54 protein-coding genes and 2 pseudogenes are annotated in these 55044 nt (G+C 71.3%); 21 read left to right on the top strand and 35 right to left on the bottom strand.

Annotated features, from left to right (window positions below):
- Positions 1 to 33: 33 nt before the first annotated feature.
- The 8 genes from AB0M39_RS06920 to AB0M39_RS06885 form a co-directional block, all read right to left on the bottom strand.
- Positions 34 to 1347, bottom strand: a complete 1314-nt coding sequence (locus AB0M39_RS06920; protein ID WP_365360971.1) for a zinc ribbon domain-containing protein — start codon at positions 1345 to 1347, stop codon at positions 34 to 36.
- Positions 1344 to 1901, bottom strand: a complete 558-nt coding sequence (locus AB0M39_RS06915; RefSeq protein WP_365360969.1) for a phage tail protein — start codon at positions 1899 to 1901, stop codon at positions 1344 to 1346. Before AB0M39_RS06915 ends, AB0M39_RS06920 begins: the two co-directional genes overlap by 4 nt.
- Positions 1898 to 3856: a putative baseplate assembly protein gene (locus tag AB0M39_RS06910; protein WP_365360967.1), complete on the bottom strand. Its 1959-nt coding sequence runs from the start codon at positions 3854 to 3856 to the stop codon at positions 1898 to 1900. The genes AB0M39_RS06915 and AB0M39_RS06910 overlap by 4 nt, the downstream gene beginning before the upstream one ends.
- Complete coding sequence (locus tag AB0M39_RS06905; protein ID WP_365360965.1) at positions 3856 to 4296, bottom strand: GPW/gp25 family protein; 441 nt, start codon at positions 4294 to 4296, stop codon at positions 3856 to 3858. Before AB0M39_RS06905 ends, AB0M39_RS06910 begins: the two co-directional genes overlap by 1 nt.
- A complete protein-coding gene (locus AB0M39_RS06900) occupies positions 4296 to 6191 on the bottom strand; it encodes a VgrG-related protein (protein ID WP_365360963.1) in 1896 nt (631 codons plus the stop codon). The genes AB0M39_RS06905 and AB0M39_RS06900 overlap by 1 nt, the downstream gene beginning before the upstream one ends.
- On the bottom strand, positions 6191 to 6922 hold the full coding sequence (locus tag AB0M39_RS06895; RefSeq protein ID WP_365360961.1) for a LysM peptidoglycan-binding domain-containing protein: 732 nt from the start codon (positions 6920 to 6922) through the stop codon (positions 6191 to 6193). The genes AB0M39_RS06900 and AB0M39_RS06895 overlap by 1 nt, the downstream gene beginning before the upstream one ends.
- Positions 6923 to 6935: 13 nt before the next feature.
- The gene (locus AB0M39_RS06890; protein WP_365360959.1) at positions 6936 to 7361 is read right to left on the bottom strand and encodes a phage tail protein; all 426 of its coding nucleotides are present in this window, start codon (positions 7359 to 7361) and stop codon (positions 6936 to 6938) included.
- 114 nt (positions 7362 to 7475) lie between these two features.
- Positions 7476 to 7985, bottom strand: coding sequence for an extensin (locus AB0M39_RS06885; protein WP_365360957.1), 510 nt, complete (start codon positions 7983 to 7985; stop codon positions 7476 to 7478).
- Between the two features lie 2560 nt (positions 7986 to 10545).
- Between AB0M39_RS06885 and AB0M39_RS06880 the strand changes: the two genes are divergently transcribed.
- Positions 10546 to 11067, top strand: coding sequence for a hypothetical protein (locus tag AB0M39_RS06880; RefSeq protein ID WP_365360955.1), 522 nt, complete (start codon positions 10546 to 10548; stop codon positions 11065 to 11067).
- A 48-nt stretch (positions 11068 to 11115) separates the two neighbouring features.
- On the opposite strand, the gene AB0M39_RS06875 is transcribed toward AB0M39_RS06880, so the two are convergent.
- The 5 genes from AB0M39_RS06875 to AB0M39_RS06855 form a co-directional block, all read right to left on the bottom strand.
- Positions 11116 to 11274 (bottom strand): DUF6760 family protein, encoded by a 159-nt coding sequence (locus AB0M39_RS06875; RefSeq protein ID WP_365360953.1) that lies wholly within the window; start codon positions 11272 to 11274, stop codon positions 11116 to 11118.
- Complete coding sequence (locus AB0M39_RS06870) at positions 11271 to 11762, bottom strand: hypothetical protein (protein WP_365360951.1); 492 nt, start codon at positions 11760 to 11762, stop codon at positions 11271 to 11273. Before AB0M39_RS06870 ends, AB0M39_RS06875 begins: the two co-directional genes overlap by 4 nt.
- Positions 11762 to 12205 carry a phage tail protein gene (locus AB0M39_RS06865; protein ID WP_365360949.1) on the bottom strand — a complete coding sequence of 148 codons (444 nt, stop codon included), beginning with the start codon at positions 12203 to 12205 and terminating at the stop codon, positions 11762 to 11764. The genes AB0M39_RS06870 and AB0M39_RS06865 overlap by 1 nt, the downstream gene beginning before the upstream one ends.
- A gap of 65 nt (positions 12206 to 12270) precedes the next feature.
- On the bottom strand, positions 12271 to 13854 hold the full coding sequence (locus tag AB0M39_RS06860; RefSeq protein WP_365360947.1) for a phage tail sheath subtilisin-like domain-containing protein: 1584 nt from the start codon (positions 13852 to 13854) through the stop codon (positions 12271 to 12273).
- A 168-nt stretch (positions 13855 to 14022) separates the two neighbouring features.
- Positions 14023 to 15078, bottom strand: a complete 1056-nt coding sequence (locus AB0M39_RS06855; protein WP_365361188.1) for a DUF4157 domain-containing protein — start codon at positions 15076 to 15078, stop codon at positions 14023 to 14025.
- Positions 15079 to 15496: 418 nt separating this feature from the next.
- On the opposite strand from AB0M39_RS06855, the gene AB0M39_RS06850 reads away from it, so the two are divergent.
- Complete coding sequence (locus tag AB0M39_RS06850) at positions 15497 to 16819, top strand: ricin-type beta-trefoil lectin domain protein (protein ID WP_365360945.1); 1323 nt, start codon at positions 15497 to 15499, stop codon at positions 16817 to 16819.
- 34 nt (positions 16820 to 16853) lie between these two features.
- Here the strand turns inward: AB0M39_RS06850 and AB0M39_RS06845 are convergent, their stop codons facing one another.
- From AB0M39_RS06845 to AB0M39_RS06825, 5 genes are all read right to left on the bottom strand, one after another.
- Complete coding sequence (locus AB0M39_RS06845; protein ID WP_365360943.1) at positions 16854 to 18950, bottom strand: ATP-binding protein; 2097 nt, start codon at positions 18948 to 18950, stop codon at positions 16854 to 16856.
- Positions 18947 to 19690 carry a DUF4255 domain-containing protein gene (locus AB0M39_RS06840; protein ID WP_365360941.1) on the bottom strand — a complete coding sequence of 248 codons (744 nt, stop codon included), beginning with the start codon at positions 19688 to 19690 and terminating at the stop codon, positions 18947 to 18949. Before AB0M39_RS06840 ends, AB0M39_RS06845 begins: the two co-directional genes overlap by 4 nt.
- 220 nt (positions 19691 to 19910) lie before the next feature.
- Entirely contained in the window at positions 19911 to 20543 is a 633-nt protein-coding gene (locus AB0M39_RS06835) for a LuxR C-terminal-related transcriptional regulator (RefSeq protein ID WP_365361186.1), read from the bottom strand.
- Between the two features lie 395 nt (positions 20544 to 20938).
- A complete protein-coding gene (locus AB0M39_RS06830) occupies positions 20939 to 21124 on the bottom strand; it encodes a hypothetical protein (RefSeq protein ID WP_365360939.1) in 186 nt (61 codons plus the stop codon).
- A 598-nt stretch (positions 21125 to 21722) separates the two neighbouring features.
- Positions 21723 to 22319, bottom strand: a complete 597-nt coding sequence (locus AB0M39_RS06825; protein ID WP_365360937.1) for a TetR/AcrR family transcriptional regulator — start codon at positions 22317 to 22319, stop codon at positions 21723 to 21725.
- Positions 22320 to 22416: 97 nt separating this feature from the next.
- On the opposite strand from AB0M39_RS06825, the gene AB0M39_RS06820 reads away from it, so the two are divergent.
- The gene (locus AB0M39_RS06820; protein ID WP_365360935.1) at positions 22417 to 23310 is read left to right on the top strand and encodes an NAD(P)-binding domain-containing protein; all 894 of its coding nucleotides are present in this window, start codon (positions 22417 to 22419) and stop codon (positions 23308 to 23310) included.
- Between the two features lie 99 nt (positions 23311 to 23409).
- On the opposite strand, the gene AB0M39_RS06815 is transcribed toward AB0M39_RS06820, so the two are convergent.
- The 4 genes from AB0M39_RS06815 to AB0M39_RS06800 form a co-directional block, all read right to left on the bottom strand.
- A complete protein-coding gene (locus AB0M39_RS06815; protein ID WP_365360933.1) occupies positions 23410 to 23838 on the bottom strand; it encodes a nuclear transport factor 2 family protein in 429 nt (142 codons plus the stop codon).
- Positions 23839 to 24070: 232 nt separating this feature from the next.
- Positions 24071 to 24487: a RidA family protein gene (locus AB0M39_RS06810; protein ID WP_365360931.1), complete on the bottom strand. Its 417-nt coding sequence runs from the start codon at positions 24485 to 24487 to the stop codon at positions 24071 to 24073.
- A 665-nt stretch (positions 24488 to 25152) separates the two neighbouring features.
- Positions 25153 to 26040: an RNA polymerase sigma factor SigF gene (locus AB0M39_RS06805; RefSeq protein ID WP_365360929.1), complete on the bottom strand. Its 888-nt coding sequence runs from the start codon at positions 26038 to 26040 to the stop codon at positions 25153 to 25155.
- Positions 26041 to 26189: 149 nt separating this feature from the next.
- Positions 26190 to 26432 carry a DUF6411 family protein gene (locus AB0M39_RS06800; protein WP_365360927.1) on the bottom strand — a complete coding sequence of 81 codons (243 nt, stop codon included), beginning with the start codon at positions 26430 to 26432 and terminating at the stop codon, positions 26190 to 26192.
- Positions 26433 to 26603: 171 nt separating this feature from the next.
- Here AB0M39_RS06800 and AB0M39_RS06795 point away from each other — a divergent pair, with 171 nt between their 5' ends.
- Both AB0M39_RS06795 and AB0M39_RS06790 read left to right on the top strand, forming a co-directional pair.
- A complete protein-coding gene (locus AB0M39_RS06795; RefSeq protein WP_365360925.1) occupies positions 26604 to 27827 on the top strand; it encodes a phospholipase D-like domain-containing protein in 1224 nt (407 codons plus the stop codon).
- Positions 27828 to 27971: 144 nt separating this feature from the next.
- Positions 27972 to 28142, top strand: a complete 171-nt coding sequence (locus AB0M39_RS06790; RefSeq protein ID WP_365360923.1) for a hydrophobic protein — start codon at positions 27972 to 27974, stop codon at positions 28140 to 28142.
- Between the two features lie 227 nt (positions 28143 to 28369).
- On the opposite strand, the gene AB0M39_RS06785 is transcribed toward AB0M39_RS06790, so the two are convergent.
- The 5 genes from AB0M39_RS06785 to AB0M39_RS06765 all read right to left on the bottom strand — a co-directional run bounded on the left by AB0M39_RS06785 (position 28370) and on the right by AB0M39_RS06765 (position 33583).
- Complete coding sequence (locus AB0M39_RS06785) at positions 28370 to 28729, bottom strand: STAS domain-containing protein (protein ID WP_365360921.1); 360 nt, start codon at positions 28727 to 28729, stop codon at positions 28370 to 28372.
- Positions 28726 to 29997: a SpoIIE family protein phosphatase gene (locus AB0M39_RS06780; RefSeq protein WP_365360919.1), complete on the bottom strand. Its 1272-nt coding sequence runs from the start codon at positions 29995 to 29997 to the stop codon at positions 28726 to 28728. The genes AB0M39_RS06785 and AB0M39_RS06780 overlap by 4 nt, the downstream gene beginning before the upstream one ends.
- Entirely contained in the window at positions 29998 to 30807 is an 810-nt protein-coding gene (locus AB0M39_RS06775) for an alpha/beta hydrolase (protein WP_365360917.1), read from the bottom strand.
- Positions 30808 to 30930: 123 nt separating this feature from the next.
- A complete protein-coding gene (locus tag AB0M39_RS06770) occupies positions 30931 to 31506 on the bottom strand; it encodes a dienelactone hydrolase family protein (protein ID WP_365360915.1) in 576 nt (191 codons plus the stop codon).
- Positions 31507 to 31762: 256 nt separating this feature from the next.
- Entirely contained in the window at positions 31763 to 33583 is a 1821-nt protein-coding gene (locus AB0M39_RS06765) for a glycoside hydrolase family 15 protein (protein ID WP_365360913.1), read from the bottom strand.
- A 441-nt stretch (positions 33584 to 34024) separates the two neighbouring features.
- Here AB0M39_RS06765 and AB0M39_RS06760 point away from each other — a divergent pair, with 441 nt between their 5' ends.
- Positions 34025 to 34876 (top strand): universal stress protein, encoded by an 852-nt coding sequence (locus AB0M39_RS06760; RefSeq protein ID WP_365360911.1) that lies wholly within the window; start codon positions 34025 to 34027, stop codon positions 34874 to 34876.
- A gap of 74 nt (positions 34877 to 34950) precedes the next feature.
- Here AB0M39_RS06760 and AB0M39_RS06755 read toward each other — a convergent pair whose 3' ends face one another.
- On the bottom strand, positions 34951 to 36243 hold the full coding sequence (locus tag AB0M39_RS06755; RefSeq protein WP_365360909.1) for an ion channel protein: 1293 nt from the start codon (positions 36241 to 36243) through the stop codon (positions 34951 to 34953).
- 332 nt (positions 36244 to 36575) lie between these two features.
- Here AB0M39_RS06755 and AB0M39_RS06750 point away from each other — a divergent pair.
- A pseudogene (locus AB0M39_RS06750) lies at positions 36576 to 37124 on the top strand (HTH domain-containing protein); the annotation flags it as partial.
- A 100-nt stretch (positions 37125 to 37224) separates the two neighbouring features.
- On the opposite strand, the gene AB0M39_RS06745 reads toward AB0M39_RS06750, so the two are convergent.
- Together AB0M39_RS06745 and AB0M39_RS06740 are read right to left on the bottom strand one after the other, a co-directional pair.
- Complete coding sequence (locus AB0M39_RS06745) at positions 37225 to 38625, bottom strand: MFS transporter (protein ID WP_365360907.1); 1401 nt, start codon at positions 38623 to 38625, stop codon at positions 37225 to 37227.
- A 355-nt stretch (positions 38626 to 38980) separates the two neighbouring features.
- Positions 38981 to 40099 (bottom strand): NAD(P)/FAD-dependent oxidoreductase, encoded by a 1119-nt coding sequence (locus AB0M39_RS06740; RefSeq protein WP_365360905.1) that lies wholly within the window; start codon positions 40097 to 40099, stop codon positions 38981 to 38983.
- 53 nt (positions 40100 to 40152) lie between these two features.
- Between AB0M39_RS06740 and AB0M39_RS06735 the strand changes: the two genes are divergently transcribed.
- Together AB0M39_RS06735 and AB0M39_RS06730 are read left to right on the top strand one after the other, a co-directional pair.
- Positions 40153 to 40845 (top strand): TetR/AcrR family transcriptional regulator C-terminal domain-containing protein, encoded by a 693-nt coding sequence (locus AB0M39_RS06735; protein WP_365360903.1) that lies wholly within the window; start codon positions 40153 to 40155, stop codon positions 40843 to 40845.
- A 51-nt stretch (positions 40846 to 40896) separates the two neighbouring features.
- Entirely contained in the window at positions 40897 to 41343 is a 447-nt protein-coding gene (locus AB0M39_RS06730) for a hypothetical protein (protein WP_365360901.1), read from the top strand.
- Here the strand turns inward: AB0M39_RS06730 and AB0M39_RS06725 are convergent.
- A complete protein-coding gene (locus AB0M39_RS06725) occupies positions 41313 to 42311 on the bottom strand; it encodes a WYL domain-containing protein (protein ID WP_365360899.1) in 999 nt (332 codons plus the stop codon). The two genes, AB0M39_RS06730 and AB0M39_RS06725, sit on opposite strands and share 31 nt — an antisense overlap.
- 94 nt (positions 42312 to 42405) lie before the next feature.
- On the opposite strand from AB0M39_RS06725, the gene AB0M39_RS06720 reads away from it, so the two are divergent.
- The 4 genes from AB0M39_RS06720 to AB0M39_RS06705 all read left to right on the top strand — a co-directional run bounded on the left by AB0M39_RS06720 (position 42406) and on the right by AB0M39_RS06705 (position 45398).
- Positions 42406 to 42981, top strand: coding sequence for a DinB family protein (locus AB0M39_RS06720; RefSeq protein WP_365360897.1), 576 nt, complete (start codon positions 42406 to 42408; stop codon positions 42979 to 42981).
- A gap of 286 nt (positions 42982 to 43267) precedes the next feature.
- Positions 43268 to 43693, top strand: a complete 426-nt coding sequence (locus AB0M39_RS06715; protein WP_365360895.1) for a nuclear transport factor 2 family protein — start codon at positions 43268 to 43270, stop codon at positions 43691 to 43693.
- Positions 43690 to 44538 (top strand): NAD(P)H-binding protein, encoded by an 849-nt coding sequence (locus AB0M39_RS06710; RefSeq protein WP_365360893.1) that lies wholly within the window; start codon positions 43690 to 43692, stop codon positions 44536 to 44538. The genes AB0M39_RS06715 and AB0M39_RS06710 overlap by 4 nt, the downstream gene beginning before the upstream one ends.
- A gap of 254 nt (positions 44539 to 44792) precedes the next feature.
- The gene (locus AB0M39_RS06705; RefSeq protein WP_365360891.1) at positions 44793 to 45398 is read left to right on the top strand and encodes a TetR/AcrR family transcriptional regulator; all 606 of its coding nucleotides are present in this window, start codon (positions 44793 to 44795) and stop codon (positions 45396 to 45398) included.
- Positions 45399 to 45562: 164 nt separating this feature from the next.
- Here the strand turns inward: AB0M39_RS06705 and AB0M39_RS06700 are convergent, their stop codons facing one another.
- Entirely contained in the window at positions 45563 to 45970 is a 408-nt protein-coding gene (locus tag AB0M39_RS06700) for a RidA family protein (RefSeq protein WP_365360889.1), read from the bottom strand.
- Between the two features lie 109 nt (positions 45971 to 46079).
- On the opposite strand from AB0M39_RS06700, the gene AB0M39_RS06695 reads away from it, so the two are divergent.
- Complete coding sequence (locus AB0M39_RS06695; RefSeq protein WP_365360887.1) at positions 46080 to 46460, top strand: helix-turn-helix domain-containing protein; 381 nt, start codon at positions 46080 to 46082, stop codon at positions 46458 to 46460.
- Positions 46461 to 46567: 107 nt separating this feature from the next.
- On the opposite strand, the gene AB0M39_RS06690 is transcribed toward AB0M39_RS06695, so the two are convergent.
- Complete coding sequence (locus AB0M39_RS06690) at positions 46568 to 46774, bottom strand: YozE family protein (protein ID WP_365360885.1); 207 nt, start codon at positions 46772 to 46774, stop codon at positions 46568 to 46570.
- Positions 46775 to 47057: 283 nt separating this feature from the next.
- On the opposite strand from AB0M39_RS06690, the gene AB0M39_RS06685 reads away from it, so the two are divergent.
- Complete coding sequence (locus AB0M39_RS06685) at positions 47058 to 47276, top strand: three-helix bundle dimerization domain-containing protein (RefSeq protein ID WP_365360883.1); 219 nt, start codon at positions 47058 to 47060, stop codon at positions 47274 to 47276.
- Between the two features lie 329 nt (positions 47277 to 47605).
- On the opposite strand, the gene AB0M39_RS06680 is transcribed toward AB0M39_RS06685, so the two are convergent.
- Both AB0M39_RS06680 and AB0M39_RS06675 read right to left on the bottom strand, forming a co-directional pair.
- Complete coding sequence (locus AB0M39_RS06680; protein WP_365360881.1) at positions 47606 to 48058, bottom strand: hypothetical protein; 453 nt, start codon at positions 48056 to 48058, stop codon at positions 47606 to 47608.
- Positions 48059 to 48108: 50 nt separating this feature from the next.
- A complete protein-coding gene (locus tag AB0M39_RS06675; RefSeq protein ID WP_365360879.1) occupies positions 48109 to 49056 on the bottom strand; it encodes a helix-turn-helix domain-containing protein in 948 nt (315 codons plus the stop codon).
- A gap of 474 nt (positions 49057 to 49530) precedes the next feature.
- Here AB0M39_RS06675 and AB0M39_RS06670 point away from each other — a divergent pair, with 474 nt between their 5' ends.
- The 6 genes and pseudogenes from AB0M39_RS06670 (at position 49531) to AB0M39_RS06645 (ending at position 54818) form a co-directional block, all read left to right on the top strand.
- On the top strand, positions 49531 to 49779 hold the full coding sequence (locus tag AB0M39_RS06670) for a hypothetical protein (RefSeq protein ID WP_365360877.1): 249 nt from the start codon (positions 49531 to 49533) through the stop codon (positions 49777 to 49779).
- Between the two features lie 32 nt (positions 49780 to 49811).
- Positions 49812 to 50819, top strand: a complete 1008-nt coding sequence (locus AB0M39_RS06665; protein WP_365360875.1) for a GNAT family N-acetyltransferase — start codon at positions 49812 to 49814, stop codon at positions 50817 to 50819.
- 255 nt (positions 50820 to 51074) lie between these two features.
- On the top strand, positions 51075 to 51857 hold the full coding sequence (locus AB0M39_RS06660; RefSeq protein ID WP_365360873.1) for a VOC family protein: 783 nt from the start codon (positions 51075 to 51077) through the stop codon (positions 51855 to 51857).
- Positions 51858 to 51966: 109 nt separating this feature from the next.
- Positions 51967 to 53178: pseudogene (locus AB0M39_RS06655) on the top strand (glycosyltransferase); the annotation flags it as partial.
- A 12-nt stretch (positions 53179 to 53190) separates the two neighbouring features.
- Positions 53191 to 53940: a class I SAM-dependent methyltransferase gene (locus AB0M39_RS06650; RefSeq protein WP_365361184.1), complete on the top strand. Its 750-nt coding sequence runs from the start codon at positions 53191 to 53193 to the stop codon at positions 53938 to 53940.
- An 8-nt stretch (positions 53941 to 53948) separates the two neighbouring features.
- Entirely contained in the window at positions 53949 to 54818 is an 870-nt protein-coding gene (locus AB0M39_RS06645) for an alpha/beta fold hydrolase (RefSeq protein ID WP_365360871.1), read from the top strand.
- Positions 54819 to 55044: the final 226 nt, after the last annotated feature.

The raw sequence follows: 55044 nt of genomic DNA, 5'->3' as shown, positions 1-55044 counted from the left end.
CCAACCTCCGCGACCCATCGCCCCCTTGATCCGTCAATCGTTCCTGCCGCTGTTCGACGGGCCGAAGAACTCGATCTCGGCGACGGCGACTTGCTTGTCCTCGGCTGCGCCGTAGGCCGAGCGCAGGACGAACCGGACCGCCGTGACCTCGCCGACCCGGAAGGCGTGGCGCTGCCCTCCGGCGCCCTGGTCGAGGGTGAGCGAGCGCGTGAAGGTCTTGCCGTCGGCCTTGGTGATCACCGCGTCGAGGCGGTGGGGAAGAGCCGACTCGGAGAGCTGGTCCGGGCGGGCGGAGACGCCGGGGGTGACGACCAGGTCCAGGAGTCGGGTGGGCCGGTCGAAGCGGGCCTCGATCCACTGGCCCGCGCCGGACTGGGGCACCCCCGGGCCCCACCACGTGTTGTTCAGCTTGTCGAAGGCGAGCTTCGGCTCGTGATCGGGGTACGACTGCGAGGCCTTGACGGTGTCCGGCGCGATCGGGGCCCGCTTGGCGAAGTGGTCGCGGACCGCGTCGTAGGCCACTCCCGTGTGGAGCCCGGCCGTGATCAGCGCGGCCAGCACCAGCACGCCGACGACCACGTTCATGACCCGTCCGAAGCCCCTGCGCACGCGAGGCCGGTCGCCGGCCCACGGGGTCGGCCGGTTGCGGAAGTCCAGCAGTCGGCGCCACCAGGGCCGGCGCCGAGGGTCGGCCGATCCGGGGGCCGCCGACATCGGCATGGCGCACCGGCCGCAGAAGTGCCGGTCGGGCCGGTTGGACGTGGAGCACCAGGTGCAGGGCACGCCGCCGTCCCCGCCGGTCTCCTGGCCCGGAGCGCGGACCTGTGGGCGGTCCGCGTCCGGGCGGCCTGGGAGGACGGGCGCCACGGACGGGCGTGCCGCCGGCCGGGGTTCGGGGTCCCCGACGGGCACCAGCAGGGACCTGGCCCGGGCGGCGGTGTCGTCGGGGGCCGCGGACGGCTCGGGCCGGGCGGGAAGCGTGTCCTCCGCGGAAGCGTCGGGCGCCTGGGCGGCGCCACCGGCGCTCCCCGGGCCGTCGCCCGCCGCGGTAGGCCCGCTGGTCTCGGGGGCGGCTCCTGCCTGCTCGTCGCCGCCCGTGCGCCCCTCCCCCGGCGAGGCGACGCGTCCAGAGCCTCCCGCCCCAGGCTCGGCGGCGGCGTCCGCCGCCTCCCGGGTCGCCGGCGCGGCCGCTGCCGCCTCGGTCCGCTCCGGTCCTTCGGACGTCCAGCCCAGCACTGCGCCGCACGAGTCGCAGAAGGACTGGCTCGGCTCCGCCCGGGTTCCGCACTCGGCGCAGTTCGTGGCCCCTTCCCTCCCGGAGACGGTGCGGGGGGTCTGACGGGTCATCGCTGGGGAGTCCTCTCGGAAGCGGTCACCTGGACCGTGTAGGGCATATGGGCGGGGCGGGCGGCCGCCACGAGGGTGTCCAGCCGGTGCACGTCTGCCGGGGTCGGGTCGGCGAGCCGCAGCAGGACGTGGAGGCGGGGGCGGCGTTCGCCGGGGACCGGGCCCAGCGGCCGGGCGTTCCAGTCGGCGGCGCCGCTCTCGCTGATCTCCGGTTCGACGCCGAAGGCCAGCAGGACCGCCTCGGCCAGGCCTCGCCGGGTGCCTCGTACGCGGTGCAGGCGCGCGGCCGCTGCGACGGCGGCGCGCAGCCGCTCCTCCGGCTCGGCGCCGTCGGTCTCCGCGCCGACCCAGCCGCCGAGCCAGTGGGTGAAGTCGGCCGGGGCCAGCGCCGGGGTGAAGTAGGCGTCCAGGCAGTCCAGGACGCCCAGGATCGGCGCGAGGACCTCGTCGAGGCCGGCGACGAATCGCTGCGCCAGGTCGTCGTCGGCGAAGACGGCCGGCAGCATCGCGCCGATCGGCGCGGAGGACCCCAGTCCGTCGACGGATCCCCTCATGAGGCGTCGCCGATCACACGGACCCGGTGGTCGAAGGAGAACACCAGCGACGGGGCGTCGAGGTCGATGCGGTCCGTCGCCTCGCCGCGCTTCCCGGTCAGCGGGTCGGCCGGGTGGAGCCGTACCTCGTCGACGAGTTCGACGCCGGGTACGCGCTGGAGCACGGCGAAGACCTCGCCGGACTGGACCGGGCGTCCGAACGCCCAGCCCTTGCCGTCGGCGCCGCCGGTGAGGGGGTCGAGGTGCTGGTAGAGCGCGTCGTGGGCCCGCCGGCGTACGCGGTCGGTGTCGACGCCGCGGAAGGCGTGCACGGTGGCGACGACGGTGACGCCCTGGTAGAAGGGCGGTCCGACCGCCAGTCGGGTCCCGATGAGCCTTCGCTCGTCGAGGTGCCGGGTGATGCGGTCCAGCAGGGCGTCGCCGGGGACGAGTTGCTCGAAGCGCAGCCGCCCGCGGGGGTCGGGGACCGCCTGGGGGACGACCAGCACCCTGACGGCGTACGCCCCGTGCTCGCCCTCGTCGCCCTCCAGGCAGGTGATGCGGGCCGTCTCGGGGGCGGCTCGGCGGGCGAGCTCCTCGTAGTCGCGCAGGGTGACGGCGCGTTCCTGGGCGCGCAGGGTGATGGGCGCGCGGGTCTTGGCCTCCTCGACGCTCTCGCCGTCGACTCCGCCGCGGGCGGCCTCCCGGTTGACGACCTCGCCCACGTACGGGATGGAGCTGCGCAGCACCCGGACGGCGCCGCGGGCGACGTTCCCGGCGCGGCCGCCGCCGGTGCGGTAGCGGCGCGCCCGGATGACCGCGCCCTTGGGCGGGGTCGCTCCGTAGGGGCGCAGGGCGCCGTCGGGCTCCCGTACGGCGGGGCCGAAGGCGATCTCGCCGGTGGCGGCGTCCAGGGTGACGTGCCGGTCGTGCGGTCCGGAGGCGGCGAAGTGCGGGACGACCTTCCAGTCGGTCCAGCCGTCGTGGTCGGCGGTCTGCAGATGCAGCGGCTCCTCGTCGCCGACCACGGGCGCGTTGGCCAGCCGCAGCCGCTGGCCCGGCAGGCCGGTGGACTCGCCGAGGGCTTCGTCGTGGACCGTCTCGGCGTGTACGGCGGCGGTCGTGCCGCCGATGGTGAACGCCGCCGCGGACCGGACGGTCGGCGAGGTGCTGTAGAAGGGCTGGCCGGGCAGCGGCTCGGTGACCCGGCAGCGCAGCCAGCCCGCCTGCCGGCCTCCGGTGCGGGAGAGGGCGTGGCCGCCGGGGACGTGCAGCACGAGCTCGCCCGGCCGGTTCAGGCCGCCGGTGCCGTCCCGGTCGACCTCGCACAGGGCCCAGCCGTCCTCGGTCCACGCCTCCCAGACCAGGGGCGGCTGCCGCGGGTCGACGCCCACGCCGTCGACCCGGCTGTCGAGCTCCAGCGCCACCGCGCAGTGCGGCACGGCGGCGCTCAGGCCCAGGAGCATGCAGTCGCCGGACCGCGGGGCGTCGGCGAAGCACGACACGTCCTTGCCCTCGTCGAGGTCGTTGGTGCGGTCGGCGACGGCGGCGCCGCTGTTCTGCACGACGACATGCGCCAATTCGCATGAGGGCACGACGAGTTCGCGCTCGGTCGCGAAGACGACGGCGTCCTCGCTCTCGGTGCGCGGCGTGGCGACCTCGGTGCCGGCCGGCAGGACCACGGGCTCCTCCTGCGGGGCGGAGAGCCAGAAGGTGATGTCGCTGCGGGCGGCCATGGGCGGGAAGAGGGTGATCCCGACGAGGTCCAGGAAGGCCAGGTGGTTCTTCTCGGGAACGCGGTTGAGCCGGTAGACGATGTGGTCGGCCATGTGCGCGACCGCTTCCACGAGGGTGACGCCGGGGTCGGACACGTTGTGGTCGGTCCACTCGGGGGCGCGCTGCTGGATGTAGCGCTTGGCGTCGTCGACGAACTGCTGGAAGCGGCGGTCGTCGAGGTTCGGGGAGGGCAGGGCCATCAGCGGTCGCTTTCCGGGAGTCCGCCCGAGTCGCCCTGGCCGGGCTCGTCGTGTGCGGGAATGACGTAGAACGGGAAGACGAGGCTGCGCGGATTGTTGGTGCCGCGGATCGAGTAGCGCACGTCGATGTAGAGCACGCCCTGCTCGGCGCCGGCGGTCACCTCGACGTCGTTCACCTCGATACGGGGCTCCCAGCGGTCGAGGCTGGCGTACACCTCGTGCTGGATACGGCCCGCGGTGGCCTCGTTGACCGGCGCGAACACCAAGTCGTGGATGGCGCAGCCGTATTCGGGACGCATGGGCCGCTCCCCCGGCGCGGTGGCGAGCACGAGCCGGATCGCCTCCTCGATCTCCCGCTCCCCGCTGACCAGGGCGATGGCGCCGGTGGGGCCGATCCTCATCGGGAAGGCCCAGCCGGAGCCGACGAACTGCTCGGACATCAGATCACCGGCTTTCCGTTGGCGGTCACGATGCCCTGGAGCGGGATGCTGAGGGCTCGTATGCCGGCGTTGGCGATGGCGTTGACCTGGACGGTCGCGGCGCCGATCGTCGCGCTGCCGGTGGCCTTGAGGTCGAGGGCGCCCAGCGCGTTCACTCTGACCGCGCCGGTCAGGGACTTGACGTTGACGATGCCGCGGCCCTCCAGGGTGAGGAGCCCGCCGCTCTTGATGGTCAGGGACCGGCGCGCGCTCAAGGTGAGGTCCGTGCCGGCCTCCACCGACACCTGTCCGCCGCCCTTGATGGTGACGGACCCCTTGCTGTCCACGGTGATCTCGGTCTTGGTGCGGTCGAGGTCGATGGTGAGCCGGTCGTTGCCGGTGGCGATCCGGACGCCCTGCTTGCGGGCACCGGTCTGCTGGCTCAGCAGGTCCACCCTGTTGCCCTGCCGGTCGGACAGGGTGTGCCGGATCGCCTGCTTGCGCAGCCCGTCGTGCAGCGGCACGTCCTTGACGACGGTCGGCTTGTCCCGGCCGTTGTAGAGGCCCCCGATGACGAACGGGTGGTCCAGGGCCCCGCGGTCGAAGCCCACCAGCACCTCGTCGCCGACGTCCAGCGGGAAGACGCCCCCGCCGCCCTTGCCGCCCAGCTGGACCGTGCGCGTCCAGTCGCTCACGTACACGTCGTCGAGCCACGGGAACTGCAGCTTCACCCTGCCCTGCCCCAGGGGGTCCTGTACGTCGGTGACGAGCGCGTTGGCCACGCTCGGCAGCCGCGGCGCGGTCGATCCGCCCCCGCCGGAGGCGAGGCCGAACAGCGAGCGCCACTGCCGGCCGCTGACCGTCACCCAGGTCGTGTACTCGCCGCCGCTGGCGAAGACGTGCCGTACGGAGGTGGCGGTGTACTTGCCCTCGAACGGGGCGCCCACGTCCCTGAGCGTGACCGGCGACCCGGGGCGCAGCCGCGGATTGCCGCGGACGGTGACCTCCAGTTCCGCGAAGGAGGAGGTGATGTCGTCGGCGAGGGCGCGGGCCGCGAAGCCGACCTCGGACTGGCGGTCGTAGGGGGTGTCGGTCTCGACCAGCTTGGCGGTCCCGAAGCGGGCCCCCGCCTTCTTGGGCGTGGCGCCGATGGCGATGGCGGGGTTGGTCGCGGCGGGCGCGGTGGCCGTGAGCTTCTTCTTCGTCGTGACGTCCCAGCCGCGGGACTCGACCGTGCCGACCTGGTCGGCGGAGGTGACCGCGGCACGGCAGCGCAGCACGTCCTGCCCCGCGTGCAGCACGAACGGGCTCTTCTCGCCGTCCGTGCTCGTCGGGGGCGCCCCGGAGGCGGGGTCCGGCGCGGCGAACTGGAACCTGCCCTTTCCGTCCAGCGACATCACCATCTCGTTCTCGTCGGCGAGGCGGGACAGGAAGTCCCAGTCCGTCACGTTGGCCTGGCTGACGAACTCGTAGACCGTCTTGGTGCTCTGCACCCTGCCGACCGGGATGCCGCTCGAACTCGCCAGCTTGCGGGCGATGTCGGAGGCGGTCTGGTTGCGGTACGCGGCGACCCTGCGCTGCCGCATCAGACGGTGCCCCTGGTCGTAGCCGCGTACGACGGTGAACGTGCCGGTGCCGTCGTAGTCGGTCTCCATACCGGTGACCTCGCCCGTGAGCAGGGGCGTCCCCGCGCCCTGGCCGGACGACACGGGCGCCAGGACCACCTTGGCGCCGAAGTCGACGCCCAGCTTGCCGAGCAGCAGTCCGTGCGGATCGCGGAAGGTGAGCCGGAACTCCCCGGGCACGCCCGCCCCGAGGTCGACCCACGCGCCGATGAGGGCGTTCGCGTACTCGTCCGGGATCTTGGCGCCGCCGAGAGTGACGTGGACGACGTTGGAGAAGGAAGCCTGCACCATCAGGAAGCACCCATTTCTTCCGCCGCGGGGAGCACCAGCTCCACACCGGACCGCAGCCGTGTCGGGTCGTCGATGCCGTTGGCCTCGGCGATCGCCCGCCAGGCCGCCGCGTCGCCGTACTCCCGCCAGGCCAGCGACTCCAGCGAGTCCCCGGCCACGACCCGGTGCACGCGCCGCGCGGTGAGCGCGCCCGAGGTGGGGTTCTGCCCCTTGGTCTTGCTGGGGATCTCGTGCAGATGCACCTGGCAGGTGGCCCGGATCGGCACGCCGGTCGTCCCGAACAACGTGTAGGAGGCGTCCACCGAGGAGACGTACGCCGTGAAGCGGGCGGTGGAGAACGCCCCCCACTGGAAGACGACCCACGGTGTGGACGGCTGCTTGGCCGCGATGCTCTTCGAGGTCACCTCGCAGCAGGAGAAGAGCGCCTCGACCTTCTTCAGCACCGAGTTGCCGCTCGGGTCGTCGGAGGAGTCGAGGAAGACCTCCACCGTCATCTCCCGGGGCTCGGGCCCCATGAACTCGGGCAGCGCGCCGTCGCGCACCGCCGCCGTGGGGGTGGTCTTCCACCGTGCGCGACGGCTCAGCGCGAGCTGCGAGGGGTTGAAGTCGAAGGCGAAGTTCTTGATCAACCCGCCGGGTGTCGTGCTGTGACCGATCGGCGGCTCGTGGATGGCGAGCGTGGCCCGCACCAGACTCCTGCCCGCTCCGCCCTTGGCGCCCTTGCCTGCCATGTGTCGCTCCCCCTCAGCCCGTGAACCCGTGGTGCGTGATCTCCAGTACCTCGGTGGCCACTTGAGGGCTCGCCGGATCCAGGGACGGCCCCTGCCAGCTGACCGGCAGCACGTCGATGAGTCCCCAGCGGGCCACCTCGGAGCCGTCGGCGCGCAGGGCGGCGATCTGGGCGGTGGGCCGGGTGACGCCCGTGGTCACGGAGGAGATCCACGCCGCGACCTTGGCGGTGTCAGCGGTGAGCGGCCGGGTCAGCCGGATGGTGGAGAAGGTCACCCGGGACGGGAGCTGCCAGACGAACCCGTTGTTGCCGCCCTCCTGGTGCTGCTCGATCTCCACCGTCGAGGAGAGTCCCTCGCACCCGTTGAAGCGGCCGAGGCTCGCGCCGTCGATGGTCAGGGTGAAGAAGATGGTGGAGCCCGGGTCGCGTTCGCTGGGCATCGGGTGGGCCTTTCTGGGGTGGCGCTGAATCGGTCGGTGTACGGGGTCGGTCGGTGTACGGGGTCGGTCGGTGGGCGGGGTCGGTTGGTGTACGTCGGTGGGCGCCGGTACAGGTCAACGGCGCGGGTCGCGGAGCTTGCCGATGCGCTCGCGGTCGAGCCGGAGCTCGGTCCGCAGCAGCCGGGTCAACGGTCCGATGAGCCGGTGGGTCAGCTCGTCGATCTGGGCGCCGCTGAGAGCACGGGCGTCGAACTCGGCGGAGGTGTGCGGCGATGGGGCGCCGTCGTCCGCGTCCTTGGGCGTCGGGGTCGTGGGCGGAGGGCTCGGTGTGTGCGAGGTCGGCGGGTGGCTGGGGGCTGTGCGACGGCGCGCAGCGGGGAGTGGCGGCGGAGGGAGGGCGACCGGGACGGCGGGCTGGGGAGGCACGGACGGCGTCGCCGGTCTGCGCTGGACGGGCAGGGCGACGGCCGGAGTACGGGGAACGGGCGTGAGCTGTACGGGGTGGCTGGAGGGGGCTGCGGCGCGGGCGGTCGGAGGCTGGCTTGGGCTCGGTCCCATGCCTCCGGGAACGTCGTGGGCGGCGGCGGTCGGGCGGTGCACGGGCGCCGCCTCGGGGCTGTGCACGGGTCCAGTTGTCGTGGCGCGCTGCACAGCAGGCGGGGTGATCGGCAGCGGAGCCGGACTCGTGGCGGTCGGCGTCGACGCAGTCGCGGGCTGCCGCTGGCTATTCGGCTGCGGGACAGCCGGAGAGTCGGTCGGCTCTGGCAGCGGGAGGCGCTGGACTGCGGGGGCCGCCTCGGCGGCAGGCTGAGGCGTCGGCTGCTGCACTTCTGGGGCCTGGCCGGCCATCGCCCCTGGCGTTGCTGTTGGCACTGGCGCGGGCGGTGGCTTTGGCGTCGTGGAGGCTCTTTGGGTGGGGCCCGGCGCCCCGAGCGCGTGTCGCCCTCGGTCGTCGGAACGCTGGACCGGCCGCACGGCGGCAGGCGGTGTCGGGACCTCGACGCCGGGCCGCCGCACCACGGGAGCGCCGAGACCAGGACGGGGTGCGGGGGTTGCGCCGGGCCTCGGTGAGGCGGAGTCAGGACCGGCCGCCGGTCGACGGCGCGACACGGGCGGCACGGCTGCGCTCTGCCGCGCCGCCGCGACAGGTCCGCCGCCGCCAGGTGACGGGGGGACCGAGGCGGAGAGACGCCGCTGCACAGGAGCAACCGCCGCGCCGGGACGGCTGATCGCCGCCTGACCAGGGTTCACCACGGCGCCGTCGGTCGGCATGACGCCGCCGTACGACTCCATGCCGCTGGGTGATACGAACTCGCCGGGTGATACGGCCTTGCCGCGCGGCGGCGTTGCGGCCAAGGGGGTGGGCTGGACTCCCTGCGTCAGGTGACCGGGCCGCCCCTCCGTCGCCCGTGCGGACCCGCTGTCTGCCGAGCGCTGCACTGCGGGCAGCCCCACAACTGGGGAAGGACCGCTGGCTGACCCGGACTTGGACGTGGATGCGGATGTGGGCATGGCTGCCGACGTAGGCGTGGAAACGGACGTGGACGTGGGCGTGGCTTCCGCTGCCGGGGCCTGACGCGTTTCCTGCGTTGCGAGTCGCCGCGCGACCGGCGTCGAGCCGCCACCTGAGGGGCCGCTGTTCAAGACCGTCGCCCCGGCGGTCCTCGGGCTCGCGCTCGCGCTCGCCGCCGGAGGCGCGACACCGCCGCCCGGCAGGACGGCCGCGCCACCGCGTACAGGCGCCTGGGCCGTACCCCGCGGTTGCACCACAGGCACGGCGCCGCCCCGACGCAGCCCGGACGGAGCCCCCGGGTTCGGCGCAGGGCGCGTGATCCCGGGTGCCGGAGCTGCGGGGGCTGCCGGGGCCACCACCTGCTGTGCTGGCGCGGGCGTCGCGCCGCCCCGTACCGCCGGCTGCCCTGTCGAGCGCTCCGGCGGCACGGCACGCTGCGCCGCCACCGCCCGCCCGCCACGGGCGTGCACGGGCTGTTCGGAAGGCAGCCGGCGCAGTTGTACGGCTGTCGGAGGCGCCTCTGGGCGGCGCGCCGCTGTAGGCGATGCCACGGCCGCCGGAGAGAGGGTGAGCGCGCGAGCGGGGGCGAGCGCCCGGCTGGGACGAGGCGCGGGCCGCGGCGTCTCGGCGGGCTGCTTCCGCGTGGTCGGGGCGGCGGAAGCGGAGGTGTCCACGGCATGGCGCTGCACGTTCGCCGGGCCGGTGCCGGCGCCCTCACCCGCCCCGCCTGTGTCGCCCACGGGGGCGGTACCACCGGTACGTGCGCCCGCTCCCCCGGCGGACGCCGAGCCCGTGGGCGACACAGGCGGCGGGGTGGACGCGCTGGGAGCCGTGTCCGTCGCCCGGGCTGTGGGACGTGCGACGGGACGCCGGTCCGCCTGATCAGCGGGGGTCCGACGTACGGGCGGAAGTACGGGCGCGGAAGCCGGTGTTACGGAAGCCGGTGTTCCGGAAGTGTCGCCGCTGGGTGCGATCGGACCCGGCGACGCAGCTCCCCGGTCAGGGGCATGTGCCGCCCGTTGCACAGGCTGGCGTCCGCCGTCGGGCACGGCACGCCCCATGAGGGGCGTCGCGTCCGCAGGCGCCGCGGACATGGGCGCTCCCAGCGTCGGCCTGCGCTGAATCGACCTTCCCGGCGAGGCGTCGGGTGAGGGGACAGCCGGCCCCGCGTCCGAAGTCGACCGCTCCGCAAGCCCGTTCGCCCGGGTGGCCACAGCGTGAGTCTCGACGCCGGACGTCGATGAGTCCGGCTCCGTACGCCCTGTCCCACCGCTGGCGGCCCTCTGCAGAACCGGCGGCGTCACACTGTCCGACGCGCCCACCTGGCAGGTCGGCCCACCACCGGACCGCCCCACAGCCGCAGCCCCAGCCGCGTCCGAGGCCGACCCCAGACCAGAACTCGACCCCAGACCCGAGCCCGCCCCGAGACCAGAACTCAACCCCGACCCCGGACCGGCACTCGAAACCGACCGCGAGCCCAATCCCGAACTCGAGACCGCACCCGAGCCCGAGCCCGAGCCCGAGCCCGAGCCCGACGCCGCACCCCCGTCCCGCTCTCCAGAAGTCGACGCCCTCCCCGTCCGCTCCGAGCCGACAGCACCCGCAGTCCCCGATCGGCCAGCCGCCGTCCGGACAGCCGGAAGCTCCCTCCGCTGCACCGCCCGCGCCCGGGTGAGCGCCGTCGGCCGAGGGGCTGGGGCCGTCACGGGAGTCACGGCGACGCCCAGCGGCCGTACCGGCGGGATCGTCGGCAGGGCCGAGCGGTGCACCGTCGTCGCCGCGCCCCCGCTGCCCGCGGACTCGGCGGGGGCGACCGGCAGCGATAGCGTCGGCAGCTCCAGTCCGGAAGCCGGCGGCGCCGACGAGGTCAGCACTCCGTGGACCAGTCCTCCCGGCGCCTCGTCGAGGACGGCGTGGGACAGCGGCCCGGCGAAGGCAGGGCTCTGCCAGGTGGTCAGCCGACTGCCGAAACCGCCGTCGGAGACCGGCGCCGTGGTACCGGCGGTCACGCGCTGGATCGGCGGCAGCGCGGACCAGCCGGCCGGCCGGACCCCGCCGGGCTCGGCGGCGCCCAACGCCGAGCCCGCCGCGGTCCCCGTGCTCGGCGTGCCGTCGTCGGAGCGGCCCGCTGCCGACACGGACGCGTCCGCGGTCGCCACGACGGAGGATGTGCCGCCCGTCTCTCGCCCGTGAGCGCGCCGACCTCGGCCCCCTCGGAGCCAGCTGAGGAATGCCATGTCCTCACCCCTGCGCCGACGCACGCGTGACGAGTCCCGCGATCTGCTCGGTGTAGCGGCGGCGGTCGTGGTGCTCGAGGTCCAGGATCTCCTCCAGGTTCCAGTGGAAGTGGTAGGCGACGTACGCGATCTCCTCGTGCAGGCGGTCGGTCGCGTACGTCACGATTCCCCCAGGCGGCTCGCGCCGAGCTCGACCTCGAACGGCTGCTCGCAGTGCGGGCAGGTGACGCCTGCCCGGGTGTGCCCCTCGGCGTTGACCTGCCGGTAGAAGTCCTGGAGGAACGCCAGGTCGGAGGCGAACATGTTCTCCACCACTCCGTCGTGCACCAGCGGCAGCGTGCCGAGCCGGGTGATCACCCGGCCGAGCAGCACCACCGACAGATAGGCCGGGTTCTCCTGAACCCGCATGTCCCGCAGCGGCACCAGTTCGTCCCGCGCGGTCGCGAGCCGCATGACCCCGTCGCGGTGGAGGGCGCCGGACTCGTCGACGTATCCGCGCGGGAGCTCGAACGCGAACTCCGTACGCAGCCGTTGGGCGGTCGCGGCGGGGGCGGGAGCCGCGCTCGTGCTCTGCTGCTCCGGCGCCGCCGCGGCCTCCGGCGGGGAGTCCGCGGTCGCGCCCGTGCCCGCCCCGGGAGCCATGCGCCGCATTACTCGATGACCAGTTCTTCGAACGTGATGGTCACGGTCTCGGTGAGCGCGGCCGCCTCGCCGGCCTTCACGGAACTGGTGTCGATCTTGCTGCACCAGGCGTTGCGCATGTTGTACCGCTTGACCGGGTTGTTCTGATAGTCCATCACCATGATGGTGGCGTTCTTGCGCGCCGTGGACATCGAGCCGTTCACCGACTCGTTGATCCACTGGTTGAAGGCCGCGGACTGCGTCATACCGCGGACGACGGTGCAGGTGCCGGCCTTCTTCACACCGGGCAGCTTCTTCGTCACGGGCTTGCCCTGCGCGGAGACCTGCTGGTACTCGATGACGTCCTGCTCGAGGCTGAGGCCGCTGACCTCCGCGAGGTACTCGACCATCACGCCGTCGATCTGCAGGCCGAAATTATGCGAGGTGAGGGCGTCACCCGGCTGGAGACTCATCTGTGTTCTCTGTCCTTCTCACGGTTGCTGTCTGGGTACGCGGGAGCGGGGCGGCGAGGTCGGGACTACTCCTCGAGCTCCCCGCCCCCGCTGGAGAACTGGGCGAGGCGGAAGACCACGAACTCGGCGGGCTTGACCGGTGCGATGCCGATCTCGCAGATGACCCGGCCGAGGTCGACGGACTCCTGCGGGTTGGTCTCCTCGTCGCACTTGACGTAGTACGCCTCTTCCGGCCGGGCGCCGAAGAGGGCGCCGCTGCGCCACTCGTTGACCAGGAACGCCGAGATATTGCGGCGGATCCGCGCCCACAGGGCGTGGTCGTTCGGCTCGAACACCACCCACTGGGTGCCGATCAGGATCGACTCCTCCAGGTAGTTGAAGTACCGGCGCACGTTCAGGTAGCGCCAGGCCGGGTCGGAGGAGAGGGTGCGTGCGCCCCAGACGCGGATGCCGCGGCCCGGGAAGGCGCGGATGCAGTTGACGCCCACGGGGTTGAGGAGGTCCTGCTCGCCGCGGGTGATCTGGATCTCCAGGTCCACGGCGCCGCGTACGACCTCGTTGGCGGGCGCCTTGTGCACACCGCGCTCGGCGTCGTTGCGGGCCCAGATCCCGGCGATGTGACCGCTCGGCGGAATGATCCGGGACTGGCCGGTGGCCGGGTCGAAGGCCTTGATCCAGGGGTAGTAGAGGGCGGCGTACTTGGAGTCGTAGCCGGCGGTCTCCTGGCGCCAGACGCGGATCTGGCGGGCGTTCAGGCCGGGCGGCGGGTCGATGACGGCGACGCGGTCGCCCATCAGCTCGCAGTGCGCGATCAGGCCCAGCTGAACGGCCTTGACGGCCTCCAGGTCGATCGCCCCGCGCTGGTAGGCGGCCATCAGGTCGGGCACCGCGACCATCGAGACCTCGTCGACCGCCTCCAGGCCGCCGAAGCCGGTGCGGTCGGCGGAGTCGCCGAGGTACTCGGCGGGGCCGGGGTGGGAGGAGGGGGCCGAGGGCGCGTCGGCCGCCGGCGCGGGGGCCGACGCCGGCAGCGCCACGGTCTGGTTCTCGGGCCGGGCGAGCTGCGCGGCGGGCGCCGCCTCCTGCACGGCGATGAGCTTGGAGCGCTCCTTGACCTGCGTGACGACGTAGTTCCGGCCGCCCTTCTTGGCGGTCACGTCGAACGTCTCGGCGACCTCGCCGCCGTCCTTGACGATCAGCTTGAACCGCTCCGCCGGGCCGTCCCCCTCGGGGTCGGCGACCTCGACGCTCAGCGAGCCCGCGGCGACGGCGGTCACCGTGAACGCGCCGAGCCGCTGCGGCTCGGCGGACGGCAGCGCGGCCGGAGCGGCGTTCGCGGCGGATCCCCTCACCGCGGGCGCGCCGCCCTCGGACGCACCGACGGGCGCCCCGCCGACGCGTACGACATAGGCGGCCGTGCCGCCGTTGTTGAAGAAGCCGTAGACGCTGTGCGCGAGGTAGTACCCGTCGGTGAAGTCACCGAAGGCCGCGACGTACTGGGTCCAGTTGGTCACCAGGGTCGGCTCGTTCAACGGACCGGAGGGGGCCAGCCCCACGAAGGCTGCCACCGAGCTCCCCACCCCCTCGATGGGGCGCGAGCCGCTGGCCACCTCCTCGACGTATACGCCAGGCGACAGGTACGACGGCATGCTCTGATCTCCTCGGGTACGAGACGGGACAGCCTCCACCCTCACCCGAGAGCACGCCGGTCACCACGGCCTCCCGTACCTGCTCGGGGGCACCGCCGTTGCCCCCAGGGGCAGTTCGCACCGCCCTGAGCCCTGGCGGCGCCGCGCCGGCTTTCCGATCGGCTCCCCTCAGCCCTGGTGCCCCTGGAACAGGTCCTGCGGGAGGAACCCGGTGCCGACGACCTGCTCCGGCTGCCCGGCCTGCGCCGCGTCGGGCTTGTAGTGACCGCTGTCGTTCGACCACTTCAGCAACTCGCCGTCCCTGAAGGTGGCGGTGCCGGCGTAGTACACGTACCGCGCTTTGGACAGCGCCGAATGCCCTTCCTGGTTGTCGCCTTCCTGGGACGCGATCACCTTGGTCGGCTTGTGGGCGGGGATGACGAAGTTGTAGGTGCCGTTCGCGAGGGCCGGCGGTCCGTATTCCTTCTTCCCCAGGTTCTGCGCCGCGTAGTAGCGGTTCGACTCCGTCGCCAGAGTGAGCCTGTGGCGCTGCCCGTGCCTGCTCTGTTCAATCATCTCGTTCTTGAATACGACGGTTTCGGGAATGATCTCGGGAATTTTCTTGCTGAGCTGCCGTTCCAGTTTGGCGGCCTTCTCCTCCTCGCCCCGGCTGCGCAGCAGAGCGATCGTCCTGGTGAACGGCGACTTCGCTCGGTCGGAGTCCAGATCGTCCTTGGTCAACTTGGTCGTGCGCTGCACGGCGGACGGGTGCGCACGAGCGGCGTCGGACTTCGCGGTCGCCTCCCGGGTGCTGCCTGCTGGCACATCGCCGGCCAACACCCGGTGCGCGTTGGCCTCTGCCTCGCGTTCGAATCGGTCCGAGGGGTCGCTCACGCGTAGACCGGCGCCGTTGTCGGTCCCCGCCACGGGTCCCTGCCGCTGCTGGACGACATGCGTCAGCTCATGCGCGAGGGTGTGCTTGTCCGCTCCGCCCTGCCCGATGACCACATGGTCGCCGGATGTGTAGGCGCGCGCCCCGATCTCGGCCGCCGAGCGCTGGGCCGCCGCGTCGGTGTGCAGACGGACACTCCCGAAGTCCGCGCCGAACCGTGCCTCCATCTCGGTGAGCGTCTCGCCGTCCAGCGGGCGTCCCGCGGAACGGATCACGTCGTGCACGGCCGACCGCTGCACCGGCTGCGCGTGAGCGCAGCCGGGGCCGTGGCGGTGCCGCCCCTCCTCCAGCATGCGGGCCACCGCCGCGTTCCCCGCGCTGCGTTGCAGGGCCAGCACGGCAGCGGGCGACACGGCCCCGGCTGCCGCGGGCGACTCCTCCCGTGCGGCCGTCCGTGTCACGGGCCGCACCGCCGGCTGCGGCGTACGGCCCGACTGCCGGGCGTTCTTCGACTCTTCCTGTGCGCGCATGACTCTCTCTCGGCTAGGCGACGTTCTTCGCCCCAGGGGTAGACGCCCCGAACGCGGCGGGGAAGGACCGCGGGGGCAGCCGTGCGGGCAGGGATCCGTGCGGGCGCGTACCGCGACGCGTCGACCAGCTGGGCACGCGGCTTTCGCGGGGTGCCCGCGGGCCCCGAACACCGCCCGTTCGGGCAACGACTCTGCCCCGCCGCCTCCCGACACCGCGCCGAGTTCTCGTTAGCGTCCGAACGTGAGCCTTTGGACATCTCTAGAACCAGCGTCGGCCACCGTGGATCCCGGCGGCACGACGACCGTACGGCTGCGGGTGCGCAACACCGGCGACGTCGTCGACGAGTATCGCTTCGAGCCCGTCGGCGACGTCTCCCCATGGACGACGGTGGAGCCGCAGACCCTGCGCCTCTACCCGGGCACGACGGGCGCGGTGGAGCTGACCATCGCCCCGCCGCGCACCCCCGACGCCACCGCGGGCCCCAATCCGTACGCCGTGCGCATCACCCCTACCGAGCATCCCGAGGCCACCACCGTCCCCGAAGGCGTCCTGACGATCACGCCGTTCACGGAGGTACGGGCCGAACTCGTGCCGCCCACCGTGAAGGGCCGCTTCCGGGGGCGGCCGAAGCTGGCGATCGACAACGTCGGCAATGCGAAGCTGACCTGCTCGGTCAGCGGAAGCGACAACGGCGACGACCTCTCGTACGAGATCCACCCGTCCAACGTCCAGATCGAGCCGGGCCGCGCCGCCTTCGTGAACGCGACGCTCAAGCCCCGGGAGATCATCTGGTTCGGCTCGAAGGAGCGGCGGCCGTACACCCTGGCCGTGCAGCGCTCCGGGACGGCGCCGCTGGACGTCGACGGCACCTATGTGCAGCGCGGCTTCCTCCCCCGCTGGCTCGCGACGTTCCTCGGCGTCTTCCTGGCGCTCGCCATCACCTTCGTGATGCTGTGGATCGGGTACAAGCCCCAAGTCCGCAGTGCCGCCTCGGAGAAGCCCGCGGAAGCCGGCGCCTCGGCGCTCCCCGCCCCCAGCGAGTCGCCCGAACAGGCCCCGCCTCCGGAGCCCGAGGAGAAACCCGAGGAGCCCACGCAGGAGCCCGAGGCCGAGCCTGACACGGGCGGGGAGCCGGACGTCGAGCCCCCGCCCGAGGAGCCGGTCGCCGCCGCGGGCAACTCGATCATCGGCGAGGGCTCGAACCGCTGCGTCGACGTCACCGACGCGCAGAACGGCGAGGCCCTGGACGGCACCCAGCTCCAGATCTGGGACTGCGCCGGAGCCGACCACCAGAAGTGGGAGCTCAAGGAGGACGGCACGGTGCGCTCGTTCGGCTACTGCATGGACGTCGCGTCCGGCTCCACGGACGACGGCGCCCCCATCCAGGTGGCCCGGTGCAGCGGCAACGCGGCCCAGCAGTTCGTGCTCAGCCAGGCCGGCGACCTGGTGAACCCGCAGGCGGACAAGTGCGTGGACGCCTACGACCGTGGCACGGTCAACGGCACGAAGCTCGTGCTGTGGACGTGCAACGGACAGTCGAACCAGAAGTGGCGCGTCGAATAGCGGGCACGAGATGCCGGGCGAGCGTCGCTACCAGCTACCAGCTGCCCTCGCCCGGCACCAGCCGGCCGGCCTTGCGGTACTCGCGGCGGGCGCCCTCCAGCAGGTCGGCCGTGGTGACCAGCTCGCCTCGGCCGGCGGCCGCATAGGCGGCGGTGACGACGGCACTGCGGATCGACCCCCCGGCGAGCTCGAAGTCACGGGCGCACGGCCCCGGATCGGCGCCCTCGGCGCAGGGCACGCGGGAGAGGCTGTGCCGCCATAGGGCGAGCCGCTGCTCCACGTCCGGGAACGGGAAGTCGACCACCAGGTCCAGTCGCCGGGTGAACGCCTCGTCGATGTTGGCCCGCAGATTGGTGGTGAGCAGGGCGATGCCGTCGAAGGACTCGAGGCGCTGGAGGAGGTACGCGCTCTCCATGTTGGCGTAGCGGTCGTGCGAGTTCTTCACCTCGGAGCGCTTGCCGAAGACGGAGTCGGCCTCGTCGAAGAGCAGCACCGCGTCGGTGCGGTCCGCCTCGCTGAAGATCCGCTCCAGGTTCTTCTCGGTCTCGCCGACGTACTTGTCGACGATGGACGACAGCTGTACGACGTACAGGTCCAGGCCCAGTTCGGCGGCGACCACCTCGGCCGACAGCGTCTTGCCCGTGCCGGACTCTCCGGCGAACAGGCCCAGCACTCCGCGCCCCCGGCCGCCTCCGGCGCTGAGCCGCCACTCTCCGAGGACCCGGTCGCGGTGGCGGGCCCGCAGGGCGAGTTCGCGCAGCTGCCCGAGGGCGGCGTCCGGAAGGACGAGGTCCTCCCAGCCGACGTCGGGCCGGATCCGCCGGGCGTGCCGCTCGAGGCCGGACGCGGACTGCAGCCGGGCGGCCAGCCGCAGATGGGCGGCGGTCAGCTCGGTCTGGTCGAACTCGGCGAGCTCCCGGGCGGCGCGCCCGGCCCGGGCGATGCGCTCGCCGCCCAGCCGGTACGGCGCGACGGCCGTCGCCAGGTCGAAGCGGGGGCCGGTCGCCGTGCCGAGTGCGGCGGCCCAGGCGCCGGCGGCGTCGGCGCGCAGCCTCGGCACGTCGAGGACCAGCGGGTCCTTCTCGCACCACTGGGGGTCGTACGGGCGGGTCCCGGCGAACAGCACGGTGACGTCGCTCGCGGTCAGCGTCCGGATCAGCGGACCTGGATCGTCCGGCACCGGTGACACGACGATCGCGCAGCCCTTCAGGCGGGCCTCGCGCAGGAGTTCTGCGAGCGGCTCCTGCCCGGCGGCGCCCGGGGTGAAGTGCACGGCGTCGAGACCGGCCGCGTCCAGGGCCGCCCCGGCGCAGACGAGTCCGTCGCCCTCCCGGCGCTCTCGCAGGTAGGCGGTGAGCGGGGCGGCGGCGAGCCGGCCGGAGAGCCTGCGGGTGAACTCCTCGTCGTACGGACCGCAGGGCGCGGTGAGCGGGCGCAGACGCCCGGCGAGTACGGCGTCCGGGGTGTCGTCGCCGAGGAGATGGGCGATCAGCCGGTCGGGGACGCGCAGCGAGCGGCTGAGGAAGGGGCGCTCAAGCTCGTCGACCTCGACCAGGCCGAGCGCGGCCAGCGGCGCCGCGGGGTGGAGCCTGGCCCGCGCCGCGGGATCGTGCAGGCCAAGCCCGCAGAGGTCCAGGGCGAGCCCGATGGAGGCGCGGCGGCGGCTGACGTCGTCGTTGAGGTAGGCGTAGAGCGGCTCGAAGCCTCGGTCGAGATCGGGTGCGAGGGCGACGAGGAGCAGGCCGGCGTCCAGCTCGCCGAGCCCGAGCCGGGCCGCGAGGCGCGCCAGCCGGTCGGCGTCCGCTGCCCCGGCCGGGGCGGGCGCGTCGCCCGAGTGGACGGCGCCGGGCAAGGCCGCCGTCGTCAGGGCGGCGGCGCCGAGCAGATGCCGCACCGCGTCCTCGGAGATGTACAGGCCCCGCAACGGGTCCTCTGCGGTGGGGTCGTTCGCACTGCGGAGTTCGACCAGCAGGGCGACCCGCTCGCGCAGCCGGGCCAGTCGGGTCAGGAGCACGTCGGCCGGGACGGGGGGACGGTCGGCGTCCTCGGGCGGGAGCCCGGCGTGGGTCGACGGCGGGCCGTCGTGGTGCGACCGGGGGCCGTCGTGGTGCGCGGAGGCGTACGTGGTCATCGAGGCCGTGGCTCCCCGGTCGTGCGGCGGGAGGCGGTTGCGCCGGGTTTCGCGCGGCCGGTCCGCTCTGCGTCGGCGGCGATACCGGCGCCCGCCTCGTCGGCTGCCGCGCCCGCCGGGGAGGCGGGGCGCCGGCGCCGCCGCTCCGGCGAGCCCTCCAATGTGCCGTCGATGCCGCGCACGCGGACCCCCGCCCCCTCGGTGACCGGCGGCCCGGCGTCGTACTCGGGGGCCGTCGGGAACGGCGCGGTCACCACGACGTCCAGGGAGGGCTTGAGCTCCCCGCCGAGGGCGGACCAGATCTCGGCCAGCGACCGGGACTCGGTCTGGGTCCCGGCGACCGTGAGCGGCATCGACAGGCCCAACGCGCCCAGCGAGCCGGGCAGTTGCTCGGCCGGGAGGATCTCGCGGGTGATCAGCGAGCCCAGTACGGCCGACAGCAGGCGGTGCTCGTCCTGGGGCTGCTTGGTCCAGGCGGTGACGAGGTAGGACAGCCGGAACCAGCGTGGCGGCTGGCGACGCCTCAGCACTATTCCGTTGTCGTCGGTGACCGGGGTCGTGCCCCGCTGGCGACGGCTCACGTCCTCACGGATGTCGTACAGGTAGGCGTTGATGGCAGGGGCGTTGCGGCGGGCCGCCCAGTCGCGGGTGGGCGCCTCGAAGGCGACGTCGATGCCGGAGCCGGCCAGTGCGCCGCCGCCCAGGATCCTCTTGAGGACATCGTCCACCTCGTGGATCACCGTCGCGCTCCCGCCTTGCTGTGAGGTGTCGTGCCGCCGCCGGCTGCGAACTTCCGCTGTACCGCCGGTCCTTGGCGCATCCGCACGCCGTATATGCGCCGCGCGCTGTCGATTCTCTCCCTGCCCGCTCCCGCTTCGGCAGGCACGCAGGGGACGGCGAAGGGGCGGACCGGGGTGTCCGGACGGCCGCTCGCGGCTGCCCCCGCGGGCGCCCTCACGGTCAGATGTAGCCTTCGCGCAGCGCGTACGCCACGGCATGCGCCCGGTTGCGCAGGTGCAGGCGGGTGGTCAGCCCGTGCATGACGTTCTTGACCGTGCGCTCCGAGTAGGAGAGCTTGCCCGCGATCTCGCTGGTGTCCAGCCCGTCGGCGACGAGCCGCAGGACGTCCAGCTCGCGTGCCGCCAGCCCCGGCACGGGGGCGCCGGCCTGGCCCGCGACGGAGCGCTGAAGGGTGCCCACCTGGCTCATGAGCCGGCCGAGCAGGTCGGCCGGAAGGTCGCCGTCGCCGCGGGACGCCGCGAGCACGGCCTGCAACAGCCGGTGCTCGGTGGCTTCGTGGCGCCAGACGACGGCCCCGACACCGCACTCGATGACGTCGAGGAGTTCGGCCTCCCGCACCGCGCCCACGACCAGGACGGCGCGCGCGCCTTCGCTGCGGACCAGCCTGCGCAGCCGGGTGAGCATGGTCTCGTCCGGCGTCTCCCCGATCAGCACGGCCACGGTCCCGGGTCTGGCGTCTGCGTCGTCGCGCAGGTCGATCACCGGGTGGTGCCGCAGCTGGCTGAGCGCGCCCGCGCGGGAGATCGGATCCGGCGCGTGGACGACGACGGGAATCCGGCGCCCGGGATCCATCCTGCCGATGTCCGCCGCGGCCGGGGCGGGGCTCAGGGTGTCCGATGAGCCGGTTCGTACGGTGCGTATGGAACTGCGCAACCGTTTCACTCCCTATGTCAGTGTGCCGCCGTCGTGAGGCGTGTGGCCTCTGGCCTGTGGCGTGAGGCCTATGGCCTGTGGCCTGTGGCCGACGGGCGACAGCGGATCCGTCGAAAGCGCTGGGGCCGATGCCGGCCCCGGGCACTGGGCGGCGCGCGGCCGCGGTGGTCATGGGCGGCGGCTGGCTTGGGGGGAAAGCCTGCCGCCGCCCTCATCGGCATCCGGCGCGTCCAGCGCTTTGGGGGCGGACGCTCCCGGAGCCGGGTCAGAAGGCGAGCGCGCCCTGCGGGTCGCTCTGCCAGAAAGGGACGCTGCTACCGCTCGGCGACGGCGGCCGAGGCAGCCGCTCTTGAGCCCGCCGCGGTGGACGCGTCGCCACTCGCCGGGCCGGCCGCGGGGGCGGCTCCGCTGGGTCTGGGTTCGTGCTGACAGGCGGTCAGGGCCAGTTCTGCAACGAGCGCGACGGCGGCGACGGCGGTGCGGGTACGGATGGTGTTCATGGTGGTTCGACTTTCCCCGTGGTGTCGGTGGGCTCAGCGACGTTTGGCCAGTCCGATGACGACTGCGACGCAGCAGATCCGGACGAAGGCGGTGAAGACATCGCTGACGCCTACTCGGGTTCGCATAGGTGCTCCCGGTGGTGCGAGTGGTACTGCCCCAACCTTTCGGGACAGACGCCCCGTGAGGCAACGAAACGAGGACAATGAGGGAAGCTGGAATGACCGAAAGGGCATTGACCAGGCGAAACACCGAGGCCCTGGAATGCGTTCCCGGGACGCGGACCGCCCGGATCGCCGCTGCTCATCGCCGGGACGATGCCCGACGGGCCGTTGACACGTCCGCCGCACCCGCGGCCGGACCGGTCCGGGCCCTGCTCTCCGACCCCCCGATCCGGCGCCCAGGACAGGTTGCCGTCGCGCCCTACGACGAGGGCGAGGGCGGGCAGCAGCGCTGGACCACCGGGGCGCCCTGTCTGCCCTCCCAGCCGCCACTGTCACGAGCCGTCAGCCGTGGGGCAGCACGACTGACCTCATCGCCTATGAGCGAGTCGGCGCGTCCGTACGGGAGCCTTCTCCCTCGGAGCCGTCACCCCTGGAGTCATCTGTACGAGGCGACGAGACGCGCCAGATGCCGCCCCGCGACCTCCAGCGGCGCCGCGCTGCGGGCGACCTGGGCCGCCAGTTCGGCGCCCTCCAGCGTGGCGATCACCGTGTGCGCCAGCTCCTCGGCGTCCGTCTCGGCGAACCCCGTGTCGCGCAGCTTCTGAGCGACCACCGCCCGCCACCGCGCGAACGCCTCGGCCGCCGCCTGCTGGATGCCGGGGGCGCTGGCCGCCGTTCCCACGACGGTGGACGTGACCGGGCAGCCGTCGAGCCAGTCCGACTCGCGCAGGCCTTCGGCGAGGGACACGGTGAGCTTGACGAGGGCCTTCTCCGGCTCCGGCGCCGCGTCGAGGGCCTCGCGCAGGAACTCCGTGAACTCCTCGTCGCCCAGCCGCACCGCGGCCGTGCCGAGCTCCTGCTTGCCGCCGGGGAAGAAGTGGTACACCGAGCCGAGCGTCGCCCCTGCCTCGCGGGAGATCTGCTTGATGCCGGTGCCTTCGTAGCCCTGGCGCTGCATCAGGCGTGAGGTCGTCCGGATGATCCGCTCACGGGTTCCGGCGGTCTCGGGATCGTGCGGGGCCTTGGTCTTCACACCGCCACTTTACCCAACTAGAGCGTTCGTTCTAGCCGTTGTGCTAGCTTCCACACTGGATAGAGCGTTCGTTCTAGCGATTTTCGGGGAGATCTCTGTGAGCACGTCTGTTGTGAACACCTCGTCCGTGACGGTCATCGGTCTCGGCCCCATGGGCCAGGCCATGGCCGGCGCCTACCTGGACGCCGGCTACCGGGTCACCGTCTGGAACCGCACCGCGAGCCGCGCCGACGACCTGGTCGCCAGAGGCGCGGTGCGCGCCGCCACCGTCGAGGAGGCGCTGACGGCCAACAGGACGGTGGTGCTGAGCCTCACCGACTACGCCGCGATGTACGCCATCCTGGAGCCCGCCGTCTCGGCGCTTCAGGGCCGCGTCCTGGTCAACCTCAGCTCGGACACCCCGCAGAAGGCCCGCGAGGGGGCCGCCTGGGCGGCGAAGCACGGAGCGCGCCACCTCACCGGCGGAGTGCTGACACCGCCGTCCGGCATCGGATCGGCGGAGTCCGACACCTACTACAGCGGCCCCCGGGATCTCTTCGACGAGTACGAGGACGTCCTGAAGGTGATCACGGGGACGGACTACCGCGGCGAGGACCCGGGGCTGGCCGCGCTCTACTACCAGCTCCAGATGGACCTGTTCTGGACCGCCCTGACCGCCTGGCTGCACACGCTGGCGGTGGCGAACGCGAACGGCATCAGCGCCTCGGAGATCAAGCCGTACGCCGCCGAGACGCTGGGCGGGATGAGCCAGTTCCTCGACTTCTACACACCGCGGATCGAGGCGGGGCAGCACTCCGGCGACGTCGAGCGGATCTCGATGGCCGTGGCGAGCCTGGACCATGTCGTGCATACGACGCGGGACTCGGGCGTGGACCCGGCACTGCCCGCCGCGGTGCTGGAGACGTTCCGGCGGGGGGCGGCCGAGGGCTACGCGGAGGACAGCCTGACGCGACTGATCGAGATGCTCCAGCAGGGACCGGCGTCGAAGTAGCCACTCCCCTAAGGGACTTGCCCAGTCAGCCGACGGGCTGAGGCGGCCGGATTCGCACGTCCAATGACGCACCTGCGATGCCCATCCCGGCCCGTGCCGTCACGGGGTGCAGGCCTCGGCGATCGACAGGCTGTTCTCGTAGAGGTGGTGACGGGTGATCCGGCCGTCCTCGACGGTGAGGTGCAGCGCGAACGGGCCCTCGAAGGACTTGCCCGTCGCCCGTACGGTCCCCGACACACGGCCCATCAGTACGGCACTGGCGCCGTCGACGAGGAAGGCGTCGAGCGAGGCGCTCGCGTCCTCGGGCACGGTGTGCTCCATCAACTCCGTGAACTGGGCCGCACATTCGGCGGCCGTGGACCGGGGGCGGATCCACGGGACCACGGGGTTCTCGGCGAGCAGCCAGTCGACCTCGTCGGCGAACAGCTCTTCGAGCCGACCTGTGTCCCCGGCCAGGCGGGCGTTGATGAACTCCTGCACGACGGCCCGGGTGGCCTCGGCGACGGAACCTGCGGTGGTGGCGGACATGGTGTTCCCCTCGCGACTGCGGCCGGATCGGATCCGACGGGGGTTCCCGTCGATGTGCTCAATCCTGCCGGGAGCGGCGAGAGTGGTCGATTACGCCCGAGGTAATGAGCAGGGGCGCCTGCTCCGACCACCAGGACCTGAGCCGTAGGCCGCGCGTACACCCTTCCTGAGCACCGGGCCCGGCTGGGCCCACCGCCCGTGCCCGTGCGGCACAGGCGGCAGGCCCACAGGTTCAGCCTTGCCGAACGAGCCCGATCGCCTCGATCTCGATCATCCACTCGGGGTCGGCGAGCGAGGAGACCTCCACGAACGACTCGGCAAGATGCGGCTTGTTCGGGAAGTGTTCTGCGCGGAGCTTGGCGAAGACGTCCTGCCGCGCGATGTCGGTGACGAACACGGTCGCCTTGACCACCTCGTCGAGGCTGGAGCCCGCGTTCGTCAACACCGTCGACAGGTTCGCGAGCGCCTGACGGGCCTGCGCCTCGAAGTCCCCAGCGCCGACCGTGGCCCCCTGGGCGTCGATCGGGGCCTGGCCCGAGGTGAAGACCAGGTTCCCGACCCGGACGCCGAGCGATATGCCGGCCGACTCGTACCAGTCGGGCTCCGCGGAGACGCGTACACGTTCGACGGCGGGCTGTGTAGCGGACATGCTGCTGACACTCCTTCAAAAGGCCATAGGGGGAGGCCGGGTGGCCGCGATCGCCATCCCGACTGTGATCCACTCAAGACAGCCACGGAGCATCGAGATCCATTCCCGAGGCCCGGCGGGCTTACGGGGATCTCGGCGAGGCCGTCGTTATGGGGAAGTGCTCTTCCGTCGCCGCGCGGCCTGACGATGATGGTCTCCTGGCAGACAGGAGCAGGGGGAACGCATGGACGCATCGGAACTCGCGGCCGCGGCAGTCGGCAGCATCGTGACGGCGGCCGCCGCAGGAGCGGCGGGTGCCGTCGGCGAGAGCGGTGGTACCGCCCTCGCCGGGCTCTTACGCACCCGCCTCAGCTCCACCTCGCGCGGAGCGGCGGCCCTGCATGCTCTCGACGCCGACCCTGAGGACACTGCGGCCCAGACCGCGGCCCGCGACGCCCTGACAGCGGAGATCACCGCCGGCCCGGAGCTGCGGCGACAGCTTTCCTTACACCTGGACGCATCGACCACGTACAACCGCAACGCGGTGATCGTCACAGGGAGCCGTGTCTCCCGCAGTCACATCTCATTGGGCCCGCTGGCGGAGCGAAGTGGTCGTCGCCCCGCACGTGCAGGGCGACGACCACGTACGGACGTGCCGGCAGGCGGCAGAGGCGCTGCCAGCGGTCTCAGGCGAACATGCCGGTGCGGAGCTGAGTGAGCGCGCGGGACAGGAGCCGGGAGACGTGCATCTGTGAGATGCCGAGTTCCGCGCCGATCTGCGACTGGGTCATCTCCTGCCCGAAGCGCATCTCGATGATGCGGCGGTCCCGGTCGTCGAGCTGATGGAGGAGCGGGGCCAGCGTGCGCAGGTCCTCCATCAGCTCCATGGCGGGATCTGCGGCTCCGAGCACGTCGGCGTAGGAGCGCGCGGGGCCGGTCGTCGTGTCGCTGTCGCTGGGCATGTCCAGCGGGCCGGCGGTGTAGCCGTTGGAGGCGACGATGCCTTCGATGACCTCGTCCTCGCTGAGATCCAGATGCCCGGCGAGTTCCTTGACAGTCGGTTCGCGGTCCAGGCGGGCGGCGAGATGCTCCTTGGCCTGGGCGATGTCGACGCGCAGTTCCTGAAGGCGGCGGGGCACATGGACGGCCCACGTGGTGTCGCGGAAGAAGCGCTTGATCTCACCGACGATGTAGGGAACGGCGAAGGTGGCGAACTCGACTTCGCGCGAGAGGTCGAACCGGTCGATCGCCTTGATCAGGCCGATCGTGCCGACCTGGACGATGTCCTCCATGTCGCCGGTGCCGGAGTTGCGGAACCGGCGGGCCGCGAAGCGGACCAGGGAGAGATTCATCTCGATGAGGGTGTTTCGCGCGTACTGGTACGCGTGCGTGCCCTCCTCCAAGACCTCGAGCTGGTCGAAGAACAGCTTGGACAGAGCTCGGGCGTCCTTGGGCGCCACCTTGCCCGCGTCCTCGATCCAGGGCAGCTCGCCGGAGGCGGCAGCAACCCCTGCCGGCAGGGCTACTCCCTCGGTCCGCACAGTGTCGGTGTTCGGCGCCGAAGTCGCTGCCATGTTCCGTTCCTTCCCTGGTGGTGCAGTCGTCTCGGACCGGCTCCTTCCCCGATATGGCGTGCGCATGCCTGCTACCTGCGAGGAAACGAAAACGGTGGCCGAGGCCCGGTGACCGGTTCGCTTGTCAGGTCCTGCTTCAGCGCCTGGCCTCAGAAGGGCATACGGCCTCGCGCACGGCGGCCGGCGGAGCCGCTGCGGCCCACGGCCTTGGAGCTGCTGCGGAAGGGCTTGCTGAAGATCCGGCCCAGGATGCCGGGGGCCTTGCCTCCGGCGCGTGATCCGACTCCCAGGGTGCGCTGGGTGCCGCGTTCGGGGTGTCGGGAGAGGCGGGGCACGAAGAAGGCGAGTACTGCCAGGACGATACATATGGCGACAATGCCGACAACCATCATGAAGGGCTCCTTGGGTCGGTGTGTGTCTGGCGTCTGCCCCGCCCGTGCAGGCGCATGCGCCGTGGCCGCTACCGGCCGGGCCCGGGGGTACAGTCGGCTCGCTGCTCAGCCTGCGCCGGACCGGGTGCCGCGGCCTGACGATTCCTCGTTCTGTTCCGGCCAGGTGAGGCCATGACCAGTACGCAAGAACCGCACGAGTCGACCCCTCAGGTCGCCGAAGCGCCAGGCACACCGTCCATCGAGGACCGTGTAGCGCGGATACGGCGGCGTCTGGAGCGGCTGATAGGGATCGCGGCGACCGAGGGGAACGCGGTCGTCCCCTTGCGGAACGGGGACGAGATCTTCGCCGCGATGCTGTCCGGCATCCGCCGTGCCGAGCACACGGTGGACATGATGACGTTCGTGTACTGGAAAGGCGACATCGCCCGCGAGTTCGCCCAGGCGCTCGCGGAGCGGGCCCGCGCCGGGGTACGGGTGCGGCTGCTGCTGGACGGGTTCGGCAGCCGGCTGATCGAAACCGAGCTGCTTGACGCGATGGAGCGGGCGGGGGTGCAGGTGGCGTGGTTCCGCAAGCCGCTGTATCTCTCACCGCTCAAGCAGAACCACCGCTGCCACCGCAAGGTCCTCGTCGTCGACGAGGAGACCGCGTTCACGGGCGGGGTGGGCATCGCCGAGGAGTGGTGCGGCGATGCGCGCAACGAGAACGAGTGGCGCGACACGCACGTCGAGGTCCGCGGGCCCGCGGTGGACGGCATCGCCGCCGCGTTCGCCCAGAACTGGGCCGAGTGCCACGACGAGCTCTTCGACGACCGCGACCGGTTCATCGAGCAACGCCCGCAGGGCAACGCCCTCGTGCAGGTGGTGCGCGGCTCGGCCAGCTATGGCTGGCAGGACATGCAGACCCTGATCCGCGTGATGCTGGAATCCGCCGAGGAGCGCTTCCGCCTGGCCACCGCCTACTTCTCACCGGACGCGTACTTCGTCGAACTGCTCTGCGCCACCGCCCGGCGCGGGGTCGAGGTGGAGATCCTGCTGCCCGGCCCGCACACCGACAAGCGGGTCTGCCAGCTCGCCGGCCAGCACTTCTACGAAGACCTCACCGCGTGCGGGGTGAAGATCTACCAGTACCAGCCGACGATGATGCACGCCAAGGTCATCACCGTCGACCACGTCGCCGCTCTCGTCGGCTCGACGAACTTCAACCGCCGCTCCCTCGACCACGACGAAGAAGTCATGCTCGCCGTCCTGGACCAGGAGTTCACCGCAACGCTGGACGAGCACTTCGAGGCGGATGTGGCCGCCAGTGAACTGATCCGGGCGGGCCGCTGGAAGAGACGGTCTGCCGTCCAGCGGGTTAGGGAAGTCGCCGTCCGGCCGATCCGCCGCTTCCTGTGACCGACGACCGACGACCGACGACCGACAATCGCAGCACGCCGTGGCCGGCAAAGCGAATTCCCACGTAAACCCCGTATAAACGCACAGGATTTCGAGCATGAGAGGAATCCGGCAGGGCACACGACTGCTCGGAGGTTGATAACTATGGTTCCCCTGCTCCTCATTCTGCTTCTCGCGCTGGTTCTTTTCGGCGCCGGCTTCGCCCTCAAGGCCCTGTGGTGGATTGCCGTCATCGTGCTGGTGGTCTGGCTGCTCGGCTTCGTGGTCCGCCCGGCAGGCCATGGCGGCCGCAAGGGCCGCTGGTACCGCTGGTAGAACAGCTCAGCATGCGTGTGGGGCGCACCGGAGATCTCTCCGGTGCGCCCCACAGGCATATTCAGTCTCCGCCCACTGGACGAAAAAACAGGGAAACACGGGGACACGCAAAAGCGGATCTTAGGGCCGGGTTTCCAGGGCAGACGTATCAGTGCGGCCGGGGTGGGCGGCGTCTACGCAGGGAACATTGCGCCTCCAGCGCCATCCGCCCCGGCCGCTTTCCTTGTTCAGCAGGCCGGAGGCGTCCAGGCGGCCTCGGCTGCCTGCGCGGTGGGATAGGCGGGGAAGACGTGCTCCAGACCGACGACGCGGAAGACTCGGCTGACGCGGTCGGGTACTGCCGCCAGGACGACGGCCGCGTCGGCTGTCAGGGCGCGGTTGCGGGCTGCGATCAGGACGGTGATACCGCTGGAGTCGCAGAAGGCGAGCTGGGCGAGGTCGATGACGAGCTGCTGACCCTCGGTGAGAGCGAGGTCGGACAGAAGGGCGCGTACGTCCGTCGCGGTGTGATGGTCCAGGTCCCCCGCCAGTTCGATGACCGGGCCGGCGGGGGTGGTGCGGGTGTGGACGGTCAGTGCGTGGGTCACGTGTGCTCTTCACTGGTGGATCGGGGCACGTTGAGGGCCAGGACGGCGGTGTCGTCGTCCACGCCGGTGCCGAGGGTGTCGAGCAGGTCCCGGATCGCGGCCACCGCATCGACCGCGGTGGTGGGAGCGAGCCTCTGGGCGAACTCCAGAAGGGCTTCGTCGCCGTAGCGGTCGCCGTCGGAGTTGTGGGCTTCGGTGAGGCCGTCGGTGTGCAGAAGCAGGGTGTCGCCCGGGTCGAGGCGGACGCTGGTGGTGGCGATGTGGGCGTCGGGCAGAGCGCCGATGAGCTGGCCGCCGGGGGTGGGCAGGTAGTCGGCGTGGCCGTCGGCGCGCATCAGCAGGGCCGAGGGGTGGCCACCGCTGGCCAGGGCGACGCGGAAGCCGCCTTCGTCGCCGTCCGGGGTGAGCACGCCGAAGACGACGGTGCAGAACCGCGGGTCATGCCCGTTGAACTCGTGGTTCAACACCGTGTTGAGGTTGGCGAGGACGGCGGCCGGGTCCGGGTCGTAGACGGCGGCGGCGCGCAGCGTGTAGCGGGCCAGGGAGGTGACGGCCGCGGCGGCCGCGCCTTTGCCGCACACGTCGCCCAGGAAGAAACCCCAGGTGCCGGCGGCAAGGGGGAACAGGTCGTAGAAGTCGCCGCCGACCTCGTCGGCAGAGGCGACGTGGTAGTGGGCGGCGACGTCCAGGCCGGGCACGTTCGCCAGCGCGGGTGGCAGCAGCGTCTTCTGGAGCGTGGCGTTCAGGCGCTGGAGGCGTTCGCGCTCTCGGTCTGACTCCTGGCGGGCGCGCAATAGCTCGGTCTCGTAGGCGCGGCGGTCGCGGGCGTCGAAGACGGTGGTGCGGATCAGCAGCGGCTGCCCGTCGCTGCCCGACTTGACGGTGGAGGTCACCAGGACCGGCAGCCGGCTGCCGTCGGCGGCCTTGAGCTCCAGGGCGATGCCGCTGATCTCGCCCTGCATGCGCAGCAGAGGCGCGAAGTGGGTCTCGTGGTAGAGGCGGCCGCCGACAGTGAGGAGGTCGGAGAACATCCTGCGGCCCACCAGGTCGCCGCGGTCGTAGCCGAGCCAGTCCAGCAGCGTGGTGTTGATCTTCGCGATCTTGCCGTCCAGCAGGGTGGAGAGGTAGCCGCACGGCGCATGCTGGTACAGGTCTTCCGCGCTGTCCTCCAGCAGTGCCGAGAACATCGCCTGCTCGTCACGGGGCTGTCCTTGCGGCAGGGGACTGCCGCTGTTCTCGCCGGCCTCGCTGTCGCCCGTCTTGCACATCTATCGGCTCGCTCCGGCGAAGGCGGCGATCGCGGCAGCGGTCTCCTCCGGGGCGGCGAGCTGCGGGCAGTGGCCGGTCGCGTTCAGCGTGACCAGTCGGCTGCCGGGTATCTGCGCCTGCACGAAGTCGCCCACCTCGGGCGGTGCGATCGCGTCGCTGGAACACTGCGCGACCAGGGCGGGAACCGTCACCTTCGCGAGATCCTGGCGGTTGTCGGAGAGGAACGTCACCCGGGCGAAGACCCGGGCGATGTCCGGATCGGTGCGGCAGAAGCTGTTGGTCAGCTCCTCGCCCAGTTCGGGACGCTCCGGATTGCCCATGATGACCGGGGCCATGGCGCCCGACCAGCCCAGGTAGTTCGCTTCCAGGGACTCCAGCAGCTCGTCGATGTCCTCGGCGCTGAACCCGCCCCGGTAGCCGGAGGCCGGGTCGTCGATGAAACACGGCGAGGGGGCGAGCAGGACCAGGCCGGCGAACGCCTCCGGCTCTTGTGCCGAGGCGAGCACGCCCATCATCGCGCTCACCGAGTGCCCGACGAACGTCACCGGGCCGAGCGCCAGCTCACGGCAGATCTGCACCACGTCATCGGCATAGCCGCCCAGCGTGGAGTAGCGCTCCCTGCTCCACGACGACAGATCGGAACGCCCCGCTCCCACGTGGTCGAAGAGCACCACGGTGAAGTCCCGCTCCAGAATCGGCGCCACCAGGCGCCACATGTTCTGGTCGCACCCGAAGCCGTGCGCCAGCATCACCACGGGCCCGCCGGGCCTGCCGGTCACCGTCACATGGTTCCTGCTCCGCACATCCATGCGGCACATCCTCGCAGACAGATCGGACCCCCGTCCGGGTCCCCCTCAGCCATACGCACCGGTGGCAGATCCCCGTTCCCGCCTGTCAGGGACGCGCCGACTTCAAGCGGTCCGCCGAGGAACTCAGACGCGGCCGAGGAAGCCGAGCACCCGATGGCTGACCTGCTGTGCGGCCTGTTCGTCGTAGGACGGGAGGCTGCTGTCGGTGAACAGGTGCCTGTCGCCGGGGTAGAGGAACAGCTCGGCATCCGTCGCCGTCTCGACGAGCGCGCGGGCGGCGTCCACATCGCCCTCGCCGGCGAAGAACGGATCCGCGTCCATGCCGTGGATCTGAACCGGGACGCCCTTGGGCCAGGCGCCGCCGAACTCCGAGATCGGGACGCATGCCTCGAGAAACAGCGCGCCCTGTGCGCCGGGGCGGGTCTGGGCCAGCTTCTGTGCCGGCAGGACGCCGAGCGAGAAGCCGACATAGACGAGCTCCGCGGGCAGTCCCTCGGCGGCGGCGGCTCCGCGCGCGATGATCGTGTCGAAACCGACGCTCTCGGCGTAGCCGGCGCCCTCCTCGAGGGTGTCGAATACGTGCCCCTCGTACAGGTCTGGGGCGTGGACGGTGTGTCCGGCCCGTCGCAACCGCTCGGCGAACTCGCGAACGCCGGCGGTCAGCCCGTGCCCGTGGTGGAAGACCAGCACCTCAGCCATGTCGCTCTCCTCGTGCCGCGGCGCCCGGGTGGCGCCGCGGCACGAGTATGGCCCGCGGCACTGACATCCGCGGGCCTCGGCCGGACAGGATCAGGTCGGTGGTCCCGGGTCGGCGAGACGGACTTCGAGGGCGGTGGTCCCGGTTCGGTGAGGCCGACTTCGAGGTCGGTGGTCCCGGTTGGGCGAGGCCGACTTCGAGGTCGGCGAGCCCTCCCGCCCGACGGGCATGCCTGAGGCATGCCTGACCGTGGATGCATCACCTGCCGTTCTCGGCGTCGATCACCTCGTCGAGCGTGATGGCGGCCATGATCAGAGACAAGTGCGTGAACGCCTGCGGGAAGTTGCCCAGCTGCTCCCCGCTGGGACCGACCTCCTCGGCGAACAGCCCCACGTGGTTGGCGTAGGTCTGCATCTTCTCGAAGGTGTAGCGGGCCTGGGAGACCTGCCCCGCCCTGGCCAGAGCATCGACGTAGAGGAAGGTGCACAGGCTGAAGGTGCCCTCCGACCCGCGCAGCCCGTCCGGCGACGCCGCCGGGTCGTAGCGGTAGACGAGGCTGTCGGAGACGAGCTTGCGGTCCATCGCCTCGAGCGTGGAGAGCCAGGCCCTGTCACGGGGAGCGATGAACCCCACTCTGGGCATGAGCAGCAGCGAGGCGTCCAGGACATCGCCGTCGTAGTGCTGGACGAAGGCGCGCTCCTTGTCGCTCCAGCCGCGTTCCATGATCTGCTCGAACACGGCGTCCCGTGCATTTCGCCATCGTTCCAGGTCGGCGGGCCTGCGGAAGTGATCGGCCAGCTGCAGCCCGTGGTCGAAGGCGACCCACGACATCACCCGGCTGTACGTGAAGTCCTGACGGCCGCCCCTGGTCTCCCAGATGCCTTCGTCCGGCCGGTCCCAGGCATCTGCGAGCCAGTCCAGGGTCCGGGCAAGCGTCCGCCATCCCTCGAAGCTGGCCTGCTGCGCGAGCTCGCGCCCCTGGGACACCGCGTAGACGGCCTCGCCGTAGATGTCCAGCTGGAGTTGGTCAGCGGCGCCGTTCCCGATGCGGACGGGGGCGGAGCCGCGATATCCCTCGAAGTGGTCGAGTGTCTCTTCCGGCAGGTCGGGATCCCCATCGATCCGGTACATCGTCTGGAGCGGCTCCCCCTCTTTGCCTTCCCGCTCACGGAGCCTGTCCACCAGCCAGTGGACGAACGCGGTGGCCTCCTCGACGAAGCCGAGGTCCAGCATGGCCCGTACCGACAGCGCCCCGTCCCGTACCCAGGTGAACCGGTAGTCCCAGTTGCGCTCGCCTCCGACCTGTTCGGGCAAGCCCATGGTGGCTGCCGCGACCAGTCCGCCAGTGGGGGCGTAGGTGAGGAGTTTGAGGGTGATGGCCGAGCGGTGCACCAGTTCGGGCCAGCGGCCCCGGTAGCGGGACTTGCGCAGCCAGTGCCGCCAGAACCGGCTGACCTCGTCGAACTGCTCTTCGAACAAGTCGGCCGTAAGGGGCGCGGGCGCGTCGCCGCCGGAGGCACAGACCGTGAAGACGACTCCACCGGACTCGCCGGCGCGCAGGGTCACCTTTCCGCGCACGTCCTGGCCGTCCCGCTCCAGCGGAAACGTGGTCTGCAGATGCCCGTCGATCCCCGGAGCCCGGAACACGGCGCCCTCTTGGCCGAGTTCGAGCTTGTGCTCGGCCCGGCCGTAGTCGAAGCGCGGCCTGCACTCGAGGTTGAAATCGACGCTCCCCCGCACGGTGCGGACCATGCGGACCAGGGTGTGCCGGTCGGTCGCGGTGCGGGTCCGGTCCGGGGGCATGAAGTCGACGACCTCGCCCACCCCGTCCGGTGACATGAACCGTGTCACCAGGATGGCGGTGTCCGGGTAGTAGAGCTGTTTGCACGTGCCGTCGGGATGCTCGGGAGCCAGCCGCAGATAGCCGCCACGATCGTGGTCGAGCAGGGCGGCGAAAATGCTGGGCGAGTCGAACCGGGGAGCCGCGAACCAGTCGACGACTCCCTGCGACGACACGAGCGCCGCGGTCTGAAGGTCGCCCACCAGCCCGTGCTCGGCGATGGGAGGATAGCGGTCCATTGCGGCTCCGAGGTCTCCAAGGCAGCCCCCTGTGTCCACTATCAGGCACCCTGGTCACGTCTGCCACGTCTAGTACGCCTGCTACGTCTGCCGTGCGCGCCACGTCTGCCATGCCTGCCACGTCGCCACGGTCGACGGTCCCTTCCCGCGTGCCGCGTCTGCTCCCGCCCACCCGGACGGCGCACCGAACAGGGACGGGACGTGAGCCGACGCTCTTGCCGGACCCCAGGACGACGACAGACCGACGACAGACCGACGACAGCCCCGCCGCCGTCTCAGTGTCGTCGGCCAGATGGGGCACTTCGGTAGCGCCACCGAACACGGTGCACCACAGCATTTCAGCGACTCGGTAGCTTCGTGACCAGGTGTCTCGGGCGTGGGTGCTCATGGCCGGCCCATGTGATGGCCCGTTGACGACAGCCCCGAAGCGAGGAGAGCGGCATGTCACGACCTATCACCGTGGGAGTGGACGGCTCCGAGGGAAGTGTGGCGGCATTGGACTGGGCCGCCGACGAGGCGGCGCTGCGCGGCACCGGTCTGCATCTGGTGTACGCCACGCTGTGGGCGCAGCACCAGTTGGCGGCCATGAAGGTGTCGCACGAGGATCGCGCCGACCAGGCGGAGGGCGTACTCGCTGAGACCGAGCGGCGTGTACGGGACCGGCAGCCAGACCTCGCGATGACCGCCGATGAGATCGAGGATGCCCCCAACAACGTGCTGTTGGCTGCCGCGGCGGAGGCGGAACTGCTGGTCGTGGGCTCTCATGGGCTTGGCAGTGTCCGCGGATTCATCGTGGGTTCCGTGGGCCAGGAGGTTGTCGCGGACTCGAAGCGTCCAGTGGTTCTTGTACGTCCTGGAAGTGCGGAGAACGAGTCCGGAGCCACCGCTGAGAGCGGCAAGAGGAAAGTGGTCCTGGGTCTCGACGTGACCGAGGTGAAAGGCGAGCTCCTGGAATTCGCCTTCGACTTCGCCGGGCGGCATGGCGTGCTGTTGGAGGTCGTGCACACGTGGCACGCCTCGTTCGCTCAACGCCACAAAGAGGCCGAGAGCGCCGACATGGCCTCGGCCCTCTCGGCCGCGGTGCGCCCCTTCCGCGACAGGTTCCCGGCTGTGGAAGTGTCCGAAGTATCCGCTCCGGGGCGGGCAGCCGAGCACCTCGTCGAAGCCGCACACGACGCGGGTCTCGTGGTCGTCGGCCGACGCAGGGCGGCCAAGGGCTCCCACATCGGCTCGGTCGCTCACGCCCTCATTCACCACGCTTCCTGCCCGGTGGCCGTCGTACCGCACAGCTGACGGACGAGGGCCCGGGTCCGCCACACCCGAGGGATCGCGGGCAGGCAGACTCGACGCGGGCGCGGTCCACCCGTTCAGTGCTGGGAAGCGCCAGACTCGTCCAGCTGGAGCTGGGGACGGCCGGTGACGACCAGCCAAGCCGGCAGGGAAGCAATACAGAGCAGAGCGAACATCGAGGGCTGGGGGGCCAGGACGGCGGCGGTGAAGAGGCTCACCCAACCCAGCCGGGTGGTCGCGAGCAGCACGCCGAGCACGCCGGAGGAGACGGCGACGGCCGGGGGGATCTCCGGCACGAGCGCCTGGGCGAGCAGACCGAAGGCGACGCCGACGAACACGGCGGGGAAGATCCTGCCGCCCCGGAAGCCGCAGGATGCGGCGATCAGCAGGGCGGCGACCTTGACGGCGGCCATCTTCGCCAGGTCGCCGGAGGACCAGCCGCCGAGGTTCGAGGTGAGTTCCTTGATCTGCTCCAGGCCCTTGAAGAGCGTCAGAGGCCCGCCGAGCACGCCGAGGAGACCGAGGATCAGGCCGCCGAGGGGCAGCATCAGCATCGGGTGGCGCAGCCGCCGGAAGGCGCTGTGGACGTAGGGGAAGCAGTAGCAGGAGACGAGGCCGAACAGGGCCGCGGCGGTGGCCACGACCATCGCCGCGAGCAGGTCGCCCCATCCGGGGTCGGTCACCGGGGGCAGCGACAGGTCGAAGGTGAAGTCCGAGAGCAGCGAGGTGACCATCGCCCCGGCCCCGGCGGCGACCAGCGGCGCGAAGAGCCGGTCCCACAGCGAGCCTCGGCCGGCCGGCTGGTGGGTGAGGGCCTCGGAGACGACCAGGGCCGCGGCCACCGGGGTGCCGAAGAGGGCGCCGATGGTGGCGGAGGTGGCGAGCACGACCCACAGCGCGCCGGGCGCGGCAGGGGCCACCTTGCGGCCGAGCCAGTAGAGGAGCGCGATGTTGGCCGCGATGATCGGGTTCTCCGGTCCGAGGCTGACCCCGCCTGCCAGCGCGAGCGTGCTCGCCACCAGCAGACCGGGGACGACCGACGGGGCCAGCGGAGTGCCTTCGAGCCCGGTGGAGGCCGGGTCGGGGCCCGCATGCCCTGGAACCTTCCAGACGACCAGCCCCACCGCGACACCGGTCGACGTCAGCACGACGATCATCCAGAGCGAGGAGTAGCCGCCGATGCCCAAGGCGTCCGGGAGGGTGTCCCACACCACGTCCTTGAGCTGCTCGGACAGCTTGCTGATCCCGATGTAGAGCAGGCCCGACACCACTCCGACCACGAGCGCGGGCAGGATCTGCGGCAGCAGGAGACTGAGCGGGGTGCCGGGAGCGGAGGGCGGAGGCGCGGATGACGGGGTATCAGTGGCCACCGGAACACCCTATGCGCGCAAATGTCTCGTAAACCCTTAATCGGGACGTTTCGCATCCCCTTCCGGGGAGCAACACCAGCGCCGACCGCCGAAGACGCCGGCCCACGTCAGGCACAACTGTGCCCCCTCGCAGTACCGGCGAGGGGCACAGTGAGGGCACGCGCTGGGGGATCACGGCGGGAGGCCGTTGATGAGAATCCAGAGTGTGACGTACCCGGTCGTTCACGGCTCTGGTCGTTCTCCAGGTGGACGTTGAGCAGTCCAAGGTCCTCGGCGTCCAAGGCGGCGGTCTCAGGCGCCCGAACGCGACCCTGGCCTGGAATGATTGGTTCATGCGCGCGGCCCGGCTTCTCTCTCTCGTCCTCCTGCTGCAGAACCGGGGCAGGCTGACGGCTGGTGAGCTCGCTGAGGAGCTGGGCGTCTCGGTGCGGACCGTCTATCGGGACGTCGACTCGCTGAGCGCCGCGGGCATTCCGGTCTACGGGGACGGCGGGCACGGCGGCGGTTACCAGCTGCTCGGCGGCTACCGGACCCGGCTCACCGGGCTGCATGCCGACGAGGCCGAGTCTCTGTCGCTGGCCGGACTGCCGGGCGCTGCGGACGACTTGGGGCTGGGAGAGGTGCTGACGGCGGCGCAGCTGAAACTGACCGCGGCGCTGCCGGCGCCGCTGCGGGACCGGGCAGGCCGCATCCGCGAGCGGTTCCACCTCGACGCTCTCGGCTGGTACCGGGAACAGGACTCCCCGCCCGCTCTCGTGGCGCTCGCCGGTGCAGTGTGGAACCAGCGGCGGATCCGCGTGCGCTACCGCCGCTGGGCCGAGCCGCAGGAGGTCGAGCGCGAGCTCGACCCCTACGGCCTGGTCCTCAAGGCGGGCGTCTGGTGCGCTCCTGGCGGGCGGAGACGGACGGGATCGAGACCGGCGGCTGCGGGCCGCCGGGCGACCTCGCGCGCAACAACTGTGCGGACTGAGGCCCGCCGCGTCAGGCCCTGACCCGGTGCACGAGCGCCGCCAGTGCGGCCGCCCCGAGCACCGAGAGCAGGGCGGCGGCGCGAAGGACGGCCTCGATGGCGGGGCCGTCCGAGGCCGCGCTGCCTGCGGAGCCGCTGATCACTTCCAGAGCGGTGGAGGCCACGGCCACCGCCACGGCTCCGAACAGCACCAGCGAGGTCAGGACGAGGCCTGAGGCGGCGGCGAGCCGGTTCGCGGGCACATAGGACTGGGTGGCCACGTTGGTCAGTGCCCAGCCGAGGCCTACACCGACCCCGACCACCGCGAAGATCGCGGTGTAGAGGACGAGCGAGGTGGCCCAGGTGAGGGCGAGCAGGCTGACGCCGCAGAGCAGCATCCCGGCGGCCATCAGGGATTCGGGGCGCGCGTGTTGTGCGAGGCGCCCCGACCAGTAGCTGGCGGCCCCGGCTCCTACGGACAGGGACAGGAAGACCAGTCCGGAGTCGAGCGGGGAGAGCCCGCGGGCCTGCTGGAGGTAGAGCGCGGACAGCACCGCGACCAGGCAGTAGACGATGTTGGACAGCGAGCCGGCCAGCGTGATGACGACGAACGGGCGGTTGTGCAGCAGCGCGAGGTCGAGGAGCGGTTCGGCGGTCCGCCTCTCCAGTCGTACGAACGCGGCCAGGACCGCGGCCCCGCCGACGAGACAGGCCAGGGTGGCGGGCGAGCTCCAGCCCCAGTGCCCGCCCTGGTCCACACCGATCATGATCGCGCTCAGCCCAGCCGCGAGCACGATGACCCCGGGGACGTCCAGGCCCCGGGCGGCCGCCTCGTCCCGGGTCTCGGGGACGTAGCGCAGCATGAGTACGGCGGCGGCGACGCAGAGGGGCACGTTCAGCAGGAACACCGCGCGCCAGCTGACATGTTCGGCGAAGGCGCCGCCGATGAAGGGGCCGAGGGCGGTGCCGATGGCGCTGAAGGCGAGGACGGTGGCGACGGCACGGCCCTGGCGGGCGTCGCGAAAGTAGGCCGTGACCACCGCGACGGAGACGGGGAAGATCAGGGCGGCCGTGCCTCCCTGGACGACCCGGCCGACGGTGAGCCACGTGGTGTTCTGGGCGGCGGAGCAGACGACGGACACGGCGGCGAAGCCGAGCAGCCCGGAGACGAGGACGCGCCGCCGGCCGAGCAGGTCGGCGGCTCGGCCACCGGTGATCATGAGGGCGCCGAGGGCGAGCATGTAGCCGCTGACCAGCCACTGGAGGTCGGTGGTGGGGGTGCCGAAGTCGCGGGCGATGACAGGGAGCATGAGGTTGAGGGCGAACCAGTCCATCTGCACCAGCAGCATGGAGATGGCGGCGGCCGCGATCACGGCCCGGTCGCGGCGGGAGAAGAGCCCCCTGCCCGGATGCGCCTGTGCGGATGCGCTCATACCACCGCCCGCCTTCGGTCTCTCCCGCCATCGTGTCACCGCCCGACGCACGGCGCCCGGCGTGCGCCCGGCGCCCGTCCCCGGCGTGTGCGAAGGCCCGGCCAGGTGGTGCAGCACCGCGCGATCGGGCACCGCGACACCGGGGCGTTCGCGGCTGGACGCCACGCATTTGGTGTCGTGGTCGACGGATCAACCATCCTTCTTCCCCTCCTACTTCAGGCTGGCGGCCGGTCCCACGGTGTGGACGGGCCACCCCGGAGTGCTGAAGCAGCAGCCTGCCGTTCGGGATAGGTTCCCCGGAAGTGAAACGACGGGTGACGCTACGTCACCCTCAGAAGGTCGAATACGCGGGCAGTCAGGATGGCTGGACTTGGTCGAAGAGGGCGAGGGCTTCGGCGGGGTCCGGGCTCACAAGGCGTTCCAGACCGGCCGTCGTGATCTTCGCCCACCTGCCGGCCCTTGCCCACATCTGTTCCTCGAAGGCACGGACGGTCTCGTCCAGATCTCCAGGGCTGGTGGCGATGGACTCGGCGAGTTCGGCGCCTTCCAGCATCGCGAGGTTCGCGCCCGCTCCCAGTGGGGGCATCAGATGGGCGGCGTCGCCCAGTAGCGTCACCCCGGGGACGTGGGTCCAAGTGTGGGCCACGGGCAGGACGTAGAGGGGGCGGTGGACGAAAGCGGCGCCATGGCGGAGGAGGTCGAGGACGGGAGCGGCCCAGCCGTCGAACAGCGCCAGCAGGCTCGACCGCACGGCCTCGACGTCGGCCAGGTCCAGGCTCGTGTGCCAGTCCAGCGGCGCGCGGAACTGGGCGTACACCTTGACGTGGCCGCCGCTGTTGCGCTGGGCGACGAGAGCTCGGTTCACGCCGTACACAGCCACGGAGCCGTCGCCGATCAACCGGGCGAGGTCAGGGTGACGGGTGTCGACGTCGTCCAGGGAGGTCTCGACCAAAGTGACGCCGGTGTAGTGCGGCGTCACCGACGAGACTGCCGGGCGGACCCGGGACCAGGCGCCGTCCGCGCCGACCACGAGGTCGAACGTCTCCTGTCGCCCGTCCGCGAAATCGACCAGCACACCATCCCGGGTCCCCGGCGCAATTTGCGTCACGCCCCGACCCCACTGGACGTCGAGAGGGCCGAGCAGCAGGTCACGGAGTTGCCTGCGGTCGATCTCGGGATTGGGCCGGTCATCTGGACGGGGTCGCCAGTCACGCAGGACGGTCCCGTCCGTGTCCAGGATGCGCATGGCCTGCCCCTCGGGACGGGACAGCTTCTGGAACTCCGCCAGCAGCCCCGCCTTGTCCAGTGCGAGCTGACCCATCCCCTCGTGCAGGTCCAGCGTGCCGCCCGGGGGGCGGGCGTCGGGGGCGGGATCGCGTTCGAGGACGGTCACGAGGTGATCATGGCGGTGCAGGACGCGGGCGAAGGCAAGGCCGGCAGGACCGCTCCCGACCACTGCGATGCGGTGTCTCATGTCGATACACTGTATTTCTTCATGACGATGCATCGCAACGGTACGGTGGGCATATGACTGTGTGGGACCGGCCGGAGCCGCCGACTCAACCCGTGCCGCTCGACCGGGAGCGGATCGTCGCCGCTGCTATCGCGCTGGCCGACGAGGGCGGGCTGGGGGCGGTGTCCTTGCGCAAGGTGGCCGCCCGCCTGGACGCCGGCCCGATGCGGCTGTACAGATATATCTCCACCAAGGAGGAGCTGTTCGACCTCATGGTGGACGAGGTCCAGGCCGAGATCCTCCCCGAGGAACAGCCCGGCGACTGGCGGGAGGCCCTGCGCATCCTCGCCCATCGCACCAGGCAGGCCGCTCTCCGTCACGAATGGCTGGCCGACCTTCTCGGCGGTCGTCCGACCCTGGGTCCGAACGGCCTCGCCGTGACCGAGGCCACGCTGGCCTCCTTCGACGACCTCGCCGATGCCGACACCGTCATGCGCGCCGTGGAGACTGTCAGCGCCTACTTCATCGGCGCGATCAGGCGCGAGATCGCGAACCTGCGGGCCGAGCACGCCACGGGCCTGTCCAAGCACGAATGGCAGCGCGCCCACGGCCCGCATATGACGAGAATACTGGCCAGCGGCCGCTTCCCGGCGCTGGCCAAAGCCGTGTACGACGGCACGGACGTGGACGCCGAGACATCCTTCGCAACCGGCCTGGACTGGTTCCTCGACGCCGTGGCCGCCAAACTCACCCTGCCGCCGGCGTGATGCTCAGCCCCTGCCGAATGTGAGCGAGGTCGGGGGCGGTGTCCACGGGCCGTGCGGGCTTGCGACCACCCGGTCCGCGTCGCCGTCGGTTCCTACACCACCGGCGTCCAGCGGCACGTACACCTCCACGGCGAGAACCATCTCCGCCATATCGTCGCGCGCTACGACGAAGAGGCCGCGGCCATCGCGGAGTTCCAGCGTCTGCACAGCGTCGCGGTCCGGCCTGGCCCCTCCCCTCTCACCGAACTCGAAAAGTCCGTCTGTCAGCTCCGCGCAGGGAAGCCCACGGCCACCACCGCGGACCAGCACACCTCCGTCACAACGACCGCCCCGCCGGTCGCGGCGCCCGGCGAACACGAGGCGTTCCTGGAGCCCCTCGTCGACGAGGCGCGGTGGGAGAGGTACCGGCCGTTCGACGAATCGACCGTCGCGCCCCACGAATTTCTCACCGTGCGAGCGGAGTTCGATCACGGCGTGGCGGTTGCGGCCTTGGCGTAGCGGCGGGCCAGGTATGCGAAGGCGTCCGTGAGCTCGGGTGGGCCGACGACCTCGATGTCGGCGTCGAAGCGGCCGATGGCGGCGGCAAGGGCGGGCCATGACCAGGAGCCCAGGACGAGCCGGCAGCGGTTGGGGCCGAGTTCCTCGACGATCCCGTCGCGGGTGTGGCGGGAGACGGCGGCGGCGGGCAGGTGGAGAATCACCTCGCCGCGGCAGGGCCAGCCGTCGGAGGCGTCGGAGCCCCGGAACCTGCCGGCCACGAAGGCGGCCACATCGCCTCCGGGCAGCTCGCGCGGGGTGAAGCGGGGCCCCGTGGGGGTGCGCGGGGTGATCCGGTCGGCGCGGAAGGTGCGCCAGTCCTCACGGTCGAGGTCCCAGGCGAGGAGGTACCAGCGCCCGCCCCAGGTGACGAGGTGGTGGGGCTGCACCCGGCGGGGTGGAGTTGCGGCGGGGTCTTGGCCGTCGGCTCCTGATGGGGACGCGGGGGCGTAGTCGAAGCGCAGCACTTCGCGGGCGTGGACAGCGGCGCTGAGCGTCATGAGCACGCCGCTCTCAACCTGTGGGTCCGGTCGTGGTGCGGGCCGCTCGACAGCGGTGACCTGGAGGACGTCGATCCGGCGGCGCAGCCGTGCGGGCATGACCTGCCGGACGGTGGTCAGCGCCCGCACCGCGGCTTCCTCGATGCCGGCGCCGGTGGTGGCGGCGATCTGGAGTGCGATCGCGAGGGCAACCGCCTGCTCGTCGTCGAACAGCAGCGGGGGCAGCTCCGTACCGGCGTCGAGCCGGTACCCACCGTCGGGTCCCTTGAAGGCCACGATGGGATAGCCGAGCTCCCGCAGCCGGTCGACATCTCGGCGCACGGTGCGCGGGCTGATGTCGAGGCGCTCGGCCAGGAGCGCGCCCGGCCAGTCGCGGCGTGCCTGGAGCAGCGAGAGCAGTGACAGCAGTCGCGCTGAGGTCTTCGGCATGCCTCCATAGTGCCCCGAGAAGCGGACACACCCTGGCCGCTTCCCCTGCGATCGTCGTCCTGTATCCGAGAACAACCGGAAGGACCTGAAGACGATGACTGCCAGCGCGAATTCCCCGACCCTCGACGCCGAGCGGGCCGAGCTGCTCGACCAGCTCGGGGCCGCGCGATCCGCCCTGCTCACCACCGTGCGCGGGCTCAGCGACGAGCAGGCGGGCGAGCGCCCGACGGTCAGTGCGCTGTGCCTGGGCGGTCTGGTCAAGCATGTCGCGTCCATGGAGGACGCATGGATGCGCTTCGTGGCCGAGGGACCGTCAGCAATGCGCTACGACCTGCCCGAAGGGGTGACCTGGGAAGACTTCGCTGCGGGCGCCGTCCGCGAGTTTCCGCAGTGGGCGATCGACCATCAGAACGGCTTCGAGTTGCTGCCCGGCGAGACGCTGACCGGCATCCTTCAGCGCTACGAGCAGGTCGCCCACCGGACCACGGAAATCATCTCCGCCGTACCCGACCTGTCGGCCGGCCACCCGCTGCCGGAGGCGCCGTGGAACGAGCCGGGGGCGGTGCGCAGCGTACGCCGGGTGCTGACGCACCTCATCGCAGAGACCGCCCAGCACGCCGGGCAGGCGGACATCCTGCGGGAGACGCTCGACGGGCAGAAGTCGAGCTGACCTGCGGGCCGCCGTCCTGTATCCGCGCCGCGCGTCCAACGCGGCGCGGCCGGGCGCAGGCCGCGCCCGGCTCCGTCCGGCCTGGCCATCGGGCGCCAACCGAGAAGGGGCTTGCAAATCGGACCGGCGGTCCGCATACTTCCATCCATGCGGACCATCGGTCCGCTTTGGCCCTTGCGCCCCGCCAGAAGGAACCGTCCATACGGGAATTCGCACTTCCGTGGAGAGCGGCCGCGGGCGACGGGCAGGGACGACTGTGTCTTCGAGGAGAACGGAAACCTTGATCATGACAATCCCCATGACAGCCGCGGAGCTGTACCGCCACGGTCTGCGGCTGCTGGTGGAGAAGGACATCGCCGCCTGGGTGGACCTGTGGGACGAGGACGGCGTCCTGGAGTTCCCCTTCGCGCCCGAGGGCTGGCCCGCGCGACTGGAGGGCAGGACCGCGGTGGGCGACTATATGCGCCACTACCCCGACCACGTCGACATCCATGACTTCCCCGATGTGACGATCCACCAGACCACCGCCCCCGAGACGATCGTGGTCGAGATGCGCGGGGTCGGCCGCCTGGTGGAAACCGACACCCCCTTCGACATGACCTACATCGCCGTGGTCACGGTCAAGGCCGGGCTCATCACCTCCTACCGCGACTACTGGAACCCCCTCGCCGTTTCCCAGCCCGGCGCCGACTTCGTAGGAACGAACCGATGAACGACCTCAACACCACCTTGGTCATCGGTGCCACCGGCACCACCGGCCGCCGCGTCGCCGCCGGGCTGATCGCCGAGGGCCACCGCGTCAAGGCCGCCGGCCGAAGCGCCACCCCGGTGGACGGCGCGCAGGCCGTCCGCTTCGACTGGAACGAGCCCGCGACCTGGGACGAGGCCCTCGACGGCGTCGACCGCGCCTACCTCGTCCCGCCCATCGGCTCCTGTGACCCGGCCGCGGTCATGCTGCCCTTCCTCCGCCGGGCACGCACGGCAGGCGTGCACCGCGCGGTGCTGCTCAGCTCGTCCGCGATCCCGGCGGGCGGGCCGGCGGTGGGACAGGTCCATCAGGCCCTGCCCGGCCTGTTCGCCCAGTGGGCGGTGCTGCGGCCCTCCTGGTTCATGCAGAACTTCGCCGACTCCACTCCCCACGGGCGCAGCATCCGCGACGAGGGCGTCATCATGTCGGCCTCGGGAGAGGGCCGCGTCGGGTTCGTCGACGCCGATGACATCGCCGCCGTCGCCGTACGCGCTCTGACCGACGATCAGGCCCCCAACACCGACCTGATCCTGACCGGGCCGCAGACGCTGAGCTACGCCGACGTCGCCGCGGTCATCACCGAGGCCACCGGGCGGCCCGTGGTGCACCGGCAGCTGACCTTCGAGCAGCTGCGCGACCGCTGGGCCGCCGAGATACCGCTGGAGTTCGCCACCATGCTGGCCGGCATGGACCGCGCCATCGCCGAAGGGGCCGAGGACCGCACCTCGGACACCGTCTACCGCCTGACCGGCCGCGCCCCGGGCACGTTCCGCGCCTTCGTCGAACGCGAGGTGGCACGAAGCATCTGATGTTCCAGGACGATCCGTCGTCCTGGTTCGAGGGCCCTGCGCAATCGCGGCCTCGCAGCCTACGGCGGCTGCCTCGCACCCCGCGCGGAAGCGCGTGTCTTCGGCTGGCTCGACGGCACGATCTGACCCGCTTCCACGCAGACCGCCCGGCCTCCCTGCGTACGCGAAGCGCAGCAGGCGCGAGCCGCCGCTCAGGCGAACCCACCGCATATCATTCCCGAGGGCCGGGACAGGCCGAAGATCGAGGAGGACCCGTGGCCCAGCGTGCGGAACGCGCGGACGCCCTGCGCAATCGAGAAGCCGTGCTCGCTGCGGCCGACGCCCTCTTCGCCGCCAGCAGCAGCCCGCAGAGTGTGTCGATGGACGAGATCGCCGCAGCGGCGGGCGTGGGCAAGGGCACCCTCTTCCGCCGCTTCGGCGACCGCGCCGGGCTGATCGGCGCCGTGATCGCCTCCCGCCTCGAACCCCTCCAGCAGGCCGCGCACGAGGCCCAGGACGCTGCCGCGTCCTCGCCGCGACAGCGGGTGCTGGACCTCCTCGACGCCTCGCTGCGCTTCAAGATCGAGAACCGGAACCTGATGTCGGCCGCGGAGGACGCCGGACTCAGCAGCCCCTACCAGGCCGAGCACTACGGCTGGTGGCACGACATCCTGCGCACAGCACTCGATCAAGTGCCCGGCGTCCACGCCCCAGACTTCACCGCCCACGCACTGCTGGCCGCCATCCGCGCCGACCTCGTCGCGTACCTCGTCGACGACCAGAGGATGACACCCGAAGCCCTGCGGTCTTCGCTCGCCGCCCATATCGACAACGTCCTCGGCAGCACCTCCGATCCGTTCGACACGCGCAAGGAGGCATGAGGAGCGGGCGGTCCTTCGCGCCCCCCGAGCCGCCATCGGCGCCCAGGGCCGACCCTCCGTTTCGCCACCACCTGGGCAGTCCGGACCGCGGCGGGCCCGCGGCGTCGACGCCGTGCCCGCCGCATCGCGCACCGAACAGATCAGCGCGGCCAAGGCCCGCCGGTTCAGTCGAGGACGGCGGTGGCTTCGATCTCCACCAGGTGCTCGGGGACGTCCAGCGCCGCGACGCCCAGCAGCGTGGCCGGCGGGACCGGCGCGGCGCCCAGCTTCGCGGCCGCCCGACCGACCCCCTCCATCAGCAGGGGCATCTTGTCGGGGGTCCAGTCGACTACGTAGACCGTCAGTTTCGCCACGTCGTCGAAGGAGGCGCCGACCGCGGCCAGGGCGGTGCCGATGTTGACGTAGCACTGCTCGACCTGAGCGGCGAGGTCGCCTTCGCCGACCATGACGCCGTCGGGGCCCCAGGCGACTTGCCCTGCGAGGAAGACCAGCTTCGATCCCGTCGCGATCGACACCTGATGGTAGACGTCGGTCTCCGGCAATCCATTGGGGTTCACCAGGGTGATGGCCATGCTGTCTGCCTCCATTGCTCCGCGAACCACTCTCTTGTGGTTACTGGGAAACCGTAGGAGAGTGGCCGGTGACATGGAAGAACGCACTTTTCAGTGACTGGGGAACCTGATGGTGACCAAGCAGGCCAGCGGCTCGCGCGACGAGGCTGACGTGAGGCGCGCGGACTCCCTGGGGCGGGAGATCTTCTCGGACGTCGCCAACAAGTGGGCGCTCCTGATCATCGAGGCCTTGGGGGACCGCACTCTGCGATTCAGCGAGCTGCGCGACGAGATCGAGGGCATCAGCCACAAGATGCTCACCCAGAACCTGCGCATGCTGGAGCGCTACGGCCTCCTCGAGCGGACGGTGCACCCCGTCGTTCCGCCGCGGGTCGAGTACACCCTCACCGAGCCGGGCCAGGCCCTGCGGGTGACGATCGACGGACTGTGCGACTGGACCCACCGCTACCTCGGCCACATCGAGGCCTCCCGCCACCGCTTCGACGCCTGACGGGAGAAGCACTCGCACGCGAAGGCAACGGCCGGGCCTGGCTGGCTCGGGCGCGGGCGGGGGCGACAAGGCGGAGATCACGCGGATACGGGCGCAGCTGAAGCCTCTCAGCGGGAGGCGTAGCGGATCCAGGCGTCCGTGAGGCTCTGCAGTCCCGCCTGGGTGGCGCCGCCGCTCTCCAAGTGGTCGGTGAAGGTATGCAGCCGGTCCGGGCCTTCGGGCCAGTCCGGATCGGCGGCGGCCATCCTGGCGAGCTCACCGATGGCGCCCTGATCGGTCACGTGCCGCACCAGCCACGCCGTGAACCCGTCCATCGGTCCATTCCTTCTCCGACTCCGAAGCCAACGGCCTCGGCTCACGCCACCGGGCAACCGAGCGCCGACAGCCGGCGATCGTCTCACCCAGTTGGCGGGGATGACTCGAAGCCGGCCGCTGCCGACGCTACTGCGCAACCACTGATCGCCGGCAAGGCTGCAGCAGGTTCCAGCCGGTGGGCGCCGCCAGCCCGCCGCCGACAGCGGCGAAAGATCGACTTCCCGGCTGAAGACCGCACAGCGAGACTGAGGAGAGGCGATCCCTCGAGGAGGACTGAGGCGCATGACGACGGAATCAGAGGATGCCCTGACCATCCGCCATGTCGCCGAGCGGCTGATCAAGACGCATCCTCAGCTGGAAGCCGGACTGGTGCAAAGCTCAGTACAGACGGCGTACGAAGAGCTCAGGTACGCGCGTGTGCGCACCTACCTGCCGGTCCTGATGGAGCGCAGAGCCAAGGATCTGCTGCCCCCCGACGAGCAGGCGGAGCGCCATAGCTGACCCTCGACGTGTCACTGCCCTCAGCGCGACGACGCCAGGCGGAGGACTGCGAGGCCGACCGCGCCGGGGCACGTCCGGTCCTGGCGAGCAAGCGTGGGTGCCAAGACCTCGGTTTCAAGCCGCGCTCGTTCAGCTTGAACCACTCGGTGGGACGTACGAACCGTACCCGGCGGGTGGCGCCTCGTCGTCCAGACGGGTGCATGAGACCTACCAGCAGCGGATCACGGTCTCGCGGTCCACCGCCACCGACGGTCGTGCACGAGACCTACGCGAACGGCGTCCAGAAGCAGGTCTCGACGTCGTCCGGTAGGCCCCTTGCCGCTGTGCGGTCAGCCGACCCGCTTGTAGGTCTCCTCCGAGCCCTGGCCCGAGTCGTTGGTGAGGATCAGCCGCTCCTCGCCGTCCACCTCGCCCAGACGCAGCGGGGCCGTCTGCTTGCCGGCCCAGCCGCAGTGCGCCTGCACGAGGAAGTGGCGCCAGGTCTTGTCCGCCTCCGACTGCACGGCCTGCACGCTGCCCTCGCAGGTGTCGCTCCCGTCGCTGGTCCAGAGCTTCCCGTCCTCGGAGATCCGCAGCGTCCAGGGGTTGCCCCCGTCGCCGGTCTCCTTCCACTCACCGACGACCATGGCCAGGTCGGTGTCGCCCGGCTTCGCGGCCTGTTCCTTCGGGTTCTGCGGATTCGCGTTCTGCTGCTTCGCCGAGTCGTCCGAGGTCTCACAGCCCGTCAGGAGAAGCATCGCTCCCAGGGCGGCCCCCGCCGCACCTCGTGTCCATCTGTTCATGGCCCCTACCGTACCCACCCCAAGTCGGCGGTCCGACGGAGGCATTGGCGTCAGGTGCTGCGGTGCTGTCGTGCGTGGGCGCGGTGTTCGGTGGGAGTGGTTCCGTAGGTGTCGCGGAACGTACGGCTGAAGGTAGCGGGGTTGGTGAAGCCCCAGCGGGCTGAGATCGCCTGGACGCTTCGGTGGTCCATTTCCGGGCGGGCGAGGTCGGTGTGGCAGCGTTCGAGGCGTCGGCGTCGGATGACTCCCGCGATGCTGGCGGGCTCGCCGTCGAAGAGTGTGTAGAGGGTGCGTAGAGAGATGTTGTGCCGTTCGGCGATCGTGCGAGGCGAGAGGTCGGGGTCGCCGAGGTTGTGCTCGATGAAACGCAGGATCCGCTGCAGCATCAACTGGGATCGCGCCTCGACCGGCGCCTCGTCCAGGGAATGCAGATGTTGGGCAAGGCACGCGGTGACCAGGTCGATGGTGGCGGACCCCATGGAGAGCAGTGCCTCCGCTCCGCAGTGCGCTCCTTGGGCGTGGAGGGTGCGCAGAAACCCCGCGAGGATCGCGGTCGCTCCCTTGTGGGCAGGGAGGCGTTGCACCAGGAGCGGCTCAAGCCTGCGAGGGGACAGCGGCAGGGCGGACCGCGGTATCTGCAGCGTCAGGGCGTGAATCGGGTCGCCGGCGGAGAGACACTCGGTCAGCATGGGGCTGGAAGTGTCGGACAGTACGAAGTCACCCGCCACCAGCGCTTCCCGGCCCTCCTGGGAGACCCGGAAGCTGCCCTGGGTCACCAGTACGAGTTGGTAGCCCTCGGGATCGCCTTGTCGGATGTGTCTCGCGGACCGCCACGCCCGCATCGGGGAGAACTCGAACGCCGACAACGCCACGGGGCCCAGGAGTATGTCTTGGATGTCTGCGTGGAAGTCGTCCCTTCGGTCACTGCTCAGCGACAGGGGCATGACCTCGTTGGAGACGGTTTCGAGGAACCATTCGAACCTGTCCGTTGGCGGCACGACTGAAGCCGACGCCCTCGACGAACCCACAGAACCCCCGCGTACACGTGATGCCAAAACAGGCCAACTGGCCAGATCATCTCATGATCCGAATCTGGCTTCGCGGCTCAAAAGGAGCCCTCGCACGTCGCTGATGCGGCTGCTACGCCATCCAGGCCGCCGGAGTGCCGTGCGTGTGAGTTGGCGCCCGGCCGTTCAGCAGCCGGATCGATGCGTCGTGGTCAGGCAGTCTGCACGAATTGCGAAGGCACTCCGCACAGCATGCACACTGCGACCGCAGCCACGCGATGTCTAATCAAGCGTCGAAGCAACGTGACGGCGCCGTCGGGATGAGCGGGCAGGCTTCCTGCTCGCGTGATGGGTTGCGCCTGGTCTCGTCTGCTGTGGAGGGGATGAACCAGGCATGGGGTGGGTGCGTGTGCGAGGTGTGCTGTGGGTTTCGGGCCGATTCGTCTTATGAGTTGATGGGTTGTCATGCAGCGGATAGTTCGCGTAGCGCCGCTGCTGCCGCCGTGGCTGCTGGACGGTGTCGACGATCCGACGGCCGAGAGGCGCCTCGCCCGGCTGCCCGCAGCCGCGTACGCCGACTGCACCGCCCGATGGATCGCGGAGCACGCCGCTCTCGACCGATGGGTCCCGGCGCCACGCGCTGACGCGACCACGGCAGCCGCCCCCCTTCGCCGGCCCTTGCGGCCGCGCGAGCACGACCTCGCCATCCTCTGAAGCAGGACCGACTCGACCATGAGAGTTTGATTTTGTCTGCATCTGCCTCCGTGCATCTCGTACCGCTCCGGCACGTCTCGGCCGCCGAGTCCGCCGGATGGCATCGGGTCGTCGCGGCCTCAATGGCCCATGACCTGCCCTCCGTACCGGCCCCGGAACCCGGACAGGTCCACGCCCAGATCACCCAGACCGCTCTGGGCAGCCGCCGGCTGAACTGGCTGGCCACGGGGGCGGACGGAAGCCCCGTCGGAGTCGCCGGCCTGCGCGTGTTCACCGACCCGGGTCAGGAGCACCTGTCCGAACTGGAACTGCACGTCGACCCTGCCCACCGCCGCCGGGGAATCGGCTCCTTCCTGCTGTCGGAGGTCGTGGCAGCCTGCCACGCCGAGAACCGGCGCAGCCTCATCGCCGCAGCCGCGGCCGACAGCCCGGGCGAAGCCTTCAGCGAACGGCATGGCTTCAGCCGGGCGCTCACCCTCGATCACCTCCTGCTGCGCCTCGACGAGCTGCCCGACGCGGACCTGCCGCCGACCGCCGATACCGCGCCCCCCGGCTACCGGCCGGCCCGCTGGACCGGCACGGTCCCCGACGAGCTCGCCGACGCCTTCGCCGCGGCCAAGACCGCCATGAACGACATGCCCGTCGGCGACCTGGACTACGGCAGCGTGGCTTGGGACGCCGACCGCGTCCGCGCCATGGCCCAGGTGATCGCCGACCGCGGCGACACCCTGCTGACCCTCGCCGCGGTCCACGACGACGGAACCATGGCCGGCTACACCGAAGTCCTGCTCCCCCAGGGCCGCGGGCCGCGTGCCCAGCAGTACGACACGGCGGTCGTGCCCGCGCATCGGGGTCACGGCCTGGGGTTGTGGGTCAAGACCGCCATGGTGCGGCGCCTGCGCGCCGAGCATCCCGACGTCGTCGAGATCGAGACGGACAACGCCGAGGACAACGTCCACATGCTGGCCGTCAACCACCGTCTGGGATTCCGCTCCTGCCGGCGCACCCTCGAGTTCCAGCTCGACCTGCCCTCGGGCTGACTCCCCCTGGCCGCACTCACTTCCGGACCGAAGAAGGCACGAAGGCCTCAGGCGAGCCGGCCGAGGCGTTGCCGCCACCCGCGACGCTCACACCGCAGGACCTGCACGTGTCGGCCCGTACGGCCTGCGAGAGTCTCAGGCTCAGGCGGCCTCACTCTCTCCGCGCACCGCCCGCCGGCGGAGGACTGGAACGTGAGCATCCTGCCGACGTCTCCGCCTCCACCCACCACCACGAACACTCTCCGAGGAGCTGCCATGCGCGTGTCCGCGTCCACCGTTTCCCTGACCGTCGCCGATGTCGACGCCTCCCGCGACTTCTTCCTCGCCCACCTCGGCTACCAGGTGGCAATGGCCGACGACGGCTTCTGCTCGCTGACCCGCGAGGACGCCGGCGTCGACATCGTCCTGCTCCGGAAGGGGACCGAGGTCCTGCCCGCCGAGCAGCGGGACCAGGAGGCAGGCGGGCTGATCGTCGCGCTCACGGTCAGCGGCCTCGCCGCAGAGGAGACGCGGCTGCGCGCCGCCGGCGCCCCCATCACCATGCCGATGCGGGAAGAGCCCTGGGGCGAGCGCCTGTTCCAGCTGACCGACCCCAACGGTGTCGTCGTCCAGCTCGTCGAATGGGCCGTCCCGGACAGCGGCACGGACAGGAGCGAAGGCGCCGTCGTACGAGTGGTCGCTCCCTCCGCCGACGATGTCACCGTCTCCCCGAACGCCACCATGACTCGCCTCGCCGCCCCCAGCCGCGGCAGCGCCGAGCTCAGTACCTGGAAGGTCGCGATGGACGCCGGCGCGACCGGACCGGAGCATTCCATCAGCCGTGAGCAGGTCTGGACGGTCACAGCGGGCGCCTTGGAGGTCACCTGTGACGGCCGCACCGAGAAGGTCCTGGCCGGCCAGAGCGTGATCCTGCCGCCGGCCCTTGTCCGCCGGATCCACGCTCCGGAGCGGGCCGAGGCCTATGTCGCGATGCGCTCCGGCGGAGTCGCCTCGGTGCCCGGGACCGAGGGCGACCGCGAACTTCCCTGGGCGCGGTGACAGCGACCGCCCTGTACGAGCTCGTCCCCCCGGCGGCTCCGGCACGATCCGGAACCGTCCCGCACCAACGCCGACCGAGGTCGGCGACCACAGAAACGAGAATGACGCAATGCGTGTGCTGATCATGGCCTACGGGTCACGCGGCGACATCATGCCGCCGGCCGCACTCGCGGCACAGCTGCGGGACCTCGGCGCGGACGTGCGCGTGTGCGCGCCTCCGGACGAGGAGTTCGCACAGCTGCTGGCCGGTATAGGCGTGGAGCACGTGCCGTTCGGCCGGTCGGTGCGCCCGTTGGTGACCGGCGCGCCGCCGTCGCCTGGCTTCGCCACCGAGTTCGCCGCCGAGCTGGTCGCCGAGCACTTCGACACGGTCGCGGCGGCCGCCGAGGGATGCGACGTGCTGGTCGCGAGCGGCCTGATGCCGGCCGGCGCACGGTCGGTGGCCGAGAAGCTGGGAATCCGCTACGTCTACGCCTGCTTCCACCCCTTCGAGATGCCGTCGACGCACTTCTCGCCGTCGCCGCGACCGGGCCCGCCGATGTCGACCGACGCGATCGACCCGTCCGACAACCGGGCTCTGTGGGACCTGGACGTTCAGAAGGTGAACGCGCTGTACCTCGCGCCGCTGAACGCCCACCGAGCGAAGATCGGGCTGCCGCCGGTGGACAACGTCCGCGACCACGTCTTCGGCGACCGGCCGTGGCTGGCGGCGGATCCGGTTCTGGGGCCGTGGCAGGAGCTGACGGACCTCGACCTCGTGCAGACCGGCGCGTGGATCCTGCCGGACGTACGCCCGCTCCCGACCGATCTGGAGCAGTTCCTGGACGCCGGGGCACCGCCGGTGTTCGTGGGCTTCGGCAGCATGCCCATGCGCACCGCGACGGACGTCGCCCGGGTGACCGTCGAGGCGGTTCGCGCCCAGGGCCGGCGCGTCATCGTCTCGCGTGGCTGGGCCGACCTGGGTCTGGTCGACGACGCGGACGACTGCTTCGCCGTCGGCGACGTCAACCACCAGGCGCTGTTCCGCCGGGTGGCCGCGGTCGTCCATCACGGCGGCGCGGGCACGACGACGACGGCCGCCCTGGCCGGCGCGCCCCAGGTGGTGGTACCTCAGTTCGTGGATCAGCCCCACTGGGCCGCTCAGGTCGCCGAGTTGGGCATCGGCGCGGCTCACGACGGTCCGAACCCGACCCTCGCCTCTCTGTCGGCCGCCCTCACGACCGCCCTGGCGCCCGAGACGGAAGCACGGGCGAAGGCCGTCGCCGGCACGATCCGCACCGACGGGACGGCCGTGGCCGCGAAGTTGCTCCTCGACACGGCGAACACCGCGCCTCTGAGCCGTGAGGAGATCTCCGGCATCGCGCATGCCGGTCACCCGATCAAGGCTCCGCTCGACGACGAGTCGGTCAGCCTGCTGCTCGGACACGGCCTCCTGCGGGGCGACGAGCGAGTGCTCGACCTCGGATGCGGCACGGCGGAGTGGCTTCTGCGCGCACTGCAGGCACACCCACACCTGCATGCCGAGGGGGTCGACGTCTCCGAGGTCTCCCTGCGGCGGGCCGGACAGACGGCGAGCGAACTCGGGGTCGAAGAGCGTCTGGTCCTCCACCACCAGGAAGCCGCCGCCTTCGGCTCGCAGCAGCCGTTCGACCTGGTGATCAGCGTCGGCGCCGCGCATGCCTTCGGCGGTCTTCTCCCCACCCTCGCGGCAGCTCGCAAGCACCTGGCCCCCGGAGGCCGCGTCCTGATCGGTGAGTCGTTCTGGGACCGCGCCCCTTCGCGCGAGGCCGTCGAGGCGTTCGGCGACCTCGCCGACCTGGCGACCACGGTGGACCGCGTCGTCGCCGACGGATGGACCCCCGTCCACGGCCATGTCAGCACCCGCAGCGAGCTGGACGCCTACGAGTGGGCCTGCTGGGGCTCGCTGGCCTCATGGGCACTCGACCATCCTGACGATCCGGCAGGCGCCCAGGCACTGGAAACGGCCACCGCCGCACGTTCACAGTGGCTGCACGGATACCGGGACAGCTTCGGATTTCTCTGCCTGGTCCTGCGTCAGACATCCGACACCACGGGAAAGTGAGCACACAGATGCAACCGACGTTCGTACTCGTTCACGGAGCCTTCGCGAACTCCTTCTCCTTCGCGCCTCTCCAGGCCGAACTCGGCCTCCTCGGGCACCGTTCGGTCGCCGTCGACCTGCCCGGCCACGGGTTCCAGGCGACCTTCACCCGCGCCTATCAGGCACCGCAGGACCCCGAGGGTCTCGCCGGCGCGCCCGGCTCGATCAAGGGCGTCACACTCGCCGACAACGCCGCGCACCTGATCGGGATCCTCGAACGGGCCAAGCGGAACGGACCCGTGGTCCTCGTCGCCCACAGCCGGGGCGGCGCCACGGTCACCGCCGCGGCCAACGCACGCCCGGACCTGATCGACCGGCTCGTCTACGTCTCGGCCTGGTGCCCGGTCCGCCTCGACGTCAACGACTACTACGCCGAGCCGGAGATGGCCACGGTCGACCCCGCCGCCTTCGCTTCGGCGCTGGCCGGAAACCCCGCCGACCTCGGCCTGCTCCGCGTCAACTTCCGCACTGCGAACCCCGACTCGCTCGCGGCGTTCAAGGCGGCCTTCTTCGCCGACGGGACCGACGAGGAGTTCCTGACCTTCCTGAACACCTTCCAGCCCGACGAGAACCTGGACGTCGGCGGCGCCGCCGACCGGGCGCAGGCCGCGACCTGGGGCAGCATCCCCAAGACCTACATCCGCCTCGCCGACGACACGAGCCTGCCTCTCGCCATACAGGACCGGCTGATCCGCGAGGGCGACGAGCTGACGCCCGACAACCCGTACGACGTCCGCACACTGGAGGGCAGCCACCTGAAGTGGCTGGCCGACCCCGCCCCGGCGGCCCGCCTCCTGGGCGAGCTCGCCACGCTCCCGTCCCCGTCCGCCCAGGCGTGACCAGAAAGGCGTGAGCCACTGGCCCGAATCCTGTCGGCAGGGGCGACTTCCACTGGCAGGCCTCCTCGATCGCCAAGTGAACTGTGCCCCCTCGCAGTACCGGCGAGGGGGCACAGTGAGGGCACGCGCTGGGGACTCACGGCGCGAACAACACCCCAGGTCAGCGCACCCGCCCCCGCGGCTTCAGCGCCACCGGCGGGAGCGCCGGGGCGGGCAGCGGGCCGCC

The sequence above is a fragment of the Streptomyces sp. NPDC051907 genome (genome assembly GCF_040681075.1).
Classification (GTDB): Bacteria; Actinomycetota; Actinomycetes; order Streptomycetales; family Streptomycetaceae; genus Streptomyces.
This window is presented reverse-complemented; position numbering and strand designations above follow the sequence as displayed.

Bases quoted from the DNA above. Each gene is read 5' to 3' on its own strand.
- AB0M39_RS06725 (WP_365360899.1), bottom strand. From the start codon at position 42,311: ATGCCGAAGACCTCAGCGCGACTGCTGTCACTGCTCTCGCTGCTCCAG.
- AB0M39_RS06745 (WP_365360907.1), bottom strand. From the start codon at position 38,625: ATGAGCGCATCCGCACAGGCGCATCCGGGCAGGGGGCTCTTCTCCCGC.
- AB0M39_RS06760 (WP_365360911.1), top strand. From the start codon at position 34,025: ATGTCACGACCTATCACCGTGGGAGTGGACGGCTCCGAGGGAAGTGTG.
- AB0M39_RS06685 (WP_365360883.1), top strand. From the start codon at position 47,058: ATGACGACGGAATCAGAGGATGCCCTGACCATCCGCCATGTCGCCGAG.
- AB0M39_RS06765 (WP_365360913.1), bottom strand. From the start codon at position 33,583: ATGGACCGCTATCCTCCCATCGCCGAGCACGGGCTGGTGGGCGACCTT.
- AB0M39_RS06815 (WP_365360933.1), bottom strand. From the start codon at position 23,838: ATGTCCGCCACCACCGCAGGTTCCGTCGCCGAGGCCACCCGGGCCGTC.
- AB0M39_RS06905 (WP_365360965.1), bottom strand. From the start codon at position 4,296: ATGTCCGAGCAGTTCGTCGGCTCCGGCTGGGCCTTCCCGATGAGGATC.
- AB0M39_RS06780 (WP_365360919.1), bottom strand. From the start codon at position 29,997: ATGTGCAAGACGGGCGACAGCGAGGCCGGCGAGAACAGCGGCAGTCCC.
- AB0M39_RS06870 (WP_365360951.1), bottom strand. From the start codon at position 11,762: ATGCGGCGCATGGCTCCCGGGGCGGGCACGGGCGCGACCGCGGACTCC.
- AB0M39_RS06890 (WP_365360959.1), bottom strand. From the start codon at position 7,361: ATGCCCAGCGAACGCGACCCGGGCTCCACCATCTTCTTCACCCTGACC.
- AB0M39_RS06920 (WP_365360971.1), bottom strand. From the start codon at position 1,347: ATGACCCGTCAGACCCCCCGCACCGTCTCCGGGAGGGAAGGGGCCACG.
- AB0M39_RS06770 (WP_365360915.1), bottom strand. From the start codon at position 31,506: ATGGCTGAGGTGCTGGTCTTCCACCACGGGCACGGGCTGACCGCCGGC.
- AB0M39_RS06775 (WP_365360917.1), bottom strand. From the start codon at position 30,807: ATGGATGTGCGGAGCAGGAACCATGTGACGGTGACCGGCAGGCCCGGC.
- AB0M39_RS06910 (WP_365360967.1), bottom strand. From the start codon at position 3,856: ATGGCCCTGCCCTCCCCGAACCTCGACGACCGCCGCTTCCAGCAGTTC.
- AB0M39_RS06715 (WP_365360895.1), top strand. From the start codon at position 43,268: ATGACAATCCCCATGACAGCCGCGGAGCTGTACCGCCACGGTCTGCGG.
- AB0M39_RS06660 (WP_365360873.1), top strand. From the start codon at position 51,075: ATGCGCGTGTCCGCGTCCACCGTTTCCCTGACCGTCGCCGATGTCGAC.
- AB0M39_RS06695 (WP_365360887.1), top strand. From the start codon at position 46,080: ATGGTGACCAAGCAGGCCAGCGGCTCGCGCGACGAGGCTGACGTGAGG.
- AB0M39_RS06740 (WP_365360905.1), bottom strand. From the start codon at position 40,099: ATGAGACACCGCATCGCAGTGGTCGGGAGCGGTCCTGCCGGCCTTGCC.
- AB0M39_RS06845 (WP_365360943.1), bottom strand. From the start codon at position 18,950: ATGACCACGTACGCCTCCGCGCACCACGACGGCCCCCGGTCGCACCAC.
- AB0M39_RS06735 (WP_365360903.1), top strand. From the start codon at position 40,153: ATGACTGTGTGGGACCGGCCGGAGCCGCCGACTCAACCCGTGCCGCTC.
- AB0M39_RS06805 (WP_365360929.1), bottom strand. From the start codon at position 26,040: ATGGCAGCGACTTCGGCGCCGAACACCGACACTGTGCGGACCGAGGGA.
- AB0M39_RS06855 (WP_365361188.1), bottom strand. From the start codon at position 15,078: ATGCTGGAGGAGGGGCGGCACCGCCACGGCCCCGGCTGCGCTCACGCG.
- AB0M39_RS06865 (WP_365360949.1), bottom strand. From the start codon at position 12,205: ATGAGTCTCCAGCCGGGTGACGCCCTCACCTCGCATAATTTCGGCCTG.
- AB0M39_RS06800 (WP_365360927.1), bottom strand. From the start codon at position 26,432: ATGATGGTTGTCGGCATTGTCGCCATATGTATCGTCCTGGCAGTACTC.
- AB0M39_RS06895 (WP_365360961.1), bottom strand. From the start codon at position 6,922: ATGGCAGGCAAGGGCGCCAAGGGCGGAGCGGGCAGGAGTCTGGTGCGG.
- AB0M39_RS06900 (WP_365360963.1), bottom strand. From the start codon at position 6,191: ATGGTGCAGGCTTCCTTCTCCAACGTCGTCCACGTCACTCTCGGCGGC.
- AB0M39_RS06860 (WP_365360947.1), bottom strand. From the start codon at position 13,854: ATGCCGTCGTACCTGTCGCCTGGCGTATACGTCGAGGAGGTGGCCAGC.
- AB0M39_RS06680 (WP_365360881.1), bottom strand. From the start codon at position 48,058: ATGAACAGATGGACACGAGGTGCGGCGGGGGCCGCCCTGGGAGCGATG.
- AB0M39_RS06700 (WP_365360889.1), bottom strand. From the start codon at position 45,970: ATGGCCATCACCCTGGTGAACCCCAATGGATTGCCGGAGACCGACGTC.
- AB0M39_RS06835 (WP_365361186.1), bottom strand. From the start codon at position 20,543: ATGGATCCCGGGCGCCGGATTCCCGTCGTCGTCCACGCGCCGGATCCG.
- AB0M39_RS06810 (WP_365360931.1), bottom strand. From the start codon at position 24,487: ATGTCCGCTACACAGCCCGCCGTCGAACGTGTACGCGTCTCCGCGGAG.
- AB0M39_RS06830 (WP_365360939.1), bottom strand. From the start codon at position 21,124: ATGAACACCATCCGTACCCGCACCGCCGTCGCCGCCGTCGCGCTCGTT.
- AB0M39_RS06720 (WP_365360897.1), top strand. From the start codon at position 42,406: ATGACTGCCAGCGCGAATTCCCCGACCCTCGACGCCGAGCGGGCCGAG.
- AB0M39_RS06710 (WP_365360893.1), top strand. From the start codon at position 43,690: ATGAACGACCTCAACACCACCTTGGTCATCGGTGCCACCGGCACCACC.
- AB0M39_RS06790 (WP_365360923.1), top strand. From the start codon at position 27,972: ATGGTTCCCCTGCTCCTCATTCTGCTTCTCGCGCTGGTTCTTTTCGGC.
- AB0M39_RS06670 (WP_365360877.1), top strand. From the start codon at position 49,531: ATGCAGCGGATAGTTCGCGTAGCGCCGCTGCTGCCGCCGTGGCTGCTG.
- AB0M39_RS06690 (WP_365360885.1), bottom strand. From the start codon at position 46,774: ATGGACGGGTTCACGGCGTGGCTGGTGCGGCACGTGACCGATCAGGGC.
- AB0M39_RS06795 (WP_365360925.1), top strand. From the start codon at position 26,604: ATGACCAGTACGCAAGAACCGCACGAGTCGACCCCTCAGGTCGCCGAA.
- AB0M39_RS06645 (WP_365360871.1), top strand. From the start codon at position 53,949: ATGCAACCGACGTTCGTACTCGTTCACGGAGCCTTCGCGAACTCCTTC.
- AB0M39_RS06915 (WP_365360969.1), bottom strand. From the start codon at position 1,901: ATGAGGGGATCCGTCGACGGACTGGGGTCCTCCGCGCCGATCGGCGCG.